The sequence below is a fragment of the Aeromonas sp. s3 genome (assembly GCF_040907805.1).
Lineage (GTDB): Bacteria > Pseudomonadota > Gammaproteobacteria > Enterobacterales > Aeromonadaceae > Aeromonas > Aeromonas dhakensis.
Window position 1 is genome coordinate 1 of sequence record NZ_JBFOCQ010000005.1, and the last position, 46,079, is coordinate 46,079.

A 46,079-nucleotide genomic window follows, 5' to 3' on the forward strand; every position below is an offset into this window, starting at 1 on the left:
ATGGAGGCGCATTATAGGGAGTGAATTCGTTCTGGCAACCCCTCCCCTGCAATAAAATTGCAAAAAACTGCACTTTTTTAGTTATTCATATCCAAGCACAGCTTTTATACAAACTTATCCACAGAAACCAGCACCGAATTGCTAGAATGGCCGAAAACAAGGAGGCCAAGATGGACTTGCGACTGAGACCTTACAAGGGAAAACGCCCGCAACTGGGCAAACGGGTATATGTAGACCCCTGCGCCACCCTGGTGGGCGATATCCAGCTGGGTGACGATGCCAGCATCTGGCCCATGGTGGCCGCCAGAGGGGACGTCAACCATATCCGCATCGGTGCCCGCAGCAACATTCAGGACGGCACAGTGCTGCACCTGACGCGCAAGAGTGCCAGCAACCCGGCCGGCTATCCGTTGTTGATCGGGGAAGATGTCACGGTCGGCCACAAGGCGATGCTGCATGGCTGCACCATCGGCAACCGGGTCTTGGTCGGCATGGGTGCCATCCTGCTGGACGGGGCCGTGGTCGAAGATGATGTGATGATCGGTGCCGGTAGCCTGGTGCCACCGGGCAAGCGACTCGAGGCCGGCTTTCTTTATATGGGCAATCCCATCAAGCAGGCGCGCCCTCTCAAGCCGGCCGAGATCGCCTTCCTCAAAACCTCGGCCGACAACTATGTCCTGCTCAAGGACGAATACCTGCAAGAGGTCTGAATCCAGATAGTCACAAACAGGAAGCCCGGCATGAGGCCGGGCTTCGCTTTTTATATAGCTATATAGGTGTCGATGACGACTGACAGGGGATCAGTGGGCCTGATCCCAGTTGTCACCGGTGCCTGCTTCGACCACCAGCGGCACATGCAGCTCGGCGGCGGCTGACATCTTCTCCTTGATGATGGCAATGTACTCCTCCAGCTTCTCTTCGCGGATCTCGAACACCAGTTCATCGTGCACCTGCATCAGCATGCGGATCGACTGGTCTTCAACCCCGCGGATCCAGCCATCCACGTTGATCATGGCGCGCTTGATGATGTCGGCGGCCGTACCCTGCATGGGGGCGTTGATGGCGGCCCGTTCGGCCGCCTTGCGCAGACCGGCATTGCGCGACTTGATGTCCGGCAGATAGAGGCGGCGACCAAACAGGGTTTCGACATAGCCCTGGGCTTCCGCCTGCTGGCGGGTGCGCTCCATGTACTCCAGCACGCCCGGGTAGCGCTCGAAGTAGAGATCCATGTACTTCTGCGCCTCGGCACGGCCGATCCCCAGCTGCTTGGCCAGACCGAAGGCGCTCATGCCGTAGATGAGGCCGAAGTTGATCGCCTTAGCGCTGCGACGCATGTCGCTGGTCACCGCATCAAGTTCAACCCCGAATACCTCTGCGGCGGTCGCCTTGTGGATGTCCTTGCCCTCGGCGAAAGCGGTCAGCAGCCCCTTGTCACCGGAGAGGTGGGCCATGATGCGCAGCTCGATCTGTGAGTAGTCCGCCGCCACCAGCTTGTAACCGGCGCACGGGATGAAGGCCTGCCGAATGCGACGCCCCTGTTCGTTGCGCACCGGGATGTTCTGCAGGTTGGGGTCGGTGGACGAGAGCCGCCCGGTCGCCGCCACCGCCTGGTGATAGGAGGTGTGCACCCGCCCGGTCTGCGGCTTGATCATCAGCGGCAGCTTGTCGGTGTAGGTGGATTTAAGCTTGGCCAGACCACGGTGCTCCATCAGCAGACGCGGCAGCTCATAGGTCTCCGCCAGCTCAGCCAGCACCTCTTCCGCAGTGGATGGCGCTCCCTTGGGGGTCTTTTTGATGATCGGCAGTCCCAGCTTGGTGAAGAGGATCTCCCCCAGCTGCTTGGGCGAGGAGAGGTTGAACTCCTGCCCGGCCAGCTCGTGAGCCTGCTTCTCCAGCTCTGCCAGCCGCACTTCGATCTCCTGGCTCTGCTGATGCAGCAGCTTGGGCTCGATGGTGGTACCGAGTCGCTCCATCCGCGCCAGCACCGGCAGCAGCGGCAGTTCGATCTCGCTGAACACCTTGGCGAGACCCGGCTCCGCAGAGAGCTTGCCCCACAGCGCCTGATGCAGACGCAGGGTGATGTCGGCATCTTCCGCCGCGTAGGGGGCCGCCTGCTCCAGTTCAATCTGGTTGAAGGTGAGCTGCTTCACCCCCTTGCCGGCGATCTCTTCGAACGAGATGGTCTCGACGTTCAGATACCTGCGGGCCAGCGAGTCCATGTCGTGACGGCTGGCGGTGGAGTTGAGCACATAGGACTCGAGCATGGTGTCATAGGCGATGCCCTGCAGCTCGATACCGTGATTGAGCAGCACGTTGCGATCGTACTTGAGGTTCTGCCCCACCTTGAGCCGGGCCGCATCTTCCAGCAGCGGTTTGAGCTTGCCGAGCACCATGGCCTCGGTCAGCTGTACCGGCGCCCCCAGATAGTCGTGACCGAAGGGCACGTAGGCCGCCTTGCCCGGTTCGATGGCAAAGGAGACGCCAACCACCCGCGCCTCCATATAGTCGAGACTGGTGGTCTCGGTGTCGAAGGCAAACAGCGGCGCCGCCTGCAGGCGTGCCAGCCACTCATCAAATTCGGCCTCATCCAGAATGCAGCGGTAGTCGGTTTCGATGGCGGCAGCCGGGGCGGCGCCTTCCTCATCACCCTCGGCGCCGCTCTCCTCGCCACCGGACTCCAGCTCTTTGATCAGGTTGCGCAGCTCATACTCGCGATAGACCGCCAGCAGCGCCTCCTTGTCGATGGGGCCGAGCTCCAGCTCTTCCAGGCTCTGCTCCAGCGCCACGTCGGTCTTGATGGTGGCCAGCACATAGGAGAGGCGCACCTGCTCCTCCTGCTCGCGGAACTTGTCGGCAAACGCCTTGGAGCCGCGAAAGCCGAGGGCAGCGACCTTGTCGAGGTTGGCGGCGATCTCGTCGATGCTACCGATCCCCTGCAGCAGGGCCAGCGCGGTCTTCTCGCCGACGCCGGTCATGCCGGGGATGTTGTCCACCTTGTCTCCCATCAGGGCCAGGTAGTCGATGATGAGCTCGGGCGGTACACCGAACTTCTCGATCACCCCTTCCCGATCGGTCTTCACATCTTTCATGGTGTCGATCAGGGTGACATGGTCGGAGACCAGCTGCGCCATGTCCTTGTCCCCCGTGCTGATCAGCACCGGCAGCTGTTTCTCGGTCGCCTGGCGGGCCAGGGTGCCGATCACGTCGTCCGCCTCCACTCCCTCCACCATCAGGAAGGGGAAACCCATCGCCTTGATCATCTGGTGGATGGGGGCCACCTGGCTGCGCAGATCATCCGGCATGCTGGCCCGGTTGGCCTTGTATTCGGGATAGATGTCGTCGCGGAAGGTCTTGCCCTTGGCATCGAACACCACGGCCACATGGCAGTCGGGGTACTGCTTGCGCAGGCTGCGCATCATGTTGGCCATGACGCGGACGGCGCCGCTCGGCAAACCGGTCGAGGTGCGCAGATCGGCCTGCTGAGAGGCAAAGAAGGCGCGGTAAAGATAAGAGGAGCCGTCGACCAGAATAAGGGGATTGCTAGGGGCCATGAAATCGTCCTGCCAGAGATAAACAGCCGCTAGGATGCCACAGGGCCCCCCTCACACCAAGAGGGGGGGTGACCCGGCCGAGGGCTCCTCATCGACTGCCACTCTGTGGATAACTCTGTGCTCAAAAATGGAGTGATTGATGAAGCACAGTGAAACCACTGTGGATAAAAAATGAAAATCGCATATATAACAATGATTTGAGATCGTTAAAACCGATCGCCAGACCGTTGAAATGATCTCGATCAATGTGGAAAAAGATTTAAGGGAGTAAACGCGGCAGGATCCGAAACGAAACAATCCTAGCACAGCAAGATGACTTGACCAGCGGAGGACGAACGATAACCATACAAAAGTACAACAATCCATCCTGGCTCACATTTTCAACAACGAGGAGTCTGTCATGAAAAAAGTGGCCGTGATCTTGAGTGGCTGTGGCGTCTTTGACGGGGCCGAAATCCACGAGGCCGTGATCAGTCTACTGGCACTGGCCCGTCAGGGAGCAACGGTTCAATGCTTCGCGCCCAATGTTCCGCAGCTCCATGTCGTCAACCACCTGAGCAGGGAAGTGAGCGAGGGAGAGAGCCGCAACGTGCTGGTCGAGGCAGCCCGCATCTGCCGCGGCCAGATCAAGGACGTGGCAGAGCTGGATGCAGCCGACTACGATGCCCTGCTGGTGCCGGGCGGCTTCGGCGCCGCCAAGAACCTGTGCGACTTCGCCATCAAGGGAGCCGAGTGCCAGATCCAGCCGGATGTGCTGAAGGCCTGCCAGAGCTTTGCCAGGGCCAACAAGCCGGCGGCTTACATCTGCATCGCGCCAGCCATGATTCCGCTCATCTACGGCGCCGGCACCCTGGCCACCATAGGCCACGACGAGGGCACCGCCAACGCCATCGAGGCGATGGGGGGCAGCCACCTCAACTGCCCGGTCAACGAGTTCGTGGTGGATCAGGAGCGCAAGGTGATCTCCACTCCCGCCTACATGCTGGCCAGCAATATAGTGGAAGCCGCGGACGGCATCGAGAAGACCGTCAAGCAGCTGCTGGCACTCTGATTGCCAGCCTGACCCAAACAAACGGGCCGCTCATGGAGCGGCCCGTTTTCAATTCTCGCGTATAGCGACGGATTAGATGCTTTCGCCCATCTGATCCATCTTGCCCAACAGGGCACGCAGACGCTCTTGCCAGGCAACGTGCTCGTTGCGCAGCTGATGGTTCTCGTCTTGCAGCTTGCTGTTCTGCTCTTTCAGCTCGTCCAGCTCCATCTTCAGCAGGGAGATGTTGTCGACGGCGGATTGTACTTTGGATTCGAGTTGCTCAAGGACTTCTAGTGACATATGCATACCTGTATGTTCAATTGCGATGCCCCACAGAGGGCGATTCAAGCGCGTGAAGCCAGCATACCCTGATGGCATCGGCACAAACAAGCCGGTGCGCTGTAAAATGCGCCTTCCATGGATGTATTGACTAAATATGCGTCTATTTTTCTCGCATCCTGCGCCGGGGCCACGGCTGGGTCCGCACAAGCCGCCATTGCGCCCGATCTGCTCCCCTATTCACATCAACCGGACGCCTCAGCCATGCAGGGCGATATAGGCCCCCAGCAGCAGACAGGCAACCCCGTACATCAGCAGGCCGTAGAGCAGGTTGCCGCGCAAAATGGCCCCGGCACTTAGGTTGTAACGGGAGGCCAGCGCCAGGTTGGAGCCGGAGAGCGGGCTGGTGCCGGTGGCCAGCCCCCACCCCAGCAAAAAGGTCATGCCGAGCAGGCTGGGATCCGGCGCCAGCGGCCACAGCAGCGGCGCCAGCCCGGAGATGCTGATGAGCGGGTGTACTCCGACGATGGCCACCAGCAGGATCAGCAGCAGGGTGAGCGAGGCCTCCAGCCAGCCGAAGTGATGGAAGAAGGGCAAGCCGTGGCCGCCGCCCAGCTCGAGCACCGACAAGGCGCTGTTGATGCCGGCAGCCAGCAGGCCGGCCCCCAGAAACAGCACAATCTGACCGCCGATGGCGGGAAAGCGCTCCACCACCTGCCGCTTGAGGGCAGGGCCTCGCCCCGCGCTCGGCATAAAGGCAAACGCCAGCAGTGGCGCCACCAGGGCGATCACCGCCAGGATGCCGAGATCCGGCCAGATCTGCTTGATCAGCAGCACCAGCCCGGCCAGGGCGACCGGCAGCCCCAGGGTCTGCAGCCGCAGCGGGTAGCCGGCAAAATCCGCCCCCCCCAGCCGCTCCACCTGCCAGGCGGTCAACCCCATCGCCAGCAGGGTCGCCACCAGCCCGAACGGCAGGATCTGCGACAGCTGCAGACCGGGGGCATAGGTGAGCGCCACCGCCATGGCGACGAAGAAGGGGGACCAGAAGGCCGCGGCACAGAAGATCCGGCTCAGCACCAGTACCTGACGCCGCTCCAGGGTGCCGCCCCGTTCCAGCCGATCGCCGATGATGAACAGCACCGAGAGGTTGATGACGGCCCCCAGCAGGTTGAGGCTGGCCATGGTGCTCCACAGCCCCTTGCGCCCTTGCCATGAGGTGGTGCCGGTCAGCAGGCCCGAGGTGGCGAGATTGAGGGTGCTCACCGCCGCAAACATGGTGAGCATGTTGATGTTGGGCAGCAGCCAGTCCGCCGGCCGGAGGCTGGCGCCTTGCCAGCAGGAGAAGATCAGCAGCGCCAGTGCCGCCCCGTACAGGGCCAGCGCCTGACGGCGCGCCGCCCCCACCAGCCAGGGCCAGGTGAGCAGGGAGGCTCCCCAGGCGGCGATGGCCGCCGGCCAGGGGGAGAGCCCCAGATAGAGGTGCAGCAGGTTGAGCAGCCACATCCCCAGGATCAGATAACCCGACCAGCGCTTGGCCATCGACTCGCCTCGGTCAGGGGATCAGAGACACTGATCCATGTCCAGCGACGGCTTCTCGCACTCCGGACGGCCCACGATCTTGGCGGGCACACCCGCCACTGTGGTGTGCGGCGGCACCGGGTTGATCACCACGCTGCCGGCGCCGATCTTGGCGCCCATGCCCACCTCGATGTTGCCGAGCACCTTGGCGCCCGCCCCAATCATCACCCCTTCCCGGATCTTGGGATGGCGATCGCCGCTCTCCTTGCCGGTACCACCCAGGGTGACGCTCTGCAGAATGGAGACATCGTCCTCGATCACCGCCGTCTCACCCACCACTATGCCGGTGGCGTGGTCAAACATGATGCCCTTGCCGATGCGGGCGGCCGGGTGCACGTCCACCCCGAACACCACGGAGATCTGGTTCTGCAGGTAGAGCGCCAGCGAACGACGCCCCTGGCGCCACAGCCAGTTGGCAACCCGATAGCCCTGCAGGGCGTGGAACCCCTTGAGATAGAGCAGCGGGGTGGAGAAGAGATCGACCGCCGGGTCGCGCTCCTGCACCGCGCAGATGTCGGCGGCGACCATGGTCAGCAGCTCGGGCTCGCTGCGCAGGGCCAGCTCGATCACCTCGCGCAGGGCGATGGCGGGCATGGTGGCGCTGTCGAGCTTGTTGGCCAGCTGGAAGCTGAGGGCCGAACGCAGGTTCTTGTGATTGAGAATGGTGGAGTGGAAGAAGCTGGCCAGCATGGGCTCTTCGGTCGCCATGCTCGCCGCTTCTTGCTGAATTTTTTGCCAGGTTCTGGCAACCAGATCATCCATGTTGCAGCCTACTGTTGTTCTGAGGGAGTGCCTTGCTGTTCCTTGTGCACCACGGAGATGGGGTCCATGTGGATGATGACATCCATGCGCTCGAATGCCTGACGAACCGCCAGTTCGGCTTCATCGGCAATCTGATGGGCCTTGACCAGAGGGAGCTGATCGTCCAGTTCCAGATGCAACTGCACGAAGCGGGTCGGACCGGACTGGCGGGTGCGCAGATCATGCACCCCGTGTACACCTTCGACGGCACAGCAGAGGGCCATTATTCTCGCTTGTTCCTCGGCTGGCAACTGACGATCGAGCAGCGCCTGCACCGATTCATAACCGATGTGCAACGCCCCCCACAGCAGGAACAGCCCGATCAGGATGGCAAAGAGGCCGTCGGCCCAGTACCAGCCCTGCCCCGCCAGCACCAGTGCCAGCAGCACGCCGCCGTTGAGCAGCAGATCGGAGCGGTAGTGCAGCATGTCGGCCTTGATGGCCACGCTGTTGGTCTTGCGGATGACGAAACTCTGGAAGCTGACCAGCAGCAGAGTCAGCACGATGGAGCCACCGCTGACCCACAGACCCGCCTCGAGCCGCTCCAGCGGCGCCTGCTTGAGCAGGGAGGAGATGCCGTGCATCACCAGCAGCAGCGCGGAGCCCGAGATGAAGGCTGACTGGATCAGCCCGGCCAGCGACTCCGCCTTGCCGTGACCGAAGCGATGCTCGTCGTCGGCCGGTGACAGGGCATAACGGATGGCCAGCAGGTTGATGATGGAGGCGCTCACATCCATAAAGGAGTCGGTGAGGGAGGCCAGCAGGCTCGAGGAGTCGGTCATCAGCCAGGCGATCAGCTTGCCGGTGATCAGCAGGGTAGCGGTGGTGACGGCGGCCATGCTGGCCAGCGTCACCCAGCGGGAATATTGTTGATGGCTCAAAACCGACTTTCCTCTTGCGGTTAAAAATCTATTATACCCTGACCCCTGCGCCAGTCTGGCGCGAAAAATCAGCGGAATGACTTCAGATGCACAAAATACTCCTGGTCGACGACGATCTCGAGCTGACCCAGTTGCTCACCGAAATTCTGACCCTGGAAGGCTTCCAGGTGACCGTCGCCGAGGATGGCGAAGAGGGGTTGCAGCGGCTGGCCGAACAGCACTTCAACCTGGTCCTGCTGGACGTGATGATGCCCAAGCTCAACGGCTTCGCCATGCTGACCCGGCTGCGCAAGACCCACGACACCCCGGTGCTGATGCTGACCGCCCGCGGCGACAGCCAGGATCGGGTCAACGGTCTGGAGGCCGGGGCCGACGACTACCTGGCCAAGCCGTTCGATGACCGGGAGCTGCTGGCCCGGGTGCGTGCCATCCTGCGCCGCACCCAGGGCAGCCAGCCCCAGCGCGGCGGCAGTTCGGACGAGGTGCGCTTCATGGATCTGGTACTGCAGCCCGGCCTGCAGCAGGCCAGCTGCCACGGCGATCTGCTGGAGCTGACCGCCACCGAATTCGGCCTGCTGGAGTGCCTGTTGCGCAACCCGGGCCAGATCGTCAGCAAGAGCCAGCTCTCCGAGTTGGTGCTCGGCAAGAAGCTGGAGCCCTTCGATCGCGCCATCGACATGCACCTGAGCAACCTGCGCAAGAAGCTGCCTGAGCGCACCGACGGCCAGCCCCGCTTCAAGACGGTGCGCGGCCGTGGTTACCTGTGGCTGGAACAGGCATGAGAACGGCCCGCACCTTCAACGGTCTCTCCACCCAGATCTTCCTCTGGTTCTGGTTCATGCTGTTGCTGGTGGTGGCCGCCGTGGTGATCCTGCCGACCCTGGATCCCCGCAACATCATCCCGCTGCCGGCCCACGAGATCGCCCGCCTCAACAACAATCTGAAGGCGCTGCAGAAGGGGGCGGACCCCACTCAGGATTTCGATCTGGCCCAGGCCATCGACGCCGCCGGCCTGCTGCCGGTGGACAACATCTACCTGCGCGATGCCAAGGGACAGATGCAGTCCAGCACCCGCCTGAGCAAGTTCGTGGTCCGTTTCATGCTCGATTCGGACAACCCGGCCAAGCCCATGCTGGGCAGCGAGCACAAGCGGGCCATCGCCGGCCCCTTCCAGATGGAGCATCGCGGCCAGATCTACCACGTCTACTTCGGCCTCAACGTCGAGAACTCCTATCTGTTCCTGTTCATCCAGATCCTGGATCACCCGATCCAGATCCTCGGCATCGCCATGCTGGTCAGCACCCCGCTCTGCCTGCTGCTGGCCTGGCGGCTGACCCGCCCCATCCTGCAACTGCAGCAGTCGGTCTCCCAACTGGCGGAGGGCAATCTGGAGGCGCAGATCCCCAACCTGGGGCGGCGGGACGAGATAGGCCAGCTGGCGGATCACGTCAGCCACATGGTCGATACCCTCAAGAACATGATCCAGAAGCAGAAACAGCTGCTCTCCGACATCTCCCACGAGCTGCGCAGTCCGCTCACCCGCATCCAGCTGGCGCAGGCGCTGATCCGCCGCAAGCAGGGTGACAGCAACGAGCTGGCCCGGATCGAATCGGAGATAGGCCGGCTCGACAAGCTGATCGGTGACCTGCTCGATCTGTCGCGGGTGCAACAACATGTGGAGGCGCCGGTGGTGATGCCGTTGGCCGACCTGCTGGAGCCCATCCTGGACGACGCCATGTTCGAGGCAAATCAGAGCGGCAAGCAGCTCCGGCTGCCGCCGCTGCCCACCGACTCCCTACGGATGTGGCCCGATCTGCTGGCCAGGGCGCTGGAAAACCCGCTGCGCAACGCGCTCAAATATGCCCGCGAGTTCATCAAGGTGGACTGGTACCGGGAGGGTCGGGAGTGGGTGATGACCATCCGCGACGACGGCCCCGGCGTACCGGTGGAGCAGCAGCCGCAGCTGTTCCTGCCCTTCTTCCGGGTGGATGACGCCCGCAACGCCAAGACCGGCGGTACCGGATTGGGGCTGGCCATCGCCGCGGAGGCCATCCTGCGCCACGGCGGCACCATCCGCGCCAGCAGCAACCACCCGGCCGGGCTGACCATCACCATCCGCCTGCCCATCGGCTGAGCAGGCCCTTTTCATCCGCCCGGGCGCTGGGTATGCTGGCGCCCTTTTCGCCCCATCAGGACGCCGTCATGCTCGACATCGTGCTCTACCAACCGGAAATTCCGCCCAACACCGGCAACATCATCCGCCTCTGTGCCAACACCGGCTATCGGCTGCACCTGATAGAGCCGCTGGGGTTCGAGTGGGATGACAAACGGGTGAAACGGGCGGGGCTCGACTATCACGAGTTCGCCGAGGTGAAGCGCTGGCCGAACTTCGAGGCCTTCCTGGCGGCGGTGGCGCCGACGCGGGTATTTGCCTGCACCACCAAGGGGCGCACCGCCCATTCGGCAGTGCAGTTTGCCGCCGGGGATGCCCTGTTGTTCGGGCCCGAGAGCCGCGGCCTGCCCATCGAGATCATCGAGAGCCTGCCGTTCGAACAGCGGCTGCGCATCCCCATGCTGCCCCAGAGCCGCAGCATCAATCTCTCCAACGCGGTGGCGGTATTCGTCTACGAAAGCTGGCGCCAGCTGGGCTACCCCGGTTCGCTGCAGGTCTGAACCGGACCTGCCTGGCTAGATAGCGGGCTCAGGAGGAGGCCTGCTGCGCCTCCCCCGCCTCGTGGGGTGAGTGGAGCAGCCGACCATCGCGCTCCAGCTGCCAGCAGAGCCAGCCCAGCGTCAGTCCCCGCCCCGCCATCAGGGCCGCCATCGCGGCCCACAAGGCCGCCACGCCCCAGCCCTGACAGAGCCACCAGACCGGGAAGAAGCCGCCGAGGGCCGCCACCAGCATGCTGTTGCGCATCTCCCGGGCCCGGGTCGCCCCGATGAAGACCCCGTCCAGCAGGAAACACCAGACCGCCAGCAGCGGCATGGCGATGAGCCAGGGCAGCTGCGCGTTGGCCGCGGCGATCACCGCCGGCAGATCAGTGATGTACCCAATCAGGCGGCGGCCCCCCAGCGCAAACAGCAGGCTGAAGCCCAGCGCAATCAGCAGCGCCCAGCCGAGGTTGAGGCCGATGGCCTCCCGCAGTCCCTGCCGATCCCGACGTCCGATGGCGCGCCCCACCATGGCCTCCACCGCATAGGCGAAGCCGTCCAGCCCGTAGGAGATGAGCATCAAAAAGTTGAGCAGCACCGCATTGGCGGCCACCGCCACGTCTCCCAGCCTGGCCCCCTGCAGGGTCATGAAGGCGAAACAGAGCTGCAGGCAGAGGGAGCGGATGAAGATATCCCGGTTCAGGGCCAGCAACCGCAGCAACGCGGGCCACTGGCGCCAGCGCTGCCAGGCCCCCTGCCACGCCGTCGGCGCCAACCGACGCAGGTGACGGCTCACCAGCCAGAGTCCCAACCCGAGCGCGCTGTAGTCCGCCAGCAGCGAGGCGCCAGCGACCCCCTTCACCTGCCAGCCCAGCCCCAGCACGAACCAAGCATCGAGCCCCATGTTGACCAGGTTGGTGAAGATCAGCAGCAACATGGGGCTGCGCGCATCCTGCATGCCCAGCAACCAGCCCATGATCACCAGGTTGCAGAGCGCCGCCGGAGCGCTCCAGATCCGTACCGAGACGTACTCGGCGGCATAGTGCTGCACCTCGGCGGAGCCGCCGCTGAGGGCGATGAGGGTGGGGAGCGACGGCAGCAACAGCAGCAACAACGCCAGCCCCAGTGCGATGGCGAGACCCAGCGCCCTGGCCAGGGTGTCGAGCTGGCCGGCCGGGCTGCTGGCGCCATGGGCCTGGGCGGTCAGGCCGGTGGTGGACATCCGCAGGAAGCCGAGCAGCCAGAACAGTAGGTTGATGAGGGTGGCGCCGACCGACACGCCGCCGAGGAACCAGGCCTGGCCGAGATGACCGATCACCCAGGTGTCCACCAGTCCCAGCAGTGGGGTGGTGACATTGGAGAAGACCATGGGCAGGGCGAGGGCAAACACGGCGCGATGGCGCCGCCCGTCTCGCCACCAGACGGGGGTCAACATGCCGGAGGACGTCCGTTGCTCATCACTATTCGCCATCCAGCCGCACTATCCTGGCAAAGTCCGACACCATGCTCGCCATCACCACCCTGGGCACCCCGTCCTCGCTCAGACGAGGGCGAAACACGGCCTCCAACTTGCCGGCCGGATTGATCAGCACGATGGAGGCGGAGTGGTCGATCAGGTAATCCTTCTCCCCCTGATCGGCGATGGAGTAGATGAGCCCCAGATTGCGCACGAAGGGAAACAGCTTGTCGTGGGGGCCGGTCGCCGCCTTGAACTCCGGGTTGAAGAAGGCGGTGTAGGTCTTGAGGCGGGCCACGTCGTCCCGCTGGGGATCCGCCGAGATGAACACCACCTGGCTGCTCGGAGCGATCTTCTTCAGCTCGGGATAGACGGAACGCAGGTCCGCCAGGGTGGTCGGGCAGATGTCGGGACAGAAGGTGTAGCCGACGAACAGGAAGGTCCAGTGGCCGGTCAGGCTGGCCGGCACGAAGGGCTGACCATCCTGATCGGTGAAGGCAAACGGATTGATGTCCCGCCCCGCCGGGTAGTAGTCGGCGTGCTCGGGCAGGGAGGGCTGGCTCCAGTAAAAACCGCCCATCATGCCCCCGACCAGCAGCAGAAACAGCAAGGGGTAACGTGGTTTCACCATAAAAAACAAACTCTTTACGTCGACATGCCCGCCAGCCGGGCCCGAATGAAAGGGCTATTGTAACCCAGTGAGCACCGGGCCGGTCACTCCCTTGTCACGGTTGCCCGTTCGCTGGCCAACTTTGGTCAGAAGATGACGCCAGGGCCTGCAAAGCGACGCCGGATCGCCCAAAACGACAGCCCCACCGGGAGGTGGGGCTGTTGCAACGGGGTCAGGGATGTTGTCGGCGCCGCTCGTGCAGGCGGCGGCTCGAGGCGCGCAGCGGGATGACAGGAGCGGTCCAGAGATCATCGGCCAACCCCTGCTCGTGATGGCTGTGAAACAGGCGCACCAGGCGGACGATCTTGTCCTTCGGGCACCCCAGCCAGATGGTCCAGCAGGCGCCCTTGTGGTGCACCCAGAGCGCGTAGAAACGGGTCATCCGGTTACCCTTGATGAAACGGGTGATGGAAGAAACGGGCGATGCCAGACCCGGATCCCATGGCGAGCTTGAAGCCATACCTGTCCTCCTTGATCAACAGGTCACGTCGACCGGCACCGTCCACCACCGCAAGGGGCGACCCGATGTCTGCCGCGTGTCGACTGCGCGAGTGTGCCGCTGTTGTGCCGACTGCCGGCGCCCTGCTGGCCACTCTCCCTTCTATCCCGCTGACGCCTCTGCCCCCGGGCGAGGCACACATGCTGCCTGCACCGGGCGCGAAGCGCTTGTTATTCCCTGCTACCCTCGGGGTTCCTGCCACCAGCGACGCGAAGCTGCGCGTCTTGCCGAGCATCGGGGAGCGGCTCACGCCAGTGAGCCAGCCTTACCAAATGATATATCTGAAATGAATCGCCTGCGGCGAGCGCCCGCAGACAAAAATGCCGGGTATCAGGATCTGATTGAAATCACGGGGAAAGGAGCGCAGAAACAACAGGGCCTCCCATGGGAGGCCCTGTTGGCACGGATTACATCCAGTCGGCGTTGCGAATGACACCGACCGCCAGTCCCTCGATGGTGAGGTGCTGGCTGGCGAGATCCACTTCGATGGGGGAGAGCTCTTCGTTCTCCGGCAGCAGCCACACCTGGCTGCCCTTGCGCTGGAAGCGCTTGACGGTGACATCCTCGTCGAGCCGCGCCACCACCACCTGACCGTTGCGTACCTCCTGGGTCTTGTGCACCGCCAGCAGGTCGCCATCCAGAATGCCAATGTTCTTCATGCTCATGCCCTGTACCCGCAGCAGGAAGTCTGCCCGCGGATGGAACAGGGCGGGATCCACCTGGTAGTGGCTCTCGATGTGTTCCTGGGCCAGGATGGGCTCGCCGGCAGCCACCTTGCCGATCAGCGGCAGACCGCTCTCTTCCAGCTGCTCTTCCTCTTCGAGCAGCAGGCGGATGCCGCGGGACGTGCCCGGCATGATCTCGATGACCCCCTTTTTGGCCAGGGCCTTCAGATGTTCCTCGGCCGCGTTGGCCGACTTGAAACCAAGCTTCTGGGCAATCTCGGCGCGAGTCGGCGGCATGCCGGTCTCGTTCATGTTCGCCTTGATCAACTCCAGCACTTCGGCCTGGCGGGGAGTAAGGGGTTTCATAGCATGGGCACCTGTCTTTTTATACAGCACACTGGCAGTATATACAGTGCAGTGGCCAAGGCAAGCCGCAGCTGACATTTGTCGCGGCCCTCTGTTCATTTGCCATGGTTTTTATCCCGCGCAGCCGACTCATCGTACCTCTCGGCGACAAGCAGTCGGTGATTTGCTATGCTCACGCCGCATTTTTTTGGAGAGCAGACGCACATGTCCCTTGGACAGAAGATTTCCAGAGCCATCTTGCAATGGCCGGTCAGCGGCTTGGTCAATCACAAGAGCCTGCCGGAAAACCCCATCACGGAACTCAAGCTGGATCCGGCCAGACCCATCGTCTATGCCCTGAAGACCAGCTCGATCACCGACCTGATGACCCTGCAGCAGTGCTGCGAGGATCTCGGTCTGCCCGGCCCCTTCACACCGCTGGAGCTGAACGGCCAGCTGCTGCCGCGCTATGTCTGTCTGGATCGTCCGCCTCCCCTGTTCGGCAAACGCAGCAAGCCGCTCCCCTTCCTGCAGGAGTTCCACCAGTTGCTGGATTTGCACAAGCAGGATCCGGCGCTGGACATCCAGGTGGTGCCCGTCACCCTGTTCTGGGGCCGTGCCCCGGGTCGGGAAGGCGAGGAGGCCTCCGGCTGGAACATCATCAGCAGCCTGGCGCCGAACCGCCTCAAGAAGGCGCTGATCGTGATCCTGAAAGGACGCGAGAACCTGGTGCGCTTCTCTCCGCCGCTCTCCCTGCGCTATATGGCGGACAAGCACGGCACCGACGAGGCCATCGCCCACAAGCTGGCGCGGGTGGCCCGCACCCACTTCAGCCGCCAGCAGCTGGCCGCCACCGGGCCCAAGCTGCCCAACCGCAACCTGCTGTTCAAGCAGCTGCTCGACTCTGGCGTGATCCAGCAGGCCATCGAGGAGGAGGCCCAGCGCGAGGGGATCAGCCTCGATAAAGCCCAGAAACGGGCTCACGGCTACATGGACGAGATCGCCTCCAACTTCTCCTACCGGTTGATCCGGCTCGGCGAGAGCTTCCTCGGCTGGCTGTGGAACAAGCTCTATCGCGGCCTGTCGGTCAACGGCGCCGAGAAGGTGCGCCAGCTAGCCCAGGAGGGTCACGAGATCGTCTACGTGCCCTGCCATCGCAGCCACATGGACTACCTGCTGCTCTCCTACGTCATCTATCACCAGGGCATGGTGCCGCCCCACATCGCGGCCGGCATCAACCTCAACTTCTGGCCGGCGGGCCCGATCTTCCGCCACGGCGGCGCCTTCTTCATCCGCCGCACCTTCAAGGGCAACCCGCTCTACAGCACGGTATTCCGGGAATACCTGAACCTGCTGTTTGCCAAGGGCTACTCGGTGGAGTTCTTCACCGAGGGCGGTCGCTCCCGTACCGGTCGCCTGCTGCCACCCAAGACCGGCATGCTGGCGATGACCCTGCAGGCCATGATGCGCGGACTGGATCGGCCGCTCACCTTCGTCCCCGTCTACCTGGGTTATGAGCACGTGATGGAGGTGAACACCTACCACAACGAGCTCAAGGGCAGCCGCAAGGAGAAGGAGAGCTTCCTGCAGGTGCTCGGCATCCTGCGCAAGCTGCGCAACTACGGCCGCGGCTTCGTCAACTTCGGCGAGCCGCTGACCCTCAACAGCTACCTCAACGAACACGTGCCGACCTGGAAGGAGCACATCGGCGAGGAGGAACGCCCCGAGTGGATGGCAGGCACCGTCAACCAGCTGGCCGAGCTGCTGATGACCCGCATCAACGGCGCCGCCGCCGTCAACGGCCTGACCCTGAGCGCACTGGCGCTGCTGGCCGCCGAACGCCACGCCCTCACCCGCGACGAACTGCAGGCCCAGCTCAACACCTATCTGGACCTGCTCAAGCAGGTGCCCTACAGCCCGCACAGCACCATGCCGGCCGAGGATGCCAAGACCCTGCTGGATCAGGCGGTGGAGCTCAACAAGTTCGAGGTGAGCGAGGACAAGCTGGGGCAGATCATCAGCCTGGACCGCTATCAGGCGATCCTGCTGACCTACTACCGCAACAACATCCTCCATCTGTTCGCCATACCCTCGCTGGTGGCGGCCCTGATCGAGCGCTGCGAGGGGATCTCCCGCAGCGAAATCGTTGCCCGCTGCATCGACATCTACCCGCTGCTCAAGACCGAGCTGTTCCTGCGCTACGAAGAGGATGAGCTGCCGGAGCTGATCGATGCCCTGCTGGCCGAACTGCAGCGCCAGCAGCTGATCGAGGCCCGCGATGGCGGCTTCTGGGTCAATCCGGTCAACCAGACCCGCCTGCTGCTCTTGGCCGAGAGCATTCAGGAGACCCTGCAACGCTACGCCATCGTGCTGACCCGGGTGCTGGCCCAGCCCCACATCGAGGCGGAGCAGCTGGAGGCGGACGGCCTGATGATGGCGGAGCGCCTCGGCACCCTGCACGGCATCAACGCCCCCGAGTTCTTCGACCAGAAGTTGTTCAGCACCCTGATCCACACCCTGCGCAGCGAAGGCTATCTGGATCCGGGCTGCAAGCCGGATCTGGGCCGCTTCCAGGCGCTGGCCGACAACATAGTGCCACTGCTCAGCACCAAGATCCGCCGCACCATTCAGGCGGGCAACCGGACCTGAGCAGGTACACACCCATGAAAAAGGCCGCATGTTGCGGCCTTTTTCATTGGGGAAAACGAGTTCACAGGTAGTTGATCACCACCCCTGCGAAGATCAGCGCCCCCACGTAGTTGTTGTTGAGGAACGCCTGGAAGCAGGCTTCCCGCGCCCGCTCCCGGATCAGCCGCTGCTGATAGACGAACAGCGCCGCCGCCGCCAGCAGCGACCAGTAGTAGCTGGATCCCAGCTCGCTCAGCTGGCCCACCAGCAGCAGGATCAGCAGGGTCAGCAGCTGCAGCGCGCCGATGATCCGCTTGTCGTGGCGGCCGAACAGGATGGCACTCGACTTGAGACCGAGCTTGAGGTCATCATCCCGGTCCACCATGGCGTACTCGGTGTCGTAGGCGATGGTCCACAGCAGGTTGGCGAGAAACACCAGCCAGGCCACGGCCGGCAGGGCGTTGGCCTGGGCCGCGTAGGCCATGGGAATAGACCAGGAGAAGGCCATGCCGAGCACCAGCTGGGGGATCGGGATATAGCGCTTCATGAAGGGGTAGCAGACCGCCAGCAGCAGGGCCGCGAACGACAGGCCTATGGTGAGCGGGTTCATGGTCAGCACCAGGGCGAACGAGATGAGCGCCAGCACGGCGAACAGCGCCAGTACCTCCCGCGGCTTGACCTTGCCCATGGGCAGCGGCCGGCCGGCTGTACGCTTCACGTGACCGTCGAAGTTGCGATCCGCATAGTCGTTGATGACGCAACCGGCGGAGCGCATCAGAAACACCCCCACCACGAACACCAGCAGGGTCCAGAGATCCGGCAGGCCATCGGCCGCCAGCCAGAGCGCCCACAGGGTCGGCCACAGCAGCAGCAGGGTACCGATGGGCTTGTCGATGCGAGCCAACTGCACGTAGGCCAGTCCCCGCTCCTTGGTTAACAGATTCACTCCAGCTCCTTGTTGCATGACAGAGAGGGCAAGAAGAGTTCATGGACCAGCAGTGGCCATTGCCCCAGAAACAGACGGGAACGGCGTCCCCACACGATGCCGGCCGGGCACCAGGGATTGCTCGCAATCTCGAAACAAGCCAGTTGCAGGTGATCGCGCCGGGCAGGCTCGTCACCGAAGATACGCTCACCCAGAGGCTGCTCGCCCAGCTCGCGTAAGCCGCTGTCAGGCAAGGCAGCCTCGGCGAACAGGGTCCAGCCCAGCAGGGCCGGCCCCCGATCACCGTGCAGGATCACCTCGCGGCACAGGCCAGCCGGATGATCGGCGGCCACCAGCTGCTGCTCGTCGGCATCGAGGGGGACGCTGCGGTTGCCGAGCAGTTGCACCGAAAAGTGGTGATTGTGGCGACGCAGGCGCCGGGTCATGGAGTCCGCCTCCAGCAACCAGGGCAGCAAGGCCTCGGGCGGCTCGCACTGCGCGGGAGTCCGCCAGGGCTCCAGCCGGACAAGGGGAACAGTCAACTCGGACTTCACAGCTTCACCATCCGGAGATTTCCGTTATCAGGTTAAAATCCGGTTTATTATCCGTAAATCAATCGAGAATTGTAAGAACATCCGTGCTTGACGGCCCCGATGGCAACATCAAAAATGGGGTATCTCTTGCTGATGAGCCATCCATATGAAGCTATTCAAATTTCTGTTGGTGTTGTTGCTGAGCTGCGGTGCACTCCAGGCCTATGCCTCCGAAGGGGGGGAAGCACCCGCAGAAGGAGAAGCGGCGGCGGCCAAGCCGGGATTCCTCTACCACCTGCTGGATCCCGACATCATCACCAACTACCTGAGCGACGGTAAAACCCTCGGCTACGTCCGGGTGACGGTGGAGCTGATGGCCGAGAACGAGGCCGACCTCAAGCTGCTGGAGCAGCATGACCCCCTGATCCGCGACGCCATCATCCGCCTGATGGGCAGCAAGACCGCCGATCAGATCAAGTCCCTGGTCAGCCGTGAAGACCTGCGCAAGGAGTGCGAGACCCGGGCCAACGAGCTGCTGGTGAAAGAGAGCGGCAAGAAGGCGATACGCGAGCTCATCTTCACCAAATTCCTCTATCAGTAAGGTCCCCTCATCACGAGCGGGCCATGCGATCATCCGGGCCCGCTCGCTGTTTTAGAAATGAAAATTGATTACACTAGGGCCCACTGAGTTGTCGAGGTAGTCGGAATGGGCAACAAGACCCTGTGTGAATGGCGTCGCAGCGAGATCCCGGCCGATCTCAAGACCCTGCGCAAAATCGTGCGCAAACCCAAGTTCGTCTGCGGCAAGTGTGCCCGCAGCGCCAACGACAAGAGCTATCTGTGTCAGCCGCTGCGGTTGAAAGAGAAAGAAGCCTGACCGGCTATTGATCGGTCCAGCCCTGGCGCCCCTGCTCGAACAGCCGGCGTGCCTGGACGTCGTTGGGGCAGACCCCGCGGTACTCCTCACCGGAACGGCCCGCCAGATAGAGATGTTCCGGCCGGCAGTACCAGGCCAGCCCTTTCTGGTGTCCCTGTTTCCACAGCTCGGCATCCACCTTCTCGCCGCACTGGGCCTGATGGAACTCGACCCGCTCGGCGGTGAGGCCCAGCTTGCCATCCGCCTCCCCCACCTCGCTCCACACCTTCTCGCACGGATCATCCGAGTGGGAGGCACAGCCCCCAAGCAGGGCGGCAAACACTATCACCGAGAGTCGCATAGTCATCCTTGAGTGTCGTTTGGGCAGTTCATTCTAGCCAGCCCGCCGCCGGCCTCCAAGTGCCCGCCCCCATTCCTGTGAGCCGCCCAAAAAAACAGGCGGGCCCGAGGCCCGCCTGTGTATTCAATACGCGGATTACTGGTCGTCGAGAGGGTCATCGTCCTGCCAGCTCTCGTCTTCCCATTCATCCAGCTCGTCCTCCCAGGATTCCGGCTCCCACTCGTCGTCGAGGTCGTAATCCGGCTTGTGTCCACCCATGCTCATTCTCCTTGGATAGTGCACCCGCACTCAAAGTCTATCCAGAAAAATGGAGCTCGCCAGTCAGCGGGAGTTCAAAGTTTGACCAGGGTGCGGCCAGCAATCTTGCCCTGGGTGATGGCCTCGGCGGCCTCCACCACCTGCTCCAGTCCGATCTCGGTCACCGCCTGCGCGAAGAAGCTGGCGGGCAGATCCCGGGCCAGTCGCTGCCAGGCCAGCTGGCGACGTGCCAGTGGGCACATCACCGAGTCGACCCCTTGCAACCGCACGTTGCGCAGGATGAAAGGCATCACGCTGGTGGGCAGATCGAAACCACCCGCCAGACCGCAGGCCGCTACGGCGCCGCCGTAGTTCATCTGGGCCAGCAACTTGGCCAGCACCTGACTGCCGACACTGTCGATCGCCCCGGCCCACAGCTGCTTCTCGAGCGGCTTGGCAGGCTCCAGCAGCTCGCTGCGCGGCACGATGCGGCTGGCACCGAGCGCGGTCAGCATCTCGCCCTGCTCCTCGGGACGACCGGTCAGCGCCGCCACCTGATACCCCAGCGCGGCCAGCAGTGCGACCGCAGTGGAGCCCACCCCGCCGGCGGCGCCGGTCACCAGGATCTCGCCGCTGTGCGGGGTCACTCCCGCCTCTTCCAGCGCCAGCACGCAGAGCATGGCGGTCAGGCCGGCGGTGCCGATGCACATGGCCTGGCGCTCATCCAGCCCGGCCGGCAGCGGCACCAGCCAGTCGGCCTTGACCCGCGCCTGTTCGGCCATGCCGCCCCAGTGCCCTTCCCCCACACCCCAGCCGGTCAACACTACCTTGTCGCCCGGCTGATAGCGGTCGTCGGCAGACTCGAGCACGGTACCGGCGAAGTCGATGCCGGGCACCAGCGGCCACTGGCGCACTATCTTGCCCTTGCCGGTGATGGCCAGCCCGTCCTTATAGTTGATGGAGCTGTAACTCACCGCCACCCGCACTTCTCCTTCCGGCAGCTGGCTCTCGCCCAGCCGGGTGAGGGTCGGTACCGTCTTGCCTTCTTGGTTTTCCAGTAACAGAGCCTTGAACATGGTTGCCTCTTTGATGAGTGTGAAAAGGATCAGCTGCTTTGCCGCTTCTGCAGCTGGAAGTCGAGGGTCAGCGCCGAGCCCATGACGGGTTCACCGGCCAGCTGACGCAAGATGAGATCGGCCGCCTCCTGCCCCATCCGCTGATAGGGGATGCGGACCGAGGTGAGGGCCGGATAGCAGGCCCGCGCCACGTCCAGATCGTCGAAACCGGCGATGGCGAGTTTGCCCGGCACGTTCAGGTGGCGGCGCTGACATTCGAACAGCACCCCGGCCGCCAGCTCGTCGTTGACGCAGACCAGCGCATCCAGTTCGGGCCAGCGCAGCAGGAACTCCCCCAGCATGGCCGCCCCCGTGCTGAAGCTGGGCCGCTCCGAGGTGTTGATGATGGCGTCGGGGGAGAGGTAGTTATCCAGCAGTGCCTTCTGCCAGCCCTGCATGCGCTGCTGCAGCATCCACTGCTCCTGGCGGGCGCAGAGAAAGCCGATATTGCGGTAGCCGCGCTCGATGAGGTGGCGGGTCAGCTGATAGCCGGCATCGAAGTTGGAGACCCCGACGTTCATGTCGATGGGGCTGCGGGCCATGGCCCCCACCTCCACCACCGGCAGGCGGGCCGCCTTCAGCCGCTGGCGGATGGTCTCGCCGGGATCGCTGCCAAACAGCACCACGGCCGCCGGATTGTGCTGCAGAAAGCTGGTCAGCAGGCTCTCTTCCTGCTGTTTGAGGTGCTGGGCATCCCCCAGCATGATCTGGTAACCCTCCCGGCGCAGGCTCTGCTGCAGCCCGGCGATCACCTCGCCGCAGCCGCAGTCGGTCAGGCTGGGCACGATCACCACTATGGTCTGGGAGGTGGCGGATGCCAGCGCCCCCGCCGCCCGGTTGGGGATATAGCCGAGTTCATCCACCGCCGCCTCGATGCGCTCGCGCATCTTGTCGGATACCAGCTCGGGGGTACGCAGGGCGCGCGACACCGTCATGGCCCCCACGCCGGCCAGCTGGGCCACATCGTTGAGGGTCACCCGACCCGTGCTACGGCGTTTCTTCGCTTCTGACATCCTTTCCCTTCCTCGGCATACGGGTGCTCACTTTAAGGCAAAAGCGGGGCACTGACTATTTGCTCAAACCGGATTTTACCCCCTTTGAGGCCGACAAGGGGCAGGATGAATCCCTTCTGTGAGAGAAATGATAGCGCTATCACAGTTCGATGTTAGCGCTATCTGGTAGCGCTAACTTTCGCGATCAGGCTCACAGTTATCAGCCGGCAAGATCGCTAGATTGGCGCCATCTTATCCAGCCCGGACACTGCCATGCTGACCCAATTGCTAACCGAGGAGGTCATTTCCATCGAAGCGGGCGCCCGCGACTGGCGTCACGCCATCGAGCTGGCCACCGCCCCCCTGCTGGCCAACGGCACCATAGAGCCATCCTATGTGGCAGCGCTCTATCGCTCCCACGAAGAGCTCGGCCCCTACTACGTGCTGGGCCCGGGCCTGGCCATGCCCCACGCCCGCCCGGAAGACGGCGTCAACCGGCTGGGACTGGCGCTGACCGTGCTGAAGGAGGGGGTCAACTTCGGCTCCGAGGGCAACGACCCGGTACGGCTGCTGATCACCCTGGCCGCCAGCGACAGCAACTCCCACGTGGAAACCATCGCCCAGCTGGCCGAGCTGTTCATGAATGAAGAAGACGTGGCGGCCATCATGGCGGCCACCAGCAAAGACGACATCCTGCGCATCCTGGCGCGTTATTGAGTGGCGCCCTGCGCCCGATAGAGGAAGAGAACATGAAGATTCTGGTTGTATGCGGACACGGCCTGGGTACCAGCTTGATGATGGAGATGAGCATCAAGAGCATTCTCAAGGAGCTGGCCGTGACGGCCGAGGTGGATCACCGGGATCTCGCTTCCGCCGGCAGCGAGAGCGCCGAGATCTTTGTCGCCACCCGCGACATCGCCGAACAGCTGATCAGCATGGGGGTCGACGGCCGGCTGGTATCGCTGGACAACATGGTCGACAAGGCCGCCATGAAAGAAAAACTCGCCATCGCCCTGCGCGAGCTGGGCGCACTCTAACCCCTTTGCGACTGTCTGGGCGGCCGGTGAGCCGCCGCTTCCATCTGCTTGGAGCTGACCATGGAATTTTTCAATTTTCTGATGTTTGACGTGCTGTCGGAGCCGGCCGTGCTGGTTGGCCTGATCGCCCTCATCGGCCTGATCGCCCAGAAAAAACCGGTGACCGAGTGCATCAAGGGCACGGTCAAGACCATCATGGGCTTCGTCATTCTGGGGGCCGGCGCCACCCTAGTGGTGAACTCGCTGGGCGACTTCGCCACCATCTTCCAGCACGCTTTTGGCATCAAGGGGGTCGTCCCCAACAACGAGGCCATCGTCTCCATCGCCCAGCAGTCGTTCGGCAAGGAGATGGCGATGATCATGTTCTTCGCCATGCTGGTGAACATCCTGATCGCCCGGCTCACCCCGTGGAAATTCATCTTCCTGACCGGTCACCACACCCTGTTCATGTCGATGATGGTGGCGGCCATCCTCTCCGCCGGCGGCATGAGCGGTATCCCGCTCATCGCGGTGGGCAGCCTGGTGGTCGGCGTGACCATGGTGCTGTTCCCGGCCCTCGCCCACCCCTACATGAAGCAGATCACCGGCTCCGATGACGTGGCACTCGGCCACTTCTCCACCTGCTCCTACGTGCTGGCCGGCTGGATCGGCGCCAAGTTCGGCAACAAGGCCCACAGCAGCGAAGAGGTGCAGGTGCCCAAGAGCCTGCTGTTCCTGCGCGATACCCCGGTGGCCATCTCCTTCACCATGGGCATCATCTTCCTCATCACCTCTCTGTTTGCCGGTGCGGATTACGTCTCGGAAGTCGCCAAGGGCAAGCACTGGTTCATGTTCTCCCTGATGCAGTCCATCACCTTCGCCGCCGGGGTCTACGTGATCCTGCAGGGGGTACGGATGGTCATCGCCGAAATCGTGCCGGCCTTCAAGGGGATCTCCGACAAGCTGGTGCCCAACGCCAAGCCGGCGCTGGACTGCCCCATCGTCTTCCCCTACGCCCCCAATGCGGTGCTGATCGGCTTCCTGTCGAGCTTTGCTGCCGGGCTGGTGGGCATGGTGCTGCTCTACCTGCTGGGGCTCACCGTCATCATTCCGGGTGTCGTGCCACACTTCTTCGTCGGCGCGGCGGCCGGGGTGTTCGGCAACGCCACCGGCGGCCGTCGCGGTGCCATGCTGGGGGCCTTCGCCAGCGGCCTGCTGATCACCTTCCTGCCGGTGTTCCTGCTGCCGGTGCTGGGGGATCTCGGCTTTGCCAACACCACCTTCAGCGATGCCGATTTCGGCGTGGTGGGGATCCTGCTTGGCCTTATCATGCGCTGAGCCGGTCTCTGAAATGCAAAACGGAGCGCCATGCGCTCCGTTTTTTTATGCCCACCACTCCCGATTCAGTCGTTCTCCAAGCTGGAGAGGCAGTGAGACAGGGTGCGTGCCAGCGCCCCCTGGTTGCGCAGCACCACGGCGCGAGCCTGCTCGCCCATCTCCCGGCGCCGGCTCTCGTCGGCCAGCAGACTGCTCACCTGCTCCCCCAGCTCGGCGGCATCGGCCACCACGGCCGCGCCACCCTGAGCCACCAGCTGGCGGGTGATGTCGCTGAAGTTGAAGTAGGCGGGGCCGCTCAGGCAGGGTTTGCCGAGCGCAGCAGGCTCCAGCAGGTTGTGGCCGCCCACCTTGACCAGGCTGCCGCCGACGAAGGCCACGTCGGCCGCCGCCAGCATCAGCGGCAACTCGCCCATGGTATCGCCGAGATAGACCTTGTCCGTCTCGCGGATCGGGGTATCGCCGGTGCGCCGTACGCAGCCGTAGGGAGCGCACAGCGCCGCCACGCGCTCGAACCGCTCGGGGTGGCGCGGCACCAGGATCAGCAGGGCTGACGGCTGCGCCGCGAGCACCCGGTCGAAGGCGGCCAGCACCTGCTCGTCCTCTCCCTGATGGGTGCTGGCGGCGATCCAGACCGGTCGCTCCGCCCCCAGCAGCTGGCGCAGGGCACGACCTTTGGCCTGTACCTGCTCATCGAGCTGGATGTCGAACTTGATGGAGCCGGTCACCGCCAGCCGCTCACGCCCCAACCCCAGCCGATGGAAGCGATCCGCGTCGTCCTGGTGCTGGCAGAGCAGGTGGGTCAGCGGCCGGCTGAGGGCATCGAAGGCGCCCTGAAAACGGGCGTAACGCCGGCAGGATCGCTCCGAGAGGCGGGCATTGATGATGGTCACCGGCAGGTGGCGCGCCTCGCAGGCGGCCAGCCAGTTCGGCCACAGTTCGGTTTCCATCACCCAGAGCGCGCGCGGTTTGACGGCCTTGAGAAACGCCGCCACCGCCCAGGGGTAGTCGAGCGGCGCGTAGCGGTGCTCCACCAGATCCCCCAGCCTGGCGGCCTGCTCGGCGCCGGTGCGGGTGGTGGTGGTGAGCAGGATCGGCAAGAAGGGCCGCTCGGCCTTGAGGGCGCGGATGAAGGGGCTGATGGCCAGCGTCTCCCCCACGCTCACCGCATGGATCCAGAGCGGCGCCTCCTGCCCGGTGGCGGGCGTTAGCCCCAGGTGCTCGGCCCAGCGCTTGCCAAAACCGGGCTTGCCCTTCTTCGGCTTGTAGAGCGCCAGCAATGCCAGCGGCAGCCCCAGGTGGATCAGCAGGTTGTAGAGCAGCCGATAGCCCATGCTAGTGCGGCTCCCCGCGCTTGCCCGGCTCGGCGACAAAACGGGGCGGTTCGCCGGGCGCCAGCGGCGGGGCCGGCGTCTCGCTGCACTCCAGCCGGCGGCCGGCCTCGATGACCTGCTCCGGCATCAGCTCGATCAGGCACTTGAGGTGACCGAACTTGCAGGTGCGCTTGAAACAGGGGCGGCACTCGATGTCGGTGTGGACGATCTCGACCCGGTCCGCCAGCGGCGGGGTGTAGAGCGGCGAGGTGGAGCCATAGACCCCGATCAGCGGCCGGTTGAGAGCGGCGGCGACGTGCATCAGGCCGGAGTCGTTGGCGATCACCCGCCCGGCCAGCGCCATCAGGTCGATCGCCTCGTACAGGCTGGTCTTGCCCGCCAGCACGTGGCAGTTGGGGCGCGACAGCGGATTGACCCGGTCACGGATGGTATTGGCCACCGCCGCGTCCTTGCCGGAGCCGAAGATCCACACCTGCCAGCCCTCGTCGAGGTGCTTTTGCGCCACCACGGCGTAGTGGCCCTCCGGCCAGCGCTTGGCCGGGCCGAACTCGGCCCCCGGGCAGAGCACCAGCACCGGACGGGCGCGATCCAGCCCGAGCCGCGCCAGCGCCTTCTCCTGGTTGACGAGATCGACGTTGAGGGCCGGCTGGGGGATGGTCGGGATGTCGGCCCGGCTCTTCATCTGCGCCTTGGGGTAGGCCAGTGCCAGGTAGGCCTCCACCATCAGCGGAAAGGCGGACTTGTTGCTGCGCATGTCGTTGAGCAGGCCGAAGCGGTGCTCCCCCTTCCAGCCGGTACGCACCGGGATGCGGGCAAACCAGGGGATCAGCGCCGACTTCATGGAGTTGGGCTGGATGATGGCCTGATCGTACTTTTCGGCCGCCAGCTGCTTGCCGAGCCGGCGGCGGGCTCCCAGCTTGAAGTCGCCGTGGCCGAGCGGCATCGGGATGGCCTTGTCCACCTCCGGCATCCGCTCCAGCAGGGCACCACACCAGGCGGGCGCCATCACGTGCAGCTCGCTGTCTGGGTGGTTGGCCTTGATCGCCTTGTAGAGGCTCTGGGACATCACCATGTCGCCGACCCAGGAGGGGCCGATCACCAATATTTTCATCTCGCACTTCTCCAGGGCCACGCCCTGCGGTTAATCGTCGCTGGCCGAGATTATGCCCGAAGAATGGCCCGAGAAATAACAGAAGATCCCGCTGCCATGCATCCTGGCGCCAAAAAACAACCCATTTGAAACCGACGCGTATCCCGCCGCCGGAACCATGCTCCGCCTGCCGTTTTAGGCTAGAATGGGCGCCAATTTGAGCATGGCCCGCCAGGCGGGCGCCAACAAGAGCCTTTAATACGTGAACAAACCGACTCTGGCGGCTGTCCTTATCGTCAAGAATGAAGCCGACAACCTGCGCCCCTGCCTCGCCTCCCTCGACGGACTGGTCGACGAGATCGTCATCATGGACTCCGGCAGCCAAGACGAGACCCCGGCCATCGCCGCCGAATTCGGCGCCCGCTTCTTCGTCAACCCGGTGTGGCCGGGCTTCGGCCGCCAGCGCCGGCTCGCCCAGTCCCACGTGCAATCCGACTGGGTGCTGTGGCTGGATGCGGACGAGCGACTCACCCCCGAGCTGAAAGCCGCCATCGCCGCCGTCATGGCCAACCCTGCCAGCGACACCATCTACTCGATCCCGCGCCTCTCCTGGGTGTTCGGCCGTTTCATCCGCCACAGCGGCTGGTACCCGGACCGGGTGCTGCGCCTCTATCCCAAGGATCTCACCAGCTACAACGAGGTGCTGGTGCACGAGAAGGTGGAGGTACGTGCCAACATGAAGATCGTCAACCTGCACGGCGACCTGCTCCACTTCACCTATCGGGATCTGGAGCACTACCTGGTCAAGTCCGCCGGCTATGCCCGCGCCTGGGCCGATCAGCGCACCGCCCGCGGCAAGAAGGGCTCCCTCGGCCAGGGGCTGGTGCACGCGCTGGGCTGTTTCCTCAAGATGTACCTGCTCAAGGCCGGCTTCCTCGACGGCAAGCAGGGGCTCCTGCTGGCCATCCTGTCGGCCCACTCCACCTTCGTGAAGTACGCCGACCTCTGGATCCGCCAGCAGCCGCAGGCACCGGAACAGGCTGACAAGTAAACCGCCGCAGACGGGCGCTGCCAGCGAGCAGCCCCCCATATGAGACAGGGCCCTTGAAGGGCCCTGTCTGCATTTACGCTATCCGCTATCACTGCTCGCTGCGCCAGAACGGCGGCGCCCAGCGGGCGATCGCCGCCGCCATGGTCTTGGGATCGAGCTGGCTCATGTCTTCCGGGTGATCGCTGTCTTCCGGCGGGCTGAACGCCAGGTGGCGCCCCTCGCTGTTGAGCGGACGCCAGCGCAGCGGCGTCGCCGAGCGGTGCGCCGGGAAGAAGCCGATGGTGGGCACATCCAGCGCCGCGGCGATGTGCAGCGGCCCGGTGCTGCCCGCCACGAACAGGGCGGCGTTGGCCATCACCTGGCAGAACTTGGGCAGTCCCTCCTCGGAGCGGTAGATCCAGCCGTTGCCACCGTGGGCCAGCAGCTCGGCCGCCAGCTGTTCGGCGATCTTCTCCTCCCCCGGCCCCGCCGTCAGGATGCACTGCAGCTCGGGACAGGCCTGGTTGAGCTTGATGATGAGGCGGGCGTACTGCTCGATGGAGAGGTTGTTGGCCGAGCCGCCGCTGCCGGCATGCACCATCAGCCAGGGACGACTGGCATCGAGCCGCAGGCGGGCGGCAACCTGCTCGCGCACCTGTTGCAGGCTCTTCGCATCGAATCTGAGGTAGGGGCCCTGCGGCTCCACCGCGCTCACCTGCTGGTCGGCAAGGAAACGGCGCACCAGATCCAGGTTGTATTCGTACTCCGGCTTCTGGGAGCGGGAGCGACGCTGGATCAGGCGCTGGTTGTAGAGCACCTGGGCCAGCTTGGTGGCCGGCGCCAGCCGGTAGGGAATGTGCGCCTTCCACACCAGCATGGCGTTGCGGGAGTTGGAGAAGAGGCAGATGGAGGCATCGAAGGCGGCCGCCTTGATGCGTGCCTGCAAGGCACGTTGTTGTTCCTTGTCGGCCCGTGAGCCCGGATCCAGGATGATCTCGTCAATCCAGGGGCAGAGGCGGGCCAGCGGCGCCGTGTAGGCGGGAACCAGGGCAGTCACATGACACTCCATGGAACGCTTGAGCATGGCAAAACTCGGCCAGGCCAGCATGAAGTCACCAATCTTGTCATTGCGGACTACCAGAATACGTTTCATAAAAAATCCCTTTGCTCCCTGTCACCAACGCAAGGAGGCTTGATGCGCGATGCGGTATTCTTGCCTGATGTATCGCTATTCTCAAGCGAAGACGCCCGTCGGTGCTGATTTGACGCGGCAAAGCCGCCATCGGGGCGCCAAAACTCGCCCCAAGGCGGTCGCGCCAATCCCCCAACAGACCCTATAATGCGACCAAATTTCCCGGTTGCAGGAATCAGCAGCATGACCAACAAGGTAATCTATCCCGGCACCTTCGATCCCGTCACCAACGGCCACACCGATCTCATCGGCCGGGCCGCCAGACTGTTTGACCAGGTGGTGGTCGGGGTGGCCAACAGCCCGAGCAAGCGGCCGCTGTTCGATCTGGACGAACGGGTGCAGCTGGCCCGCCAGGTGACCGCCCACCTGCCCAACGTCAAGGTGGTCGGTTTCTCCGGCCTGCTGGTGGACTTTGCCAAGGAGCAGCAGGCCAACGTGCTGATCCGCGGTCTGCGCGCCGTCTCCGACTTCGAATACGAGTTTCAGCTGGCCAACATGAACCGCCGTCTGATGCCGGAGCTGGAGAGCGTATTCCTCACCCCGGCCGAGGAGAACTCCTTCATCTCCTCCACCCTGGTGAAGGAGGTGGCCCTGCACGGCGGCGACATCCGTCAGTTCGTCGACCCCATAGTGGCGGCCGCCATCAAGGCCAAACAGACCAAGTAACAACGAAACAGGCTACCCGAGGGTAGCCTGTTTGCCGTTGATGCCAACCTCAGCCCGCCAGACGCGGGCCCAGCAGCTGCTGGCCTGCCAGGGTCAGCTGGTCGAGCCACTCGTAGCGGCGCCGGTACATGGCCCGCTTCTTGGAGGCGATCTCCTCCAGCGGTTTGCGCTGGGCGGGCTGCAGCCGCACGAAGTTGGCGTCCAGATCGGTGGCGCCGAACTCCTGCCACAGCTCGTCATAGTCCGCCTGCAGACAGGCCTTCTTCTTCTTGCTGTAGCGCCGGGCCTGATAGATGTGGGCCTTCATCCGCACCGCCGAGATATGCTCGGCCTGCATCGCCTCGGCCAGCTGCATCACCAGCATCACCACCAGCGACTTGGGCCGTAGACCGTGGCCCTCCTTGGTCAGCGCACGCACCTTGTCCTGCGCCTGCTCGATGCAGGGCTCCGGGCCCTGTACCGAACCGATCACCACCGCCAGCCGGTTGGGGGTGCCGGCCAGCGAGAAGGCGCAGCTGTAGAGCCGCTTGCCCTGCGGGTCGACGATGGAGAGGGCCAGCTCCGCCTCGCGGCGGAAGGTGCCGTCGTGGCGCAGCACGATGCGGCAGCCGCTCTCGGGATAACGGCCAAGCTCGATGCCATCCCCCAGATAGAGCGGGTCGATCAGATCCGGGTAGCGAGCCAGCATCAGCCGATAGTGGTTTTCCAGCATCTCGGCCCGCTCGGTCGCGGTGGAGCCGGCGAAGCGATAGGGTCGCATCGGCTTGTCGAGCAGCTCGGGATAGTGGGCAGGCAGGGCCTTGAGCGGTTCGGCCTGGAACAGCTCGAACACCCGGCTCAGCTGTTGCCGATAGAGCAGACTGCGCAGCACGAACTTGGCGCGATTGAAGGTCTTGCGGGCGCTGTCATCGGGATAGAGGAAGCGCGCCATTTTTTGGGCACAATAGTGCCCCTGCTGGGACAAATGGTCCCAGTCTATTGATTTAGCTGTCATTTTATTGTCTCAAACCGCCTGAACGGTCGAGATAGTAGTGACGGGCGAGCAAATATTCAACAGACTGGAAATACTCTCTTACAACTTGGCCGTTTCAGGCCGAAAAAACCGCGATTCAGCGCTGGCAGTGGGAGCAGAACACGGTCGTGCGCTGCCCCAGCCGGATTTCGCTGAGCAGGGTGTGGCAGTGGAAGCAGGGCTGGCCGCCCCGCCCATAGACCTGCAACTGCTGCACGAAATAACCCGGTTTGCCATCCGCACTGGTGAAATCCTTGAGGGTGGTGCCGCCCTGCCGAATCGCCTCGGCCAGCACCCGCTTTATCTCCCCTACCAGGGTGCCCAGCCGCTCGGCGCTGATGTTGCCCGCCGCCCGCTTGGGATGAATGCCGGCGGCATAGAGCGCCTCGTTGGCGTAGATGTTGCCTACCCCGACCACCACATGGTTGTCCATCAGGAAGGTCTTGATGGCGGTGCTGCGCCCCTTGGCGCGCTCACGCAGGTAATCGGCATTGAAGGCGTCGGTGAGCGGCTCTGGCCCCAGCTTGGCCAGCAGCGCATGTGCCTCGGCCGGCTCGCGGGTCCACAGCAGGGCACCGAAGCGGCGCGGATCGTTGAGCCGCAGCAGCTTGCCGTTCTCGAGCTCGATATCCACGTGATCGTGCTTCTCGGCCGGGGTGCCGATGTCCAGCACCCGCAGGCTGCCCGACATGCCCAGATGGAGGATGGCGGTACCGAAGTCGGTCTCCAGCAGCAAGTACTTGGCGCGGCGGCGGACCCGGTGGATGGTGAGGTCCACCAGCTCCTGGATCTCTCCCGGCACCGGCCAGCGCAGACGGCCGTCTCGCACCACCACCCGGGTGACCTTGATGCCGGTAAGCCAGGGCGAGATGCCCTGGCGGCTCACTTCGACTTCCGGTAATTCAGGCATGGGATCCTCGTGCTGACGCTGAAAAATGGGTTAGGGAGCGGGGCGCAGCAGGCTGCGGTACTGCTCCTGGCTCAGGCTGAGCCAGGTCGAGGGGGGCAGCAGGGCGGCAAACTTGCCGCTGTCCTGATAGAGGCCCACCTCGATGGGATCGCTCTGGCCGGCGACCCAGATCTTGAGGGTAACCGGATTGCCGCGCACGGCTTCACCGGGCGGCAGCAGCCAGCCCTGCCAGGCCTCGATGTGCGCCGCCAGCTGGGTACTGTCGAGCCCCAGATCCGGCCCGCTGCGCCAGCCCTGTCCGATGCGCTCTATCTGCCAGCTCGGCCCCTGCCAGGTGAGCACCACGGCGCTCTCCGGCAACAGCGGACGCGCCCGCTTGGCGCTGTTTTCCTGCTGGGCGATCTCCAGCCGGTGCAACAGGGTGATCACGATCAGTACCACCACGATGATCACGTTGTTCCAGCCTCTGCGGCTCAATTTGAACATGACAAGCCTCCCTTCGAACCGGCAGTGTACTGAATTCCAGCCATAAAAAAACCCGGCACAGGGCCGGGTTTTTGGGAATGCAGCATCAAGTAATTACTTGATTTTGCCTTCCTTGTAGATCACATGCTGACGAACAATGGGATCAAACTTTTTGATTTCCATTTTTTCGGGCATGGTGCGCTTGTTTTTGGTAGTGGTATAGAAGTGACCAGTACCGGCGCTGGAGTTCAGGCGAATCTTCTCGCGAATACCTTTAGCCATGATCTAATTCCTTATACCTTAACACCGCTGGCGCGCAGTTCAGCAAGAACCACTTCAACGCCACGCTTGTCGATGATACGCATGCCTTTTGCGGATACGCGCAGGCTTACGAAGCGTTTTTCACTCTCAACCCAGAAACGGTGAGTGTGCAGGTTCGGCAGGAAACGACGCTTGGTAGCGTTGTTAGCGTGCGAACGGTTGTTACCAACTGCCGGGCGCTTGCCGGTTACTTGGCATACTCTAGACATGTCAGTCTCTCCAAATCTTACTTCATTGCTCGAGCAAATATCTGCCCCGCTGGCCTTCGATTGCGGGGCAAACAGAAGGCGGCATTTTATACAGCATCCGTGATCAAAGATCAACTAATACGGAGCCAGAGCACAGTCATAACCAACCGCGCTCGGCGAAAGAAACCGTGATGCCATCACCGATCACCAAGTGATCCAGCACTCTGATATCGATCAGGGCCAGGGCGGCCGTGATCCGATCCGTGATCTGGCGGTCGGCCCTACTGGGCTCGGCGACGCCGGACGGGTGATTATGCGCCAGAATCACGGCGGCTGCATTATGTTTGAGTGCGATCTGCACGATTTCTCTGGGCCAGACGCTCGCCGAGTCGAGGGTGCCGTAAAAAAGTTCAACGAATTGAATCACTCTGTGCTGATTGTCGAGCAGCAGCAGGGCAAACACCTCCCGCGACCGATCCCGCAGCTGGGCCTGCAGATAGTCTCGGGTCAGCTGGGGCGAGGTAAGTGCATCCCCCCGTTGCAGCTGCTGCGCCAGATGACGTTTACCCATCTCCAGCACCGCCTGCAGCTGGGCATATTTGGCTGGGCCCAGGCCATGCGCCTCGCAGAAGGCACGTCGGTCCGCCCCCAGCAGATTGCGCAGCGATCCGAACTGATTCAACAGGTTGCGGGAGAGATCGACCGCACTCAGGCCACTGACCCCGGTGCGCAGGAAGATCGCCAGCAGCTCGGCATCGGACAAGCCGCCCGGGCCGTGACGCAGCAGCTTCTCACGGGGTCGTTCATCCTCTGGCCACTCCTTGATGCTCATTTGTCTCTCCTTCGCGCTATTGAGAGAAAACATAGCAAAGAAATCACGGGAGCCCGGCCACAAGACCCCCATGTCAGCCTCTGTCGTCGACTGCTGCCTGTGGTATCTTAGCCGACCAGTCAGAGTGAGCCGGAAGAGAAACAGCAGATGAGATTGGCCGATAAACGCATCCTGTTGGGTGTCAGTGGCGGGATCGCCGCCTACAAGAGTGCCGAGCTGGTACGCCGCCTGAAAGATCAGGGCGCCGAGGTACGGGTGGTGATGACCCGCTCCGCCAAGGAGTTCATCACCCCGCTGACCCTGCAGGCCGTCTCCGGCCACCCGGTGGCCGACAGTCTGCTGGATCCCGCTGCCGAGGCGGGCATGGGCCACATCGAGCTGGCCAAGTGGGCCGATCTGGTGCTGATCGCCCCCGCCAGCGCCAATCTGATGGCCCGCATGGCCGCCGGCATGGCCGACGAGCTGCTCACCACCCTCTGCCTGGCCACCCCGGCACCGGTGGCGCTGGCGCCGGCCATGAATCAGCAGATGTATCTCAACGCCGCCACTCAGGCCAACCTCAAGACCCTCGCCAGTCGCGGCATCCTGCTGTGGGGGCCGGATTCCGGTAGCCAGGCATGCGGTGACGTGGGCCCGGGCCGGATGCTGGATCCCCTCGAGCTGGTTGAACGCTGCTGCCAGCAGCTCGCCGTCGAGCCGCTGCTGGCCGGCGTCAGGCTGCTGCTGACCGCAGGGCCGACCCGTGAAGCGCTCGATCCGGTGCGCTACATCAGCAACCACAGCTCAGGCAAGATGGGCTATGCCATCGCCCGCGCCGCCCGTGAAGCGGGTGCCGAGGTGACACTGGTGAGCGGCCCGGTGGCACTGGCCACCCCAGCCGGCGTCACCCGCGTCGACGTCGAGAGCGCCGAGCAGATGCACCAGGCGGTCATGAGCCGGGTCGGCGAGAGCGACCTCTTCATCGGCTGCGCCGCCGTCGCCGATTACCGCCCCGCCCAGGTGGCCGAGCAGAAGATCAAGAAGACCGGCGACAACGACCAGATGCAGCTGACCCTGGTCAAAAACCCCGACATCATCGCCGCCGTGGGGGCCTTGTCAGACAAACCCTTCACCGTCGGATTTGCCGCAGAAACCGTGGATGTGGAACAATACGCCCTCGACAAACTGCAGCGTAAGCGGCTGGACATGATCGCCGCCAACGACGTATCCCGTGCGGGCCAGGGCTTCAATGCCGATGACAACGCCCTCACCGTGTTCTGGCAAGGGGGTCAAGCCCCTCTGCCCCTGGCCGATAAGCTGACGCTGGCTCGTCACCTGATTGCCCTGATTGCACGCCATTACCGGCGCTGAGCCAGTCAATCGACCACCTCCACTCCAATAAAAACGATTTATGACAACACAAATTGAACTGAAGATTCTGGATGCCCGCATCGGCACCGACTATCCGCTGCCTGCCTACGCCACACCGGGCTCCGCCGGCATGGATCTGCGCGCCCTGCTGGATGCCCCGCTGACGCTGGCCCCGGGTGATACCACCCTGGTACCAACCGGGCTGGCCATCCACATCCAGGATCCGGGCCTGTGCGCCACCATCCTGCCCCGCTCCGGCCTCGGCCATAAACACGGCATCGTGCTGGGCAACCTGGTCGGCCTCATCGATTCCGACTACCAGGGCCAGCTGATGGTCTCGGTATGGAACCGCGGCAAAGAGGCGTTCACCATGCAGCCCGGCGAGCGCATCGCCCAGCTGGTGATCATGCCGGTGGTTCAGGCCAGCTTCCAACTGGTCGATGAGTTCAATCAGAGCGAACGGGGTGAAGGCGGTTTTGGTTCTTCTGGTCGCCAATAACAGACCACACCGGCCCGAGCGGCGGTGCCTAATAACAGAATCAGGCCATTGTTTTTTTAGGGGAATCCATGGCAAGCAGTAATCAGAAACAGAGTCGGCGCGATCAGATCCTGCAGGCGCTCGCCCACATGCTGGAGACCAGCCCAGGCCAGCGCATCACCACGGCCCGTCTGGCGGCCGAGGTGGGGGTCTCCGAGGCTGCCCTCTATCGACATTTTCCCAGCAAGGCGCGGATGTTCGAGGGGCTGATCGACTTTATCGAAGATTCCCTGCTGTCACGGGTCAACCTGATCATGGCCGAAGAGAAGGACACCATGAGCCGCTGTCACCACATACTGCAGCTGCTGCTGGTGTTCGCCGAGCGCAATCCCGGTATCACCCGCATCCTCAACGGCGACGCCCTGCTGGGCGAGCACGACCGGCTGCGGGATCGCATCAGCATCCTGTTCGACAAGCTGGAGACCCAGATCAAGCAGGTGCTGCGGGAGAAACGGCTGCGCGAAGGTCAGGGCTTCCAGCTCGACGAAACCATGCTGGCCAACCTGTTACTGGCCTACACCGAAGGGCGGATCAGTCAGTTCGTCCGCTCCGAGTTCAAAATCAAGCCCACCGCCGGGTTTGAAGATCAGTGGCAGTTTATCCGCAGCCAGCTGCTGCAGAGCTGACAAGCTCAATGTGCGATCAGTAGCGGCCACGCCGCTCCAGACGGGTTGCAGTAAAGAGGGAGGCCTTGGCCTCCCTTGTTTTTTGTGGCACAAAAGAGGCGGTGAGCACCAGATGCGACCCGGACTGTCGCATGCCAATGTTAGATTCATGCGTCATAAACCTTTTATCGCCTGACAGGACACCCTATGGAACCCGAAATCATTACCGAAGCGCAGACCTGGCTGGTCAACAACCAGGGCCTGCTGATCGAGTATGCCGTCAACATCGCGGCCGCCCTGCTCACCCTGCTGGTCGGCTACATCGCCGCCAACCTCATCAGCGGTGCCGTGGTCAAGGTGATGCAGTCCCGCAAGCTGGACACCACTGTCACCCACTTCGTCGGCAGCATCCTCAAGTACGCCATCCTGGTATTCGTGGTGATCGCCGCGCTGGGCCGGGTCGGGGTGCAGACCGCCTCCTTCGTCGCCATTATCGGTGCCGCCGGTCTGGCCATCGGTCTGGCGCTGCAGGGCTCGCTCTCCAACTTCGCCGCCGGCTTCCTGCTGATCATCTTCCGCCCCATCAAGGCAGGCGAGTTCATCGAGGTGGCAGGCACCAATGGCGTGGTGCAATCCGTTCAGCTGTTCACCACCACCCTCACCTCAGGTGACAACAAGATGGTGGTGGTGCCCAACTCCGCCATCCTCAACGGCACTATCGTCAACTACTCGCGCATGGATACCCGCCGCGTCGACATGACCTTCGGCATCGGCTACGGCTCGGATCTCCGCAAGGCCAAGCAGATCCTGGAGCGGCTGGTGAACGAAGAGCCGCGCATCCTCAAGGAGCCGGCCACCACCATCGCCGTCGCCGCGCTGGCCGACTCCTCGGTCAACATAGTCGTTCGCCCCTGGGTCAAGACCGGCGACTACTGGGGAGTCTGGTTCGACTTCCACGAGAAGGTGAAGCTCACCTTCGATGCCGAAGGCATCGAGATCCCCTTCCCGCAGATGGTCATGCACATGCAAAAGCCGCAGGCGTAAACGCGGTTTTGCAGCCACCCACAATGCCAGCCTTCGGGCTGGCATTGTCGTCTCTGGCCTCGGCAGGGGTGAACACGACCATAAGAAAAGCCGGCCACAATGGGCCGGACTTTGTTTTCAGCATTCCGGGGCGTCGGCTTACACCAGCCGACGTGCCACCCGGTTGAGCAGCGGTTGCACCAGCACATATCCCCCCAGCACGGCACCGATCACCGCCAGTACCCGCAGCGGCAAGGTAGGGGCTGCACTGGTCAGCACCAGGGTCAACAGGCCGATGAGGCCGGTGGCGATCAGGCTAAGGGCAAACAGGGACAACACAGCTTTCATAGCGATCTCCTCATTCCAGACAGTAGCCATCCCTGGGAGATCTCGTCCATGCGACACCCATGCTAGCCATCTTGGGCCACCGACAATTTGCGCCTGCGCATGAAATGAGCGAAAAGGCGCCTATCGAATACTCTTTTGGCTGCCATGCCAGGTTGCCACCCCATCCACAGCAATGCCTCGCCCTGAAAGCCCTTTCAACGGCGGCAAGCCCGACCAAGTATGCGCAAACGCAAGATCCGGCAGCCATGGGTGACTCATAATCGCAGCGTTTTGGTTGTAAACTCGGTCGATGGCAGACAATTGGTAAAGCTCTGTTACACGGGCCGCACCATGGGCTCGGTATAATGGGCCCGGTATAGTGCTCGAATAATAAGGTTTGGCGGGAGCCTTGCCTGCAAGGTTCATACACAACTTGGAAGACTGATAATCCTATGAAAAACATCAATCCAACCCAGACCCAGGCCTGGCAGGCACTGGAAGCCCACTTTGCAGCGAACAAAGAGACCCGGCTCAAGGATCTGTTCGCCCAGGATCCCCAGCGTTTCGACAAATTCTCCCTCACCTTCGGCGGCGACATCCTGGTCGACTACTCCAAGAACCTGATCACCGAAGAAACCCTCAAGTTGCTGATTGATCTGGCCAAAGAGACCGATCTTCGCAGCGCGATCGATGCCATGTTCAATGGCGACAAGATCAACATGACCGAAGGCCGCTCCGTACTGCACGTGGCCCTGCGCAACCGCTCCGACCGCCCCATCGAGTGTGACGGCAAGGATGTGATGCCGGAAGTGAACGCCGTACTGGCCAAGATGAAAGGCTTCTGCGAGAAGATCATCAGCGGCGAATGGAAAGGCTACACCGGCAAGGCGATCCAGCACGTGGTCAACATCGGCATCGGTGGCTCGGATCTGGGCCCGGTGATGATCACCGAGGCGTTGCGTCCCTACAAAAACCACCTGCAGATGCACTTCGTCTCCAACGTCGATGGCACCCACATCGCCGAGACCCTGAAGAAGATCGATCCGGAAACCACCCTGTTCCTGGTGGCCTCCAAGACCTTCACCACTCAGGAGACCATGACCAACGCCCTGACCGCCCGCGACTGGTTCATCAAGATCGCCGGTGACAAGGCCCACGTTGCCAAGCACTTCGCTGCGCTCTCCACCAACGGCAAGGCCGTGACCGAGTTCGGCATCGACACCAACAACATGTTCGAGTTCTGGGACTGGGTTGGCGGCCGCTACTCCTCCTGGTCTGCCATCGGCATGCCCATCGCCCTGTCCGTCGGTTTCGAGAACTTCGAAGCCCTGCTGCAAGGCGCCTTCGAGATGGACATGCACTTCGCCACTGCCTCCTATGAGCAGAACGTGCCGGTGCTGCTGGCGCTGATCGGCCTGTGGTACAACAACTTCCATGGTGCCGAGTCCGAAGCCATCCTGCCGTACGACCAGTACATGCACCGCTTCCCGGCCTACTTCCAGCAGGGCAACATGGAGTCCAACGGCAAGTACGTAGATCGCAACGGCAAGCCGGTTGACTACCAGACCGGCCCCATCATCTGGGGTGAGCCGGGCACCAACGGCCAGCACGCCTTCTACCAGCTGATCCATCAGGGCACCAAGCTGATCCCCTGTGACTTCCTGGCACCGGCCATCAGCCACAACCCGATCGGCGACCACCACCCGAAACTGCTGGCCAACTTCTTCGCCCAGACCGAGGCGCTGGCCTTCGGCAAGAGCAAAGAACAGGTCGAAGCCGAGTTCCTGGCCGCCGGCAAAACCCTGGAGCAGGTCAAGGATCTGGTGCCGTTCAAGGTGTTCGAAGGCAACCGCCCGACCAACTCCATCCTGTTCAAGAGCCTGACCCCGAAAACCCTGGGTGCCCTGATCGCCATGTACGAGCACAAGATCTTCGTACAGGGCGCAATCTGGAACATCTTCAGCTTCGACCAGTGGGGTGTGGAGCTGGGCAAACAGCTGGCCAACAAGATCCTGCCGGAGCTCAACACTGCCGAGGCTGTCACCAGCCACGACTGCTCCACCAACGGCCTGATCAACACCTGGAAAGCGTGGAAAGCCTGATTTAGCCGGCCTTTCTGAATGCAAAAGCCCCGCTCGATGAGCGGGGCTTTTTGTGGCCGGGTTTTCTGGCGGGCCGGTCGGGTGTCCAGCCCGACCGGCGACGGGGATCGTCACCCCCGCCCCTTCATCATCCTGCCCGATGCCGGCTTAACCACCGACAGCGATACGCTTCATGTCCTTCATGTAACCGCGCAGTACCTGGCCGATCGCTTCGATGGGGTGGTTGCGAGTGGCCTCGTTGGCCGCCAGCAGCGCCAGGTTGTCGACGCTCTGCCCATCCGCCTTGCTGGCACCCAGGTCGCCCGCTTTCAGGGTCGGCATGAAGTGCTCGCGCAGCAAGGGCACGGCGGCGTTGGCGAACAGGTAGTTGCCGTACTCGGCGGTGTCGGAGATAACCACGTTCATCTCGTACAGGCGCTTGCGAGCGACTGTGTTGGCGATCAGCGGCAGCTCGTGCAGGGATTCGTAGTAGGCGGACTCCTCGTAGATACCGGAAGCCACCATGGTCTCGAACGCCAGCTCGACACCCGCCTTGACCATGGCCACCATCACCACGCCATTGTCGAAGTACTCCTGCTCGGCAATCTTGCCTGCAAAGGCCGGGGCGTTTTCGAAGGCGGACTTGCCGGTCTCTTCGCGCCAGCCGAACAGCTTGGCGTCGTCTTCGGCCCAGTCGGCCATCATGCCGCGGGAGAACTCGCCGGCGATGATGTCGTCCATGTGCTTCTCGAACAGCGGACGCATCAGGGTCTTGAGCTGCTCGGAGAGCTCAAAGGCGCGCAGCTTGGCCGGGTTGGACAGACGGTCCATCATCAGGCTGATGCCGCCCTGCTTGAGGGCTTCGGTAATGGTCTCCCAGCCGAACTGGATCAGCTTGCCGGCGTAGGCCGGGTCTGTGCCCTCGGCAACCAGCTTGTCGTAGCAGAGCAGGGAACCGGCCTGCAGCATGCCGCAGAGGATGGTCTGCTCGCCCATCAGGTCGGATTTCACTTCCGCCACGAAGGAGGATTCCAGCACGCCCGCACGGTCACCGCCGGTGGCAGAGGCCCACGCCTTGGCGATGGCCATGCCTTCACCCTTGGGATCGTTCTCCGGGTGAACGGCGATCAGGGTCGGTACGCCGAAACCGCGCTTGTACTCTTCACGCACTTCGGTACCCGGGCACTTGGGCGCCACCATCACGACCGTGATGTCGGAGCGGATCTGCTGACCCTCTTCCACCACGTTGAAGCCGTGGGAGTAGCCCAGTGCGGCGCCCTGCTTCATCAGCGGCATCACGGTTTTGACGACGTCGGAGTGTTGCTTGTCCGGAGTCAGGTTCAGTACCAGATCGGCGGTCGGGATCAGCTCTTCATAGGTGCCAACCGCGAAGCCGTTGTCGGTGGCCTTCTGCCAGGAGGCACGCTTCTCGGTGATGGCGGCCTTGCGCAGGGCATAGGAGATATCCAGCCCGGAGTCGCGCATGTTCAGGCCCTGGTTCAGACCCTGGGCACCACAGCCCACAATCACCACCTTCTTGCCCTTCAGCACGTTGCAGCCGTCCGCGAACTCTTCGCGCTGCATGAAACGACACTTGCCCAACTGGGCCAACTGCTGACGCAGGTTCAAGGTGTTGAAATAGTTAGCCATGGTGATTGCTCCGTTTGATTGATTCCATGCCGGATGGCGGCGTTGTCGAAACCACTATAGCGCGGGACACTTATTGCCTGAACTGATATATTCGAAACAGTACGTTGCAATAATTGAAACGTTAACCCTTCATGATCACATGGCGGGGCTAACTATCCACAGCTGGATATCGGGCAGACATCCAGCGCCAGGAGCTGAAAGATGGACCTTCGCAATCTCGAGCTGTTTCTCCACCTCGCCGACTCCCTCCACTTCGGCAAGAGCGCCGATGCCATGGCGGTCAGCCCCTCCACTCTCAGCCGCGCCATCCAGCGGCTGGAGCAGGAGACCGGCTGCGTGCTGTTCGAGCGGGACAACCGCTCGGTACGGCTCACCCCGGCGGGCGAGAAGCTGCGCGAGTTTGGTGGAGAGCTGCTGCAGGAGTGGCGCCAGCTCAAGCAGGAGCTCAAGCGCAGCGACGAACCGCTACAGGGCCGATTGCGGGTGTTCTGCTCGGTCACCGCCAGCTACTTCCTGCTACCCGAGGTGCTGGAGCGCTTTCGCCGCCGCTATCCCCAGCTGGAGATCAAGCTGGAGACCGGCGACCCGGCGCTGGCGGTGGACAAGATCCTGGCCGACGAGGCCGATCTCGCCATCGCTGCCCGCCCCGATGCCCTCTCCGCCAAGCTGGAATTTGCCAGTCTGCAGCAGGTACCACTGGTGTTCATCGCCCCCCGCACCGCACCGCAGCAGAACCAGTGGTTCTCCCAGGGCGAACCTGACTGGGAGCGGCTGCCGCTGATCCTCTCGGAGCAGGGGCTGGCCCGCAAACGCTGCGATCAGTGGCTGCGCAACAAGGGGATCGCCCCTAACATCTATGCGGAAGTGGCGGGCAACGAGGGGATTGTCGCCATGGTGGCACTCGGCTTCGGCGTGGGACTGGTGCCGGCGGCGGTGATCGACCACAGCCCCATGGGTGAGAAGGTACGCATCGTCGAGCCCAAGCCGGCGCTCAAGCCATTCGATGTCGGTATCGCCGTGCTCAAGAAGCGGCTGGAAGAGCCGCTGATCCGCGCCTTCTGGGATACGGCGCGGGGTCAGGGATCACTGCGCTGACAAGGCGGGCAACACTGGTGCATAGATGAGCGAGGGATCCTGCATCATGGCGCGGCTGCCGGTCGGCAGATCCGGATTGCTCAGCTCCAGCATCACCCGCCGATCGAGCTGCAGCCGCCGGATGGTGCTGCCAAAACCCGCCTCGAATATCCGCTCATAGTCACCGGACTGGCGGACCCGCAGCAGCCCCAGCTCGATGCGCTTGGCCAGCTCCGGATACCTGGGTGAGACGAAAAACAGCAGCGCCAGCGGATAGCGAAACACCAGGTGGGGTTCGATGGCCAGATCCGGATGCTGTGTGAGCTCATCCTCGATCTCGATGACCGAGCGCAGGAAGCAGTCGAAGCGCCGTTTGCGCAGCATGTTGAACAGGGCCTCATAGAGACCGCCCACCACCACGTTGAGGCCGTTCTCCTTGAGCAGACGGGTATCAGGCCAGGATCTGTGCTGGCCGATGCGAAGCCCGGCCTGCTGCCAGTCGGCCAGCGATCGTATGTTGGCGAACCGCCCCTCGTCCCCCTGCCGAACGAGGCACACCCGCCAGCCCAGCAACCCTTTTGCCAACGGAACATGGATGGCCAGCAGGGTGCGCTCGCGCTCCTCATCGGGCGCAAACACCCCGACCTGCACCAGTTCGCCCCCCTGCAACTCCTTGACCGCCCGACCCTGCTCCATCGGCGGGCTGGCAATCAGCAGATAGGGACCATATTCGGGCACGGTCAGATCGAGGGAGAGTCGCAGCAGACCAGCCACGGCGGGATTGGGGTGATCAAGCAGCAGATTCCAGGCCCTGATGGGGGTCTCGGCCGCCTGCACGCTGCCAGCCAGCAGAATGACGCACCACAGCCAGCTCCTGATCATTGCACTCCTCCCCTTGTCACTTACTCACTATAACCTCTCCTCCTCTACCGCCGGGCGCATGGCAGCACGGATATGTGAGCGACTCGATGTCAAATATGACAGTAGCTACGGCAAGGGGCAGATCAGAGACTAGACTGAACGTTCAACCTGAGTGGAAGAGGGAGTCCCGCCATGATGTCCAATCTGATCGAAATCAACAGCTCGCTGCTGTTCGACGAGTACCTGCAAAGCCTGGGGGTACCCTCAACCTTGCTGGATCAGGAACAGGACATCTATCTGCAGGAACACCACCTGGCAGCGGTACGCCAGATCCAGGGTGAACTGAGGTTTTACCTCCGCGCCAACGCCCTCACCAAGCAGTGATCCGCAGCCGGTCACAGAACCGGCACTGAATGCATATTACACTGGCACCATCCGCCACCCACGGGAGTGCCCATGAAACCAAGCGGCCTGGATCGGCTCTTCAAACCCCAGTCAATCGCCGTCATCGGTGCCTCGACTGACCCGCAGAAGGCGGGTCACGTGGTCATAAGGCACCTGCTCGCCGGCCATTTCAAGGGCCCCATCCTGCCGGTCAGCCCGCACAGCAAGGCCATTGCCGGCGTGCTGGCTTATTCCGACATCGACAGTCTCCCCCTTGCCCCTGACCTCGCCATCGTCTGTACCCGGCGGGAACGGGTACTGACCCTCATCGAGGCGCTCGGCAAGCGGGGAGCGGGTGCCGCCATCATACTGGCGGCCGATTTCACCCCACCTGAGCGCGAACAACTGCAGCGACTGAGCCGGCAATACGACATCCGCCTGCTCGGCCCCAACAGCATGGGGATGTTGTTGCCGGGTCAGGGCATCAATGCCAGCTTCTCACCGATTGCCGCAAAGCCCGGTCAGGTCGCCTTTCTCTCCCAGTCGGCCGCCGTCAGCACCACCATTCTGGATTGGGCCAAACAGCATGAACTCGGCTTCTCGGCCTTCATCTCCCTTGGCGATCACTGCGACATCAACTTCGGCCAGCTGCTGGATCAGCTCTCCCGCGACAGCGTGACCCGCGCCATCCTGCTCTACATGGACAAACTGCAGGATGCCCGCCATTTTCTCTCGGCCGCCCGTGCCGCCGCCCGCAACAAGCCCATCCTGGTGCTCAAGAGCGGCCGCCATGAGCCGGACAACGGGCTCGACAACGTCTATGACGCCGCCATCCGTCGCGCCGGCATGCTGCGGGTACGGGATACCCACGAACTGTTTGCCGCCGTCGAGACCCTGAGTCACTCCCTGACCCTCAAGGGGGAGCGGCTCGCCATCATCTCCAACGGCCGTGGCTTGGCCAACATGGCGATCGACAAGTTGCTGGAGCGTGGCGGCAAGCTGGCGATGCCGCCCCGCGACATCGGCAGCGATGCCGACATCAATGACTATCAACAGGCTCTCGACGACCTGCTGCAAGGGGACGAGGCTGACGCCATCCTGCTCATCCATGCCCCTTCACTCACCGCCCGCGGCGCGGCCTTAGCCCGCAGCCTGATCGACTACGTCAAGCAGCATCCCAGGGCCAGACGCTTCAATATTCTGACCAACTGGGCGGGGGAATATTCGGCCCAGGAGGGGCGCAGGCTGTTCAGCGAGGCAGGATTCCCCACCTACCGCACCCCGGAGAGCGCGGTCGCCGCCTTCATGCACATGGTGGAGTATCGCCGTAACCAGAAGCAACTGATGGAAACCCCTGCATCGCTGCAGGGTGACAGGCTCGACGTAGACCAGTGCCAACTGCTGATCCGGCAGGCGCTGGAACGCAAACAGCTCACCCTCGACACCCATCTGGCACACCCCATTTTGCAGGCCGCTGGGCTCTCCACCCTACCGACCTGGATCGTCTCCGATGCCATCGAGGCCACTCTGACCGCGGAGCAGATCGGCTATCCGGTCGCGGTCAAGCTGCGCTCGCCAGACATACTCCACAAGTCGGCCGTGCACGGCGTCATGCTCAACCTGCGCACCTCGGCCGAAGTCGCCCAGGCTGCGGACGCCATTCTGGATCGAGTCAGGCAGCACGACCCCGGTGCCCGCATCGAAGGCCTGCTGGTACAGCGGATGGCACGGCGCAGCGGTGGCCTGGAACTGCGGATCCGGCTGCAACAAGACCCGGTGTTCGGCCCCGTCATCCTGCTCGGGGAATCAGGTGCCGAGCCGCAGGAGATGATGGCTGCCCTGCCGCCACTCAACCAGGCGCTGGCACGCTACCAGATCATAGGGGCGCTCAAGAGTCGCAAGATCCGCGAACAAGCCAGTCCGGAACGACTCGATATCGATGCCCTCGGCCAGGTGCTGTGCCAGCTGTCGGAGCTGCTGCTCGCCTTCCCCGAGATCCAGCAGCTGGATCTGCACCCGCTGCAGGCCTGCGGCGCCGAGATGGTGGTGCTGGACGCCAGCCTGACCCTGCAACCCCATGAAGAAGGCAGCTGCAGGCTGGCTATCCGTCCCTATCCCACCGAGCTGGAAGAGGGGGCCTGGCTCAAGGATCAGAGCCATGTGCTGCTGCGCCCCATCCGACCGGAGGATGAACCTGCCCACAAGCAATTTGTCCTCAAGGTATCGGATGAAGACAGGTACAAACGCTTCTTCGCCGATGTGGGGGAGCTGGGGCACGAAGAGCTGGCCCGCATGACCCAGATCGATTACGACCGGGAGATGGCCTTTGTCGCCGTGGGACAGGATGGGGAACGAAAAGATCAGATTTTAGGGGTGGTTCGCGCCATTTCGACGCCGGACCTGAGCGATGCCGAGTTTGCCATTCTGGTACGGTCCGACCTGAAAGGGTTGGGGCTTGGCAAACTGATGATGGAGAAGATTGTGCGTTATGCCAGGGAGCGCGGCATTGGCCAGCTGTCGGGCATGACCATGCCCAGCAACCGCGGCATGATCAACCTGGCCAAACGGCTTGGCTTCAAGATCGATATCCAGCTGGAAGATGGGGTAGTCAACATGGAGCTACCCTGTGCGGAGCGAGCAGAGGGGGAATAGCACGGGAAACTGTGCAGAAATGGCTGAATTTCAGGCAATAAAAAAGCCCGCTCAAATGAGCGGGCTTCTTCAATTGGGTGCCTGGC

General features: G+C 63.2%; 48 protein-coding genes. 21 read left to right on the forward strand and 27 right to left on the reverse strand.

Annotated elements, in window-relative coordinates; all coding sequences use genetic code 11:
* Positions 1-170: 170 nt before the first annotated feature.
* Positions 171-710 carry a gamma carbonic anhydrase family protein gene (locus tag AB5Y98_RS00450; protein WP_010635500.1) on the forward strand — a complete coding sequence of 180 codons (540 nt, stop codon included), beginning with the start codon at positions 171-173 and terminating at the stop codon, positions 708-710.
* Between the two features lie 90 nt (positions 711-800).
* Here AB5Y98_RS00450 and polA read toward each other — a convergent pair whose 3' ends face one another.
* On the reverse strand, positions 801-3,551 hold the full coding sequence (polA, locus tag AB5Y98_RS00455; RefSeq protein WP_336291838.1) for a DNA polymerase I: 2,751 nt from the start codon (positions 3,549-3,551) through the stop codon (positions 801-803).
* Between the two features lie 400 nt (positions 3,552-3,951).
* Here polA and elbB point away from each other — a divergent pair, with 400 nt between their 5' ends.
* A complete protein-coding gene (gene elbB, locus AB5Y98_RS00460; RefSeq protein WP_368231049.1) occupies positions 3,952-4,602 on the forward strand; it encodes an isoprenoid biosynthesis glyoxalase ElbB in 651 nt (216 codons plus the stop codon).
* A 72-nt stretch (positions 4,603-4,674) separates the two neighbouring features.
* Here elbB and AB5Y98_RS00465 read toward each other — a convergent pair whose 3' ends face one another.
* From AB5Y98_RS00465 to AB5Y98_RS00480, 4 genes are all read right to left on the reverse strand, one after another.
* Positions 4,675-4,884, reverse strand: a complete 210-nt coding sequence (locus AB5Y98_RS00465; RefSeq protein ID WP_005307594.1) for a cell division protein ZapB — start codon at positions 4,882-4,884, stop codon at positions 4,675-4,677.
* Between the two features lie 237 nt (positions 4,885-5,121).
* Positions 5,122-6,402, reverse strand: a complete 1,281-nt coding sequence (locus AB5Y98_RS00470; RefSeq protein ID WP_368231051.1) for a hypothetical protein — start codon at positions 6,400-6,402, stop codon at positions 5,122-5,124.
* A gap of 21 nt (positions 6,403-6,423) precedes the next feature.
* Positions 6,424-7,203, reverse strand: a complete 780-nt coding sequence (gene cysE, locus AB5Y98_RS00475; RefSeq protein WP_005307587.1) for a serine O-acetyltransferase — start codon at positions 7,201-7,203, stop codon at positions 6,424-6,426.
* Positions 7,204-7,211: 8 nt separating this feature from the next.
* Positions 7,212-8,123 carry a cation diffusion facilitator family transporter gene (locus AB5Y98_RS00480; protein ID WP_010635505.1) on the reverse strand — a complete coding sequence of 304 codons (912 nt, stop codon included), beginning with the start codon at positions 8,121-8,123 and terminating at the stop codon, positions 7,212-7,214.
* An 86-nt stretch (positions 8,124-8,209) separates the two neighbouring features.
* On the opposite strand from AB5Y98_RS00480, the gene AB5Y98_RS00485 reads away from it, so the two are divergent.
* From AB5Y98_RS00485 to trmL, 3 genes are all read left to right on the forward strand, one after another.
* Entirely contained in the window at positions 8,210-8,905 is a 696-nt protein-coding gene (locus tag AB5Y98_RS00485; protein ID WP_010635506.1) for a response regulator, read from the forward strand.
* On the forward strand, positions 8,902-10,257 hold the full coding sequence (locus AB5Y98_RS00490; protein ID WP_005307577.1) for an ATP-binding protein: 1,356 nt from the start codon (positions 8,902-8,904) through the stop codon (positions 10,255-10,257). The genes AB5Y98_RS00485 and AB5Y98_RS00490 overlap by 4 nt, the downstream gene beginning before the upstream one ends.
* A gap of 68 nt (positions 10,258-10,325) precedes the next feature.
* The gene (gene trmL / locus AB5Y98_RS00495; RefSeq protein WP_005307574.1) at positions 10,326-10,796 is read left to right on the forward strand and encodes a tRNA (uridine(34)/cytosine(34)/5-carboxymethylaminomethyluridine(34)-2'-O)-methyltransferase TrmL; all 471 of its coding nucleotides are present in this window, start codon (positions 10,326-10,328) and stop codon (positions 10,794-10,796) included.
* Positions 10,797-10,824: 28 nt separating this feature from the next.
* On the opposite strand, the gene AB5Y98_RS00500 is transcribed toward trmL, so the two are convergent.
* The 4 genes from AB5Y98_RS00500 to lexA form a co-directional block, all read right to left on the reverse strand.
* Complete coding sequence (locus tag AB5Y98_RS00500) at positions 10,825-12,246, reverse strand: MATE family efflux transporter (RefSeq protein ID WP_368231053.1); 1,422 nt, start codon at positions 12,244-12,246, stop codon at positions 10,825-10,827.
* The gene (locus tag AB5Y98_RS00505) at positions 12,236-12,862 is read right to left on the reverse strand and encodes an SCO family protein (protein ID WP_005307570.1); all 627 of its coding nucleotides are present in this window, start codon (positions 12,860-12,862) and stop codon (positions 12,236-12,238) included. Before AB5Y98_RS00505 ends, AB5Y98_RS00500 begins: the two co-directional genes overlap by 11 nt.
* Before the next feature lie 211 nt (positions 12,863-13,073).
* On the reverse strand, positions 13,074-13,361 hold the full coding sequence (locus AB5Y98_RS00510; RefSeq protein WP_216988823.1) for a hypothetical protein: 288 nt from the start codon (positions 13,359-13,361) through the stop codon (positions 13,074-13,076).
* A 446-nt stretch (positions 13,362-13,807) separates the two neighbouring features.
* Positions 13,808-14,431 carry a transcriptional repressor LexA gene (gene lexA, locus AB5Y98_RS00515; protein WP_005307564.1) on the reverse strand — a complete coding sequence of 208 codons (624 nt, stop codon included), beginning with the start codon at positions 14,429-14,431 and terminating at the stop codon, positions 13,808-13,810.
* A gap of 204 nt (positions 14,432-14,635) precedes the next feature.
* Between lexA and plsB the strand changes: the two genes are divergently transcribed.
* A complete protein-coding gene (gene plsB / locus AB5Y98_RS00520) occupies positions 14,636-17,059 on the forward strand; it encodes a glycerol-3-phosphate 1-O-acyltransferase PlsB (RefSeq protein WP_368231055.1) in 2,424 nt (807 codons plus the stop codon).
* Between the two features lie 61 nt (positions 17,060-17,120).
* On the opposite strand, the gene ubiA is transcribed toward plsB, so the two are convergent.
* Both ubiA and AB5Y98_RS00530 read right to left on the reverse strand, forming a co-directional pair.
* On the reverse strand, positions 17,121-17,984 hold the full coding sequence (gene ubiA, locus AB5Y98_RS00525; protein ID WP_017783657.1) for a 4-hydroxybenzoate octaprenyltransferase: 864 nt from the start codon (positions 17,982-17,984) through the stop codon (positions 17,121-17,123).
* Positions 17,981-18,517 carry a chorismate lyase gene (locus AB5Y98_RS00530; RefSeq protein ID WP_005307556.1) on the reverse strand — a complete coding sequence of 179 codons (537 nt, stop codon included), beginning with the start codon at positions 18,515-18,517 and terminating at the stop codon, positions 17,981-17,983. The genes ubiA and AB5Y98_RS00530 overlap by 4 nt, the downstream gene beginning before the upstream one ends.
* A 145-nt stretch (positions 18,518-18,662) precedes the next feature.
* Here AB5Y98_RS00530 and AB5Y98_RS00535 point away from each other — a divergent pair, with 145 nt between their 5' ends.
* The gene (locus AB5Y98_RS00535) at positions 18,663-19,097 is read left to right on the forward strand and encodes a flagellar basal body-associated FliL family protein (protein WP_005307553.1); all 435 of its coding nucleotides are present in this window, start codon (positions 18,663-18,665) and stop codon (positions 19,095-19,097) included.
* Between the two features lie 105 nt (positions 19,098-19,202).
* A complete protein-coding gene (locus AB5Y98_RS00540) occupies positions 19,203-19,373 on the forward strand; it encodes a hypothetical protein (protein ID WP_005307551.1) in 171 nt (56 codons plus the stop codon).
* A gap of 4 nt (positions 19,374-19,377) precedes the next feature.
* Here the strand turns inward: AB5Y98_RS00540 and AB5Y98_RS00545 are convergent, their stop codons facing one another.
* The 4 genes from AB5Y98_RS00545 to AB5Y98_RS00560 all read right to left on the reverse strand — a co-directional run bounded on the left by AB5Y98_RS00545 (position 19,378) and on the right by AB5Y98_RS00560 (position 22,078).
* A complete protein-coding gene (locus AB5Y98_RS00545) occupies positions 19,378-19,713 on the reverse strand; it encodes a DUF2799 domain-containing protein (RefSeq protein ID WP_010635514.1) in 336 nt (111 codons plus the stop codon).
* 135 nt (positions 19,714-19,848) lie between these two features.
* Entirely contained in the window at positions 19,849-19,971 is a 123-nt protein-coding gene (locus tag AB5Y98_RS00550) for a hypothetical protein (protein ID WP_005307545.1), read from the reverse strand.
* A 74-nt stretch (positions 19,972-20,045) separates the two neighbouring features.
* Complete coding sequence (locus tag AB5Y98_RS00555; RefSeq protein WP_211027824.1) at positions 20,046-21,026, reverse strand: MDR family oxidoreductase; 981 nt, start codon at positions 21,024-21,026, stop codon at positions 20,046-20,048.
* Between the two features lie 29 nt (positions 21,027-21,055).
* Entirely contained in the window at positions 21,056-22,078 is a 1,023-nt protein-coding gene (locus AB5Y98_RS00560; protein WP_017766511.1) for a LacI family DNA-binding transcriptional regulator, read from the reverse strand.
* 252 nt (positions 22,079-22,330) lie between these two features.
* Between AB5Y98_RS00560 and AB5Y98_RS00565 the strand changes: the two genes are divergently transcribed.
* The 3 genes from AB5Y98_RS00565 to AB5Y98_RS00575 are packed head-to-tail and all read left to right on the forward strand — an operon-like array spanning position 22,331 to position 24,411.
* Positions 22,331-22,774, forward strand: coding sequence for a PTS sugar transporter subunit IIA (locus AB5Y98_RS00565; protein ID WP_017766510.1), 444 nt, complete (start codon positions 22,331-22,333; stop codon positions 22,772-22,774).
* Between the two features lie 32 nt (positions 22,775-22,806).
* Positions 22,807-23,094: a PTS sugar transporter subunit IIB gene (locus tag AB5Y98_RS00570; RefSeq protein ID WP_005307531.1), complete on the forward strand. Its 288-nt coding sequence runs from the start codon at positions 22,807-22,809 to the stop codon at positions 23,092-23,094.
* Between the two features lie 60 nt (positions 23,095-23,154).
* Complete coding sequence (locus AB5Y98_RS00575; protein WP_368231058.1) at positions 23,155-24,411, forward strand: PTS ascorbate transporter subunit IIC; 1,257 nt, start codon at positions 23,155-23,157, stop codon at positions 24,409-24,411.
* 65 nt (positions 24,412-24,476) lie between these two features.
* Here the strand turns inward: AB5Y98_RS00575 and waaA are convergent, their stop codons facing one another.
* Complete coding sequence (gene waaA, locus AB5Y98_RS00580) at positions 24,477-25,742, reverse strand: lipid IV(A) 3-deoxy-D-manno-octulosonic acid transferase (protein ID WP_368231060.1); 1,266 nt, start codon at positions 25,740-25,742, stop codon at positions 24,477-24,479.
* Between the two features lies 1 nt (position 25,743).
* Positions 25,744-26,853, reverse strand: coding sequence for a lipopolysaccharide heptosyltransferase II (gene waaF / locus AB5Y98_RS00585; RefSeq protein WP_139433054.1), 1,110 nt, complete (start codon positions 26,851-26,853; stop codon positions 25,744-25,746).
* 241 nt (positions 26,854-27,094) lie between these two features.
* On the opposite strand from waaF, the gene AB5Y98_RS00590 reads away from it, so the two are divergent.
* A complete protein-coding gene (locus AB5Y98_RS00590) occupies positions 27,095-27,883 on the forward strand; it encodes a glycosyltransferase family 2 protein (RefSeq protein WP_214454476.1) in 789 nt (262 codons plus the stop codon).
* An 88-nt stretch (positions 27,884-27,971) separates the two neighbouring features.
* On the opposite strand, the gene AB5Y98_RS00595 is transcribed toward AB5Y98_RS00590, so the two are convergent.
* Entirely contained in the window at positions 27,972-29,015 is a 1,044-nt protein-coding gene (locus tag AB5Y98_RS00595) for a glycosyltransferase family 9 protein (protein WP_042049781.1), read from the reverse strand.
* Between the two features lie 222 nt (positions 29,016-29,237).
* Here AB5Y98_RS00595 and coaD point away from each other — a divergent pair, with 222 nt between their 5' ends.
* The gene (coaD, locus tag AB5Y98_RS00600) at positions 29,238-29,720 is read left to right on the forward strand and encodes a pantetheine-phosphate adenylyltransferase (RefSeq protein WP_017783649.1); all 483 of its coding nucleotides are present in this window, start codon (positions 29,238-29,240) and stop codon (positions 29,718-29,720) included.
* Positions 29,721-29,769: 49 nt separating this feature from the next.
* On the opposite strand, the gene AB5Y98_RS00605 is transcribed toward coaD, so the two are convergent.
* From AB5Y98_RS00605 to radC, 6 genes are all read right to left on the reverse strand, one after another.
* Positions 29,770-30,651 (reverse strand): VirK/YbjX family protein, encoded by an 882-nt coding sequence (locus AB5Y98_RS00605; protein ID WP_010635524.1) that lies wholly within the window; start codon positions 30,649-30,651, stop codon positions 29,770-29,772.
* A gap of 178 nt (positions 30,652-30,829) precedes the next feature.
* Positions 30,830-31,642, reverse strand: a complete 813-nt coding sequence (gene mutM / locus AB5Y98_RS00610; RefSeq protein ID WP_017786121.1) for a bifunctional DNA-formamidopyrimidine glycosylase/DNA-(apurinic or apyrimidinic site) lyase — start codon at positions 31,640-31,642, stop codon at positions 30,830-30,832.
* A gap of 30 nt (positions 31,643-31,672) precedes the next feature.
* Positions 31,673-32,128, reverse strand: a complete 456-nt coding sequence (locus tag AB5Y98_RS00615) for a hypothetical protein (RefSeq protein ID WP_017786122.1) — start codon at positions 32,126-32,128, stop codon at positions 31,673-31,675.
* Positions 32,129-32,221: 93 nt separating this feature from the next.
* Positions 32,222-32,389: a 50S ribosomal protein L33 gene (gene rpmG / locus AB5Y98_RS00620; RefSeq protein ID WP_368231064.1), complete on the reverse strand. Its 168-nt coding sequence runs from the start codon at positions 32,387-32,389 to the stop codon at positions 32,222-32,224.
* A gap of 11 nt (positions 32,390-32,400) precedes the next feature.
* Entirely contained in the window at positions 32,401-32,637 is a 237-nt protein-coding gene (gene rpmB / locus AB5Y98_RS00625) for a 50S ribosomal protein L28 (protein ID WP_005307492.1), read from the reverse strand.
* A gap of 136 nt (positions 32,638-32,773) precedes the next feature.
* The gene (gene radC, locus AB5Y98_RS00630) at positions 32,774-33,448 is read right to left on the reverse strand and encodes a DNA repair protein RadC (protein WP_043171444.1); all 675 of its coding nucleotides are present in this window, start codon (positions 33,446-33,448) and stop codon (positions 32,774-32,776) included.
* Between the two features lie 147 nt (positions 33,449-33,595).
* Here radC and coaBC point away from each other — a divergent pair, with 147 nt between their 5' ends.
* The 4 genes from coaBC to AB5Y98_RS00650 all read left to right on the forward strand — a co-directional run bounded on the left by coaBC (position 33,596) and on the right by AB5Y98_RS00650 (position 36,985).
* The gene (coaBC, locus tag AB5Y98_RS00635; protein ID WP_095591772.1) at positions 33,596-34,798 is read left to right on the forward strand and encodes a bifunctional phosphopantothenoylcysteine decarboxylase/phosphopantothenate--cysteine ligase CoaBC; all 1,203 of its coding nucleotides are present in this window, start codon (positions 33,596-33,598) and stop codon (positions 34,796-34,798) included.
* Between the two features lie 40 nt (positions 34,799-34,838).
* A complete protein-coding gene (gene dut, locus AB5Y98_RS00640) occupies positions 34,839-35,297 on the forward strand; it encodes a dUTP diphosphatase (RefSeq protein WP_005307478.1) in 459 nt (152 codons plus the stop codon).
* A gap of 68 nt (positions 35,298-35,365) precedes the next feature.
* On the forward strand, positions 35,366-35,962 hold the full coding sequence (slmA, locus tag AB5Y98_RS00645; protein ID WP_005307475.1) for a nucleoid occlusion factor SlmA: 597 nt from the start codon (positions 35,366-35,368) through the stop codon (positions 35,960-35,962).
* A gap of 186 nt (positions 35,963-36,148) precedes the next feature.
* Entirely contained in the window at positions 36,149-36,985 is an 837-nt protein-coding gene (locus AB5Y98_RS00650) for a mechanosensitive ion channel domain-containing protein (protein WP_005307473.1), read from the forward strand.
* Positions 36,986-37,123: 138 nt separating this feature from the next.
* Here AB5Y98_RS00650 and AB5Y98_RS00655 read toward each other — a convergent pair whose 3' ends face one another.
* Entirely contained in the window at positions 37,124-37,312 is a 189-nt protein-coding gene (locus AB5Y98_RS00655) for a holin (RefSeq protein WP_005307469.1), read from the reverse strand.
* A 431-nt stretch (positions 37,313-37,743) separates the two neighbouring features.
* Between AB5Y98_RS00655 and pgi the strand changes: the two genes are divergently transcribed.
* A complete protein-coding gene (gene pgi, locus AB5Y98_RS00660; protein WP_368231067.1) occupies positions 37,744-39,393 on the forward strand; it encodes a glucose-6-phosphate isomerase in 1,650 nt (549 codons plus the stop codon).
* 147 nt (positions 39,394-39,540) lie between these two features.
* On the opposite strand, the gene ilvC is transcribed toward pgi, so the two are convergent.
* Positions 39,541-41,022, reverse strand: a complete 1,482-nt coding sequence (ilvC, locus tag AB5Y98_RS00665) for a ketol-acid reductoisomerase (protein ID WP_268037812.1) — start codon at positions 41,020-41,022, stop codon at positions 39,541-39,543.
* A 201-nt stretch (positions 41,023-41,223) separates the two neighbouring features.
* On the opposite strand from ilvC, the gene ilvY reads away from it, so the two are divergent.
* Positions 41,224-42,117 carry an HTH-type transcriptional activator IlvY gene (gene ilvY / locus AB5Y98_RS00670; RefSeq protein ID WP_368231069.1) on the forward strand — a complete coding sequence of 298 codons (894 nt, stop codon included), beginning with the start codon at positions 41,224-41,226 and terminating at the stop codon, positions 42,115-42,117.
* On the opposite strand, the gene AB5Y98_RS00675 is transcribed toward ilvY, so the two are convergent.
* The gene (locus tag AB5Y98_RS00675) at positions 42,106-42,978 is read right to left on the reverse strand and encodes a substrate-binding periplasmic protein (protein WP_368231071.1); all 873 of its coding nucleotides are present in this window, start codon (positions 42,976-42,978) and stop codon (positions 42,106-42,108) included. The two genes, ilvY and AB5Y98_RS00675, sit on opposite strands and share 12 nt — an antisense overlap.
* 171 nt (positions 42,979-43,149) lie before the next feature.
* On the opposite strand from AB5Y98_RS00675, the gene AB5Y98_RS00680 reads away from it, so the two are divergent.
* Positions 43,150-43,341, forward strand: a complete 192-nt coding sequence (locus AB5Y98_RS00680) for a hypothetical protein (RefSeq protein WP_005307455.1) — start codon at positions 43,150-43,152, stop codon at positions 43,339-43,341.
* 72 nt (positions 43,342-43,413) lie between these two features.
* On the forward strand, positions 43,414-45,993 hold the full coding sequence (locus tag AB5Y98_RS00685; protein WP_279701773.1) for a bifunctional acetate--CoA ligase family protein/GNAT family N-acetyltransferase: 2,580 nt from the start codon (positions 43,414-43,416) through the stop codon (positions 45,991-45,993).
* Positions 45,994-46,079: the final 86 nt, after the last annotated feature.

Coding starts and splice junctions, on each gene's coding strand:
- cysE (WP_005307587.1), bottom strand. CDS start 7,203: ATGGATGATCTGGTTGCCAGAACCTGGCAAAAAATTCAGCAAGAAGCG.
- AB5Y98_RS00685 (WP_279701773.1), top strand. CDS start 43,414: ATGAAACCAAGCGGCCTGGATCGGCTCTTCAAACCCCAGTCAATCGCC.
- radC (WP_043171444.1), bottom strand. CDS start 33,448: ATGAGCATCAAGGAGTGGCCAGAGGATGAACGACCCCGTGAGAAGCTG.
- AB5Y98_RS00560 (WP_017766511.1), bottom strand. CDS start 22,078: ATGTCAGAAGCGAAGAAACGCCGTAGCACGGGTCGGGTGACCCTCAAC.
- elbB (WP_368231049.1), top strand. CDS start 3,952: ATGAAAAAAGTGGCCGTGATCTTGAGTGGCTGTGGCGTCTTTGACGGG.
- mutM (WP_017786121.1), bottom strand. CDS start 31,642: ATGCCTGAATTACCGGAAGTCGAAGTGAGCCGCCAGGGCATCTCGCCC.
- AB5Y98_RS00500 (WP_368231053.1), bottom strand. CDS start 12,246: ATGGCGAATAGTGATGAGCAACGGACGTCCTCCGGCATGTTGACCCCC.
- ilvC (WP_268037812.1), bottom strand. CDS start 41,022: ATGGCTAACTATTTCAACACCTTGAACCTGCGTCAGCAGTTGGCCCAG.
- AB5Y98_RS00595 (WP_042049781.1), bottom strand. CDS start 29,015: ATGAAACGTATTCTGGTAGTCCGCAATGACAAGATTGGTGACTTCATG.
- coaBC (WP_095591772.1), top strand. CDS start 33,596: ATGAGATTGGCCGATAAACGCATCCTGTTGGGTGTCAGTGGCGGGATC.
- AB5Y98_RS00485 (WP_010635506.1), top strand. CDS start 8,210: ATGCACAAAATACTCCTGGTCGACGACGATCTCGAGCTGACCCAGTTG.
- waaF (WP_139433054.1), bottom strand. CDS start 26,853: ATGAAAATATTGGTGATCGGCCCCTCCTGGGTCGGCGACATGGTGATG.
- AB5Y98_RS00470 (WP_368231051.1), bottom strand. CDS start 6,402: ATGGCCAAGCGCTGGTCGGGTTATCTGATCCTGGGGATGTGGCTGCTC.
- AB5Y98_RS00565 (WP_017766510.1), top strand. CDS start 22,331: ATGCTGACCCAATTGCTAACCGAGGAGGTCATTTCCATCGAAGCGGGC.
- coaD (WP_017783649.1), top strand. CDS start 29,238: ATGACCAACAAGGTAATCTATCCCGGCACCTTCGATCCCGTCACCAAC.
- AB5Y98_RS00650 (WP_005307473.1), top strand. CDS start 36,149: ATGGAACCCGAAATCATTACCGAAGCGCAGACCTGGCTGGTCAACAAC.
- slmA (WP_005307475.1), top strand. CDS start 35,366: ATGGCAAGCAGTAATCAGAAACAGAGTCGGCGCGATCAGATCCTGCAG.
- AB5Y98_RS00465 (WP_005307594.1), bottom strand. CDS start 4,884: ATGTCACTAGAAGTCCTTGAGCAACTCGAATCCAAAGTACAATCCGCC.
- AB5Y98_RS00505 (WP_005307570.1), bottom strand. CDS start 12,862: ATGGTGAAACCACGTTACCCCTTGCTGTTTCTGCTGCTGGTCGGGGGC.
- AB5Y98_RS00545 (WP_010635514.1), bottom strand. CDS start 19,713: ATGCGACTCTCGGTGATAGTGTTTGCCGCCCTGCTTGGGGGCTGTGCC.
- dut (WP_005307478.1), top strand. CDS start 34,839: ATGACAACACAAATTGAACTGAAGATTCTGGATGCCCGCATCGGCACC.
- polA (WP_336291838.1), bottom strand. CDS start 3,551: ATGGCCCCTAGCAATCCCCTTATTCTGGTCGACGGCTCCTCTTATCTT.
- AB5Y98_RS00615 (WP_017786122.1), bottom strand. CDS start 32,128: ATGTTCAAATTGAGCCGCAGAGGCTGGAACAACGTGATCATCGTGGTG.
- AB5Y98_RS00550 (WP_005307545.1), bottom strand. CDS start 19,971: ATGGGTGGACACAAGCCGGATTACGACCTCGACGACGAGTGGGAGCCG.
- AB5Y98_RS00575 (WP_368231058.1), top strand. CDS start 23,155: ATGGAATTTTTCAATTTTCTGATGTTTGACGTGCTGTCGGAGCCGGCC.
- AB5Y98_RS00535 (WP_005307553.1), top strand. CDS start 18,663: ATGAAGCTATTCAAATTTCTGTTGGTGTTGTTGCTGAGCTGCGGTGCA.
- rpmB (WP_005307492.1), bottom strand. CDS start 32,637: ATGTCTAGAGTATGCCAAGTAACCGGCAAGCGCCCGGCAGTTGGTAAC.
- AB5Y98_RS00450 (WP_010635500.1), top strand. CDS start 171: ATGGACTTGCGACTGAGACCTTACAAGGGAAAACGCCCGCAACTGGGC.
- ilvY (WP_368231069.1), top strand. CDS start 41,224: ATGGACCTTCGCAATCTCGAGCTGTTTCTCCACCTCGCCGACTCCCTC.
- plsB (WP_368231055.1), top strand. CDS start 14,636: ATGTCCCTTGGACAGAAGATTTCCAGAGCCATCTTGCAATGGCCGGTC.
- AB5Y98_RS00570 (WP_005307531.1), top strand. CDS start 22,807: ATGAAGATTCTGGTTGTATGCGGACACGGCCTGGGTACCAGCTTGATG.
- AB5Y98_RS00680 (WP_005307455.1), top strand. CDS start 43,150: ATGATGTCCAATCTGATCGAAATCAACAGCTCGCTGCTGTTCGACGAG.
- AB5Y98_RS00675 (WP_368231071.1), bottom strand. CDS start 42,978: ATGATCAGGAGCTGGCTGTGGTGCGTCATTCTGCTGGCTGGCAGCGTG.
- AB5Y98_RS00655 (WP_005307469.1), bottom strand. CDS start 37,312: ATGAAAGCTGTGTTGTCCCTGTTTGCCCTTAGCCTGATCGCCACCGGC.
- pgi (WP_368231067.1), top strand. CDS start 37,744: ATGAAAAACATCAATCCAACCCAGACCCAGGCCTGGCAGGCACTGGAA.
- trmL (WP_005307574.1), top strand. CDS start 10,326: ATGCTCGACATCGTGCTCTACCAACCGGAAATTCCGCCCAACACCGGC.
- AB5Y98_RS00490 (WP_005307577.1), top strand. CDS start 8,902: ATGAGAACGGCCCGCACCTTCAACGGTCTCTCCACCCAGATCTTCCTC.
- AB5Y98_RS00540 (WP_005307551.1), top strand. CDS start 19,203: ATGGGCAACAAGACCCTGTGTGAATGGCGTCGCAGCGAGATCCCGGCC.
- rpmG (WP_368231064.1), bottom strand. CDS start 32,389: ATGGCTAAAGGTATTCGCGAGAAGATTCGCCTGAACTCCAGCGCCGGT.
- AB5Y98_RS00605 (WP_010635524.1), bottom strand. CDS start 30,651: ATGGCGCGCTTCCTCTATCCCGATGACAGCGCCCGCAAGACCTTCAAT.
- waaA (WP_368231060.1), bottom strand. CDS start 25,742: ATGGGCTATCGGCTGCTCTACAACCTGCTGATCCACCTGGGGCTGCCG.
- lexA (WP_005307564.1), bottom strand. CDS start 14,431: ATGAAACCCCTTACTCCCCGCCAGGCCGAAGTGCTGGAGTTGATCAAG.
- AB5Y98_RS00510 (WP_216988823.1), bottom strand. CDS start 13,361: ATGGCTTCAAGCTCGCCATGGGATCCGGGTCTGGCATCGCCCGTTTCT.
- AB5Y98_RS00555 (WP_211027824.1), bottom strand. CDS start 21,026: ATGTTCAAGGCTCTGTTACTGGAAAACCAAGAAGGCAAGACGGTACCG.